The 57,547-nt window shown below is 70.2% G+C and carries 43 protein-coding genes, 2 rRNA genes, 1 pseudogene and 1 riboswitch (2 of these 47 only partly in view); of the genes and pseudogenes, 18 read left to right on the forward strand and 28 right to left on the reverse strand.

Features of this window, described 5'->3' with window-relative positions; all coding sequences use genetic code 11:
• From KK483_RS03940 to KK483_RS03950, 3 genes are all read left to right on the forward strand, one after another.
• A protein-coding gene (locus KK483_RS03940; protein WP_262003736.1) for a hypothetical protein crosses the window boundary here: on the forward strand, positions 1-562 show its 3' portion. It extends 44 nt beyond the left edge of the window; 562 of the gene's 606 nt are visible here — the last part of the coding sequence; its start codon lies off the left edge, out of view; the stop codon is at positions 560-562.
• Positions 563-621: 59 nt separating this feature from the next.
• Positions 622-2,667: a flotillin family protein gene (locus tag KK483_RS03945; protein WP_262003739.1), complete on the forward strand. Its 2,046-nt coding sequence runs from the start codon at positions 622-624 to the stop codon at positions 2,665-2,667.
• Between the two features lie 94 nt (positions 2,668-2,761).
• A complete protein-coding gene (locus KK483_RS03950) occupies positions 2,762-7,669 on the forward strand; it encodes a DNA repair ATPase (protein ID WP_262003741.1) in 4,908 nt (1,635 codons plus the stop codon).
• 848 nt (positions 7,670-8,517) lie between these two features.
• Here KK483_RS03950 and KK483_RS03955 read toward each other — a convergent pair.
• The 5 genes from KK483_RS03955 to ngcE form a co-directional block, all read right to left on the reverse strand.
• The gene (locus tag KK483_RS03955) at positions 8,518-10,848 is read right to left on the reverse strand and encodes a glycoside hydrolase family 95 protein (protein WP_262003743.1); all 2,331 of its coding nucleotides are present in this window, start codon (positions 10,846-10,848) and stop codon (positions 8,518-8,520) included.
• A complete protein-coding gene (locus tag KK483_RS03960) occupies positions 10,845-11,828 on the reverse strand; it encodes a hydroxyacid dehydrogenase (RefSeq protein WP_262003744.1) in 984 nt (327 codons plus the stop codon). Before KK483_RS03960 ends, KK483_RS03955 begins: the two co-directional genes overlap by 4 nt.
• A gap of 74 nt (positions 11,829-11,902) precedes the next feature.
• Positions 11,903-12,829, reverse strand: a complete 927-nt coding sequence (locus KK483_RS03965; RefSeq protein ID WP_262003746.1) for a carbohydrate ABC transporter permease — start codon at positions 12,827-12,829, stop codon at positions 11,903-11,905.
• Between the two features lies 1 nt (position 12,830).
• Entirely contained in the window at positions 12,831-13,742 is a 912-nt protein-coding gene (locus tag KK483_RS03970; RefSeq protein ID WP_262003748.1) for a carbohydrate ABC transporter permease, read from the reverse strand.
• A gap of 33 nt (positions 13,743-13,775) precedes the next feature.
• Positions 13,776-15,209 carry an N-acetylglucosamine/diacetylchitobiose ABC transporter substrate-binding protein gene (ngcE, locus tag KK483_RS03975; RefSeq protein ID WP_262003750.1) on the reverse strand — a complete coding sequence of 478 codons (1,434 nt, stop codon included), beginning with the start codon at positions 15,207-15,209 and terminating at the stop codon, positions 13,776-13,778.
• Positions 15,210-15,567: 358 nt separating this feature from the next.
• On the opposite strand from ngcE, the gene KK483_RS03980 reads away from it, so the two are divergent.
• The 4 genes from KK483_RS03980 (at position 15,568) to KK483_RS03995 (ending at position 23,334) form a co-directional block, all read left to right on the forward strand.
• Complete coding sequence (locus KK483_RS03980) at positions 15,568-16,647, forward strand: substrate-binding domain-containing protein (RefSeq protein ID WP_262003752.1); 1,080 nt, start codon at positions 15,568-15,570, stop codon at positions 16,645-16,647.
• A 206-nt stretch (positions 16,648-16,853) separates the two neighbouring features.
• Positions 16,854-19,820, forward strand: a complete 2,967-nt coding sequence (locus KK483_RS03985) for a polysaccharide lyase family 8 super-sandwich domain-containing protein (protein WP_262003754.1) — start codon at positions 16,854-16,856, stop codon at positions 19,818-19,820.
• Between the two features lie 377 nt (positions 19,821-20,197).
• Entirely contained in the window at positions 20,198-21,709 is a 1,512-nt protein-coding gene (locus KK483_RS03990; protein WP_262003756.1) for a glycerophosphodiester phosphodiesterase family protein, read from the forward strand.
• Positions 21,710-21,888: 179 nt separating this feature from the next.
• Positions 21,889-23,334 (forward strand): sulfatase-like hydrolase/transferase, encoded by a 1,446-nt coding sequence (locus tag KK483_RS03995; RefSeq protein ID WP_262003757.1) that lies wholly within the window; start codon positions 21,889-21,891, stop codon positions 23,332-23,334.
• Positions 23,335-23,506: 172 nt separating this feature from the next.
• On the opposite strand, the gene KK483_RS04000 is transcribed toward KK483_RS03995, so the two are convergent.
• Positions 23,507-24,712 (reverse strand): cysteine desulfurase-like protein, encoded by a 1,206-nt coding sequence (locus KK483_RS04000; RefSeq protein ID WP_262003759.1) that lies wholly within the window; start codon positions 24,710-24,712, stop codon positions 23,507-23,509.
• A gap of 302 nt (positions 24,713-25,014) precedes the next feature.
• On the opposite strand from KK483_RS04000, the gene KK483_RS04005 reads away from it, so the two are divergent.
• The 3 genes from KK483_RS04005 (at position 25,015) to KK483_RS04015 (ending at position 27,038) form a co-directional block, all read left to right on the forward strand.
• The gene (locus KK483_RS04005) at positions 25,015-25,470 is read left to right on the forward strand and encodes a hypothetical protein (protein ID WP_262003761.1); all 456 of its coding nucleotides are present in this window, start codon (positions 25,015-25,017) and stop codon (positions 25,468-25,470) included.
• Positions 25,471-25,574: 104 nt separating this feature from the next.
• Positions 25,575-26,255 carry a DUF305 domain-containing protein gene (locus KK483_RS04010; protein WP_262003763.1) on the forward strand — a complete coding sequence of 227 codons (681 nt, stop codon included), beginning with the start codon at positions 25,575-25,577 and terminating at the stop codon, positions 26,253-26,255.
• A 288-nt stretch (positions 26,256-26,543) separates the two neighbouring features.
• Positions 26,544-27,038 (forward strand): Rieske (2Fe-2S) protein, encoded by a 495-nt coding sequence (locus tag KK483_RS04015; protein WP_262003765.1) that lies wholly within the window; start codon positions 26,544-26,546, stop codon positions 27,036-27,038.
• Here KK483_RS04015 and KK483_RS04020 read toward each other — a convergent pair.
• Positions 27,025-27,693 (reverse strand): cysteine hydrolase, encoded by a 669-nt coding sequence (locus KK483_RS04020; RefSeq protein WP_262003767.1) that lies wholly within the window; start codon positions 27,691-27,693, stop codon positions 27,025-27,027. The two genes, KK483_RS04015 and KK483_RS04020, sit on opposite strands and share 14 nt — an antisense overlap.
• A gap of 197 nt (positions 27,694-27,890) precedes the next feature.
• Here KK483_RS04020 and KK483_RS04025 point away from each other — a divergent pair, with 197 nt between their 5' ends.
• Positions 27,891-28,358 carry a pyridoxamine 5'-phosphate oxidase family protein gene (locus tag KK483_RS04025; protein ID WP_262003769.1) on the forward strand — a complete coding sequence of 156 codons (468 nt, stop codon included), beginning with the start codon at positions 27,891-27,893 and terminating at the stop codon, positions 28,356-28,358.
• A gap of 96 nt (positions 28,359-28,454) precedes the next feature.
• On the opposite strand, the gene KK483_RS04030 is transcribed toward KK483_RS04025, so the two are convergent.
• Positions 28,455-29,354, reverse strand: coding sequence for a LysR substrate-binding domain-containing protein (locus KK483_RS04030; RefSeq protein WP_262003771.1), 900 nt, complete (start codon positions 29,352-29,354; stop codon positions 28,455-28,457).
• 74 nt (positions 29,355-29,428) lie between these two features.
• Here KK483_RS04030 and KK483_RS04035 point away from each other — a divergent pair, with 74 nt between their 5' ends.
• Positions 29,429-30,418 carry a DMT family transporter gene (locus KK483_RS04035; RefSeq protein WP_399013256.1) on the forward strand — a complete coding sequence of 330 codons (990 nt, stop codon included), beginning with the start codon at positions 29,429-29,431 and terminating at the stop codon, positions 30,416-30,418.
• Positions 30,419-30,447: 29 nt separating this feature from the next.
• Here KK483_RS04035 and KK483_RS04040 read toward each other — a convergent pair whose 3' ends face one another.
• Positions 30,448-31,779, reverse strand: a complete 1,332-nt coding sequence (locus KK483_RS04040) for an aminotransferase class I/II-fold pyridoxal phosphate-dependent enzyme (RefSeq protein WP_262003774.1) — start codon at positions 31,777-31,779, stop codon at positions 30,448-30,450.
• A gap of 36 nt (positions 31,780-31,815) precedes the next feature.
• On the opposite strand from KK483_RS04040, the gene KK483_RS04045 reads away from it, so the two are divergent.
• Positions 31,816-32,505 carry a pyridoxamine 5'-phosphate oxidase family protein gene (locus tag KK483_RS04045; RefSeq protein WP_262003776.1) on the forward strand — a complete coding sequence of 230 codons (690 nt, stop codon included), beginning with the start codon at positions 31,816-31,818 and terminating at the stop codon, positions 32,503-32,505.
• A 291-nt stretch (positions 32,506-32,796) separates the two neighbouring features.
• Here KK483_RS04045 and KK483_RS04050 read toward each other — a convergent pair whose 3' ends face one another.
• The 3 genes from KK483_RS04050 to KK483_RS04060 form a co-directional block, all read right to left on the reverse strand.
• Positions 32,797-33,762 carry a DMT family transporter gene (locus tag KK483_RS04050; RefSeq protein ID WP_262009337.1) on the reverse strand — a complete coding sequence of 322 codons (966 nt, stop codon included), beginning with the start codon at positions 33,760-33,762 and terminating at the stop codon, positions 32,797-32,799.
• Positions 33,763-34,060: 298 nt separating this feature from the next.
• Positions 34,061-35,110: a DMT family transporter gene (locus KK483_RS04055; RefSeq protein ID WP_262003778.1), complete on the reverse strand. Its 1,050-nt coding sequence runs from the start codon at positions 35,108-35,110 to the stop codon at positions 34,061-34,063.
• Positions 35,111-35,150: 40 nt separating this feature from the next.
• Positions 35,151-35,801 carry a Clp protease N-terminal domain-containing protein gene (locus tag KK483_RS04060; protein ID WP_399013260.1) on the reverse strand — a complete coding sequence of 217 codons (651 nt, stop codon included), beginning with the start codon at positions 35,799-35,801 and terminating at the stop codon, positions 35,151-35,153.
• A 203-nt stretch (positions 35,802-36,004) separates the two neighbouring features.
• Between KK483_RS04060 and KK483_RS04065 the strand changes: the two genes are divergently transcribed.
• Positions 36,005-36,433 (forward strand): SRPBCC family protein, encoded by a 429-nt coding sequence (locus KK483_RS04065; RefSeq protein WP_262003780.1) that lies wholly within the window; start codon positions 36,005-36,007, stop codon positions 36,431-36,433.
• A 146-nt stretch (positions 36,434-36,579) separates the two neighbouring features.
• Here the strand turns inward: KK483_RS04065 and KK483_RS04070 are convergent, their stop codons facing one another.
• Positions 36,580-37,170, reverse strand: coding sequence for a PadR family transcriptional regulator (locus KK483_RS04070; protein WP_262003782.1), 591 nt, complete (start codon positions 37,168-37,170; stop codon positions 36,580-36,582).
• 138 nt (positions 37,171-37,308) lie between these two features.
• Between KK483_RS04070 and KK483_RS04075 the strand changes: the two genes are divergently transcribed.
• On the forward strand, positions 37,309-38,133 hold the full coding sequence (locus KK483_RS04075; protein ID WP_262003784.1) for a PhzF family phenazine biosynthesis protein: 825 nt from the start codon (positions 37,309-37,311) through the stop codon (positions 38,131-38,133).
• A gap of 45 nt (positions 38,134-38,178) precedes the next feature.
• Here KK483_RS04075 and KK483_RS04080 read toward each other — a convergent pair whose 3' ends face one another.
• Positions 38,179-38,961 (reverse strand): CPBP family intramembrane glutamic endopeptidase, encoded by a 783-nt coding sequence (locus tag KK483_RS04080; protein WP_262003787.1) that lies wholly within the window; start codon positions 38,959-38,961, stop codon positions 38,179-38,181.
• A gap of 109 nt (positions 38,962-39,070) precedes the next feature.
• Positions 39,071-40,573 carry a glutamate-cysteine ligase family protein gene (locus KK483_RS04085; RefSeq protein WP_262003788.1) on the reverse strand — a complete coding sequence of 501 codons (1,503 nt, stop codon included), beginning with the start codon at positions 40,571-40,573 and terminating at the stop codon, positions 39,071-39,073.
• A 481-nt stretch (positions 40,574-41,054) separates the two neighbouring features.
• Between KK483_RS04085 and KK483_RS04090 the strand changes: the two genes are divergently transcribed.
• Both KK483_RS04090 and KK483_RS04095 read left to right on the forward strand, forming a co-directional pair.
• Positions 41,055-41,648, forward strand: a complete 594-nt coding sequence (locus tag KK483_RS04090; RefSeq protein WP_262003790.1) for a hypothetical protein — start codon at positions 41,055-41,057, stop codon at positions 41,646-41,648.
• Between the two features lie 292 nt (positions 41,649-41,940).
• Positions 41,941-42,138 (forward strand): DUF5999 family protein, encoded by a 198-nt coding sequence (locus KK483_RS04095; RefSeq protein ID WP_313878130.1) that lies wholly within the window; start codon positions 41,941-41,943, stop codon positions 42,136-42,138.
• A gap of 107 nt (positions 42,139-42,245) precedes the next feature.
• Here KK483_RS04095 and gcvP read toward each other — a convergent pair whose 3' ends face one another.
• Positions 42,246-45,131 carry an aminomethyl-transferring glycine dehydrogenase gene (gene gcvP / locus KK483_RS04100; RefSeq protein WP_262003794.1) on the reverse strand — a complete coding sequence of 962 codons (2,886 nt, stop codon included), beginning with the start codon at positions 45,129-45,131 and terminating at the stop codon, positions 42,246-42,248.
• A 179-nt stretch (positions 45,132-45,310) separates the two neighbouring features.
• Positions 45,311-45,408: riboswitch (glycine riboswitch) on the reverse strand.
• A 112-nt stretch (positions 45,409-45,520) separates the two neighbouring features.
• On the opposite strand from gcvP, the pseudogene KK483_RS04105 reads away from it, so the two are divergent.
• A pseudogene (locus KK483_RS04105) lies at positions 45,521-45,850 on the forward strand (PRC-barrel domain-containing protein); the annotation flags it as partial.
• On the opposite strand, the gene KK483_RS04110 reads toward KK483_RS04105, so the two are convergent.
• From KK483_RS04110 to KK483_RS04165, 12 genes are all read right to left on the reverse strand, one after another.
• Positions 45,814-47,430: a DNA polymerase IV gene (locus KK483_RS04110; protein ID WP_262003796.1), complete on the reverse strand. Its 1,617-nt coding sequence runs from the start codon at positions 47,428-47,430 to the stop codon at positions 45,814-45,816. The pseudogene KK483_RS04105 and the gene KK483_RS04110 sit on opposite strands and share 37 nt — an antisense overlap.
• 110 nt (positions 47,431-47,540) lie before the next feature.
• Complete coding sequence (locus tag KK483_RS04115) at positions 47,541-48,149, reverse strand: MerR family transcriptional regulator (protein WP_399013268.1); 609 nt, start codon at positions 48,147-48,149, stop codon at positions 47,541-47,543.
• A 193-nt stretch (positions 48,150-48,342) separates the two neighbouring features.
• A complete protein-coding gene (locus tag KK483_RS04120; protein WP_026281837.1) occupies positions 48,343-48,816 on the reverse strand; it encodes a bifunctional nuclease family protein in 474 nt (157 codons plus the stop codon).
• Positions 48,817-48,880: 64 nt separating this feature from the next.
• Positions 48,881-49,621: a MerR family transcriptional regulator gene (locus tag KK483_RS04125; protein ID WP_262003800.1), complete on the reverse strand. Its 741-nt coding sequence runs from the start codon at positions 49,619-49,621 to the stop codon at positions 48,881-48,883.
• A 16-nt stretch (positions 49,622-49,637) separates the two neighbouring features.
• Positions 49,638-50,576 (reverse strand): FHA domain-containing protein, encoded by a 939-nt coding sequence (locus tag KK483_RS04130; protein WP_262009340.1) that lies wholly within the window; start codon positions 50,574-50,576, stop codon positions 49,638-49,640.
• Between the two features lie 94 nt (positions 50,577-50,670).
• Positions 50,671-51,609 carry a DUF881 domain-containing protein gene (locus tag KK483_RS04135; protein WP_399015958.1) on the reverse strand — a complete coding sequence of 313 codons (939 nt, stop codon included), beginning with the start codon at positions 51,607-51,609 and terminating at the stop codon, positions 50,671-50,673.
• Between the two features lie 23 nt (positions 51,610-51,632).
• Positions 51,633-51,965: a small basic family protein gene (locus KK483_RS04140; RefSeq protein WP_242332811.1), complete on the reverse strand. Its 333-nt coding sequence runs from the start codon at positions 51,963-51,965 to the stop codon at positions 51,633-51,635.
• Complete coding sequence (locus KK483_RS04145) at positions 51,962-52,891, reverse strand: DUF881 domain-containing protein (protein WP_262003806.1); 930 nt, start codon at positions 52,889-52,891, stop codon at positions 51,962-51,964. The genes KK483_RS04140 and KK483_RS04145 overlap by 4 nt, the downstream gene beginning before the upstream one ends.
• A gap of 121 nt (positions 52,892-53,012) precedes the next feature.
• A complete protein-coding gene (locus KK483_RS04150; protein WP_262003808.1) occupies positions 53,013-55,508 on the reverse strand; it encodes a mannose-1-phosphate guanyltransferase in 2,496 nt (831 codons plus the stop codon).
• Positions 55,509-55,621: 113 nt separating this feature from the next.
• Complete coding sequence (locus KK483_RS04155) at positions 55,622-56,230, reverse strand: CDP-alcohol phosphatidyltransferase family protein (protein WP_262003810.1); 609 nt, start codon at positions 56,228-56,230, stop codon at positions 55,622-55,624.
• A 149-nt stretch (positions 56,231-56,379) separates the two neighbouring features.
• Positions 56,380-56,496 (reverse strand): 5S ribosomal RNA (gene rrf, locus KK483_RS04160).
• 80 nt (positions 56,497-56,576) lie between these two features.
• Positions 56,577-57,547, reverse strand: a 23S ribosomal RNA gene (locus KK483_RS04165); it runs 2,148 nt beyond the window's last position.

Consider the following 57,547-nt stretch of genomic DNA (forward strand, 5'->3'; position numbering starts at 1 on the left):
GTTCACGTCGGCGCTCGTGGTCGTGATCGGCTTCTGGCTGCTCGTGCTGCTCGGCGGCGCCGAATCCGACACCTTCGACACGGACGTGGACACCGACGCGCTGTATCTCGGCGGTGTGCCCGTCGCGGTGTCGGCCTCGCTGGTGATCGCCCTGTCGTGGTTCGCGGCCTTCACCGGATCCGTGCTTCTCGCCCGTACGTCCCTGTCCGGAGCCTTGCTTCACCTGGCCGGCACGGCGCTGCTCATCTGCTCGGTTCTCTTCGCCTGGCGGTTGAGCAGCGTGATCGCGGGGCCGCTGGCGAAGCTGTTCCCCGATGAACGCGGGCCGTCCCGGCAGGACTTCGTCGGGTCGACGTGCACCATCCGCACGGGGCGGGTGGACGGGGGCTTCGGCCAGGCGGAGGTCGTCGCACGGGACGGCTCAACGGCGGTCGTCCAGGTCCGCCAGAGCGGCAGCGATGCGCTCGCTCTCGGCTCCACCGGTCTCCTGTACGCCTACCACGACGCCGGCGAGTTCTTCTGGGTCGCGCCCTTCGACACGGCGCTGGACCCCCGCGCCTGAACCCCACGGCCTGCGCCGCCCCTTCGCTTCCGTCACCACCTCTCACTCGGGGATTCCTCATGGATGCCATCACCCTGGGCATCGGCCTGCTCGTCGCCGTTGTCCTGCTCATCGCCGTCGCCATGCTGCTCGTGATCAGCCGGCTGTTCCGCAAGGTGGAGCAGGGCAAGGCGCTGATCGTCTCGAAGATGCGAAAGGTCGACGTCACCTTCACCGGGCAGGTGGTCCTGCCCGTGCTCCACAAGGCCGAGGTCATGGACATCTCGGTGAAGACCATCGACATCACCCGGACCGGACGTGACGGGCTGATCTGCAAGGACAACATCCGCGCGGACATCCGGATCTCGTTCTTCGTCCGGGTGAACAAGACCGTGGAGGACGTGATCAAGGTCGCCCAGGCGATCGGCACCGCAAGGGCGAGCGACAAGGAGACGCTGCAGGACCTGTTCAACGCCAAGTTCTCCGAAGCGCTCAAGACGGTCGGCAAGCAGCTCGACTTCACCGACCTCTACACCAAGCGCGACGAGTTCCGCGACCGCATCATCCAGGTCATCGGCACCGACCTGAACGGCTACAGCCTGGAGGATGCCGCGATCGACTACCTGGAGCAGACGCCACTGGCGCAGCTGGACGCCTCCAACATCCTCGATGCCCAGGGCATCCGCAAGATCACCGAACTGACGGCGGTCGAGCACGTCCGCACCAACGAGTACCAGCGGCACGAGGAGAAGGAGATCACCCGGCAGAACGTCGACGCCCGGGAGGCCATCCTGGAGCTGGAGCGCCGTCAGGCGGACGCCGAGATCAAGCAGCGGCGCGAGATCGAGACCGTACGGGCCCGGGAGGAGGCCGAGACCGCACAGGTGGCCGAGGAGGAGCGGCTGCGGGCGCAGAGCGCTTTCCTCAAGACCGAGGAGCAACTCGGCGTCCAGCGCGAGAACCAGGCCCGCGAGGTCGCCGTCGCCCAGAAGAACCGCGAGCGTGTCATCGCCGTCGAGAGCGAGCGCATCGAGAAGGACCGGCTGCTTGAGGTCATCGCCCGGGAGCGGGAGACCGAACTGACCCGGATCTCCGCCGAGAAGGAGGTCGAGGCAGAGCGCCGCGAGATCGCCGAGGTCATCCGGGAGCGGGTCGCGGTGGACCGCACGGTCGCCGAGCAGGAGGAGTCCATCAAGAAGCTGCGGACGGTCGAGGAGGCCGAGCGCAACCGGCAGGCCGTGGTCATCGCCGCCGAGGCCGAGGCGCAGGAGAAGCTGGTCAAGGACATCAAGGCGGCGGAAGCCGCCGAGCAGGCCGCGGTCCACCGGGCCGCCGAGGAGCTGACACTCGCCGAGGCGCGCAACAAGGCCGCCGACATGGACGCCCGCGCCAAGGTCCGTCTTGCCGAGGGCATCCAGGCAGAGGCTGCCGCCGAGGGCCTGGCCGCGGTCCAGGTGCGGGAGAAGGAGGCCGACGCCATAGCGAAGGCGGGCCGCGCGGAGGCCGAGGCCACCGCGGCCCGGCTGAAGGCGGAGGCCGAGGGTGCCCGCGAGAAGGCACTCGCCGAGGCCACCGCCATCGGCGAGAAGCTCAAGGCGGAGGCGGCGGGTCTGACCGAGAAGGCGGCCGCGATGGCCGCGCTGGACGAGGCGTCCCGTACGCACGAGGAGTACCGGCTGCGTCTGGAGGCGGAAAAGGACATCCGGCTCGCCGGCCTGGACGTGCAGCGGCAGGTCGCCGAGGCCCAGGCCACGGTGCTCGCCACCGGTCTGGAGAACGCCGACATCAACATCGTCGGAGGCGAGTCCGTCTTCTTCGACCGGCTGATGTCGTCGATCGCTCTCGGCAAGGGCGTGGACGGCTTCGTCCAGCACTCCGAGACGGCCCAGGCCCTGGCCCGCCCGTGGCTGGACGGCTCATCGTCCTTCACCGACGACGTCACGAAGGCTCTGGGTGCGGTGTCGACGTCGGACGTACAGAACCTCACCGTCTCCGCACTGCTGATGAAGCTCATGAAGACGGGCGGGGCCCCTACGGCTCAGCTGAGCCAGCTGCTCGACAGGGCGGGCGAGCTCGGCCTCGCCGACACCCCGCTCGCGGCGCTGAACGGCACCGCGAAGAGCTGACCGCCGAGGGGGGAACGTCGGAGGTCCCGGAGCCGCCGAACGGGGGTCAGCGGCTCCGGGACCTCAACCACACGCACGAGGGAGTGAGATCGGCATGGACAACCGCGGGGGCGGCATGGACGCCGGAACCTACGAGGTGCTGCGCGACCGGCTCGACGCACAGACGAGAGAGCTCGCCCGGCGCGCCGAGGCACTCAACTCCGCCCGCATCGCGGAGTTCGGTGCCGGCGAGCTCGCCCTCACCGGCACCGAGCGCATCAGTACAGAGTCATCCTGTGTGGCCCGTGACATCGTCGCCCTCGGCGACAGACTCCTTCTCGGCCACAGCACCACCGCGGCGCTGACACCCCGGACCACGGTCGGCGACGTCTTCTCGCTGTACGACCGTGACCTGACCCCGCTTGCGGACGACGGTATTCCAGGCCTTCTCGACGACGCGGACTTCGTACGGGAATTCGCTGCCCTGTGCCGCTACTACCAGGGGGCACGGCTCCACCGGATCCGTGTCGTCGACGGCAGGCTGCTTGCCGTCTTCCGCACCGGTGAGGACGCCGGGGACATCCGGGTCCTGCGCTGGGAGGTCACCCCTGCCGGAGGGGCACGGTTCCTGGACGCCCGCGGCGAGCGTGATCACGTCGTGCCACCGGCCCATGACGTGACCTGGGTGGAGACCACTCGCGACGACCATGTACTCGGCCGTCACCCGCACATCTCCATCTGCGGCGAGGTCTTCGTCACGACGATGGGCGGCGCCCTCACCGTCAAGACCGACGACGACACCGAGTCCGGCGAGGGCATCCACAGCGAACCCGTCGACGAGCCCATGCAGTCGCTCGCCGACGTGGACGTCGCGTACGCCCGCGTGGGTGCGCTGATCCTGCTGCGCGTCCGCCCGTACAAGGAGGCGAGCAGCCGCCACCTGGTGTTCAACACGCTCACCAGGTCGGTGGTCAGGCTCGACGGCATCGGGCAGTCCTGCCGTCGGCTGCCCGCCGACCAGGGCGTCGTCTTCCCCGGCGGATACTGCCTGTCCACAGGCACCGTGAAGACCTTCGACACGGGCACGGCGGGCGACCTGACCTTTGAACGCGCCATGCGCTCACCCAACGGCGAGGACGTGCTGTACACGTTCCACTCCCGTGCCGAAGGCCAGAACCTGCTCCTCCCCTACAACCTGATCCGCAAAGAGGTCCCCAGTCCACTCCCCTGCCGGGGATACGCCCTCTTCGACGACGGCACACTCGTCATCCTGCGCACACCCGACACGGACGAGCCCTCACGTGCGCACCTCGTACAGGTCTGGCGGAGCCCGTACGTCTCCGACGCCCACGCCGCCGCGACCCCGCCTGGATCCGGACCGCTCGCCAGGATCGGCAACGCCGACCTGGTCCGCGGCCTGTCCGACTCGCTGGCCATCGCACGTCAGGCCACCGAAGCCGCGGCGACGGTCGAGATGTACCAGGCCCTTGTCGCCGACTGCACCCGTACCGCCGACGCCCACCACTGGCTGGGTGACGCCGAGACCGGGGATCTGCGGACCCCGTTGGAGGAGGTGCGGGTCACCGCCGAGCAGGTGCTGGACGAGTTCCGGACCGTGCAGGACCTGACGAGGCAGGCCGCCGACGCGCTGGCCGAAGCCGCTGCACAGATCGCCCGTCTGGTCCGGCGTCTTCGTGGCGAGGCACCGGCCGATGCCGAGGAGTGGGTCGCGCGCATCACCGAACTGCGGCAGGCACAGGGCCGCCTGATGACGCTGAAGGAGATGCGATACGCCGACGACGAGCCCATCGAAGCGCTCGCCCAGGAGGTCGATGCCGCCATCGACCAGGCCGCGAAGCGGGCCGTCGACTTCCTCCGGCAGGAGGACTCCTTCACCGGCTACCGCGCGGAGACGGAGAAGCTCACCTCCGACGCGGAGGCCATCACCACCGCTGCCGAGGCGGGGCCGGTCACCGAGCGGCTGGACGAGCGGGCTTTCGGACTTCAGTCGCTCGCGGAAGTCGTGGCGGGTCTGGAGACGGGTGACGCCACCGTGCGCACCTCCATTCTGGAGCGGATCGCCGAGGTCCTCGGCGGCGTCAACCGCGCCCGCGCCGCTCTGGCCGGTCGTCGGAAGGAACTGCTCGACCGCGAAGGCCGGGCCGAGTTCGCCGCCGAGTTCTCCCTCCTCGGACAGTCCGTCACCGGTGCGCTGGCCGCCGCCGACTCCCCGGAGAACTGCGACGCCCAGCTCGCCCGGCTGCTGCTCCGGATGGAGAACCTGGAGTCGCGCTTCGCCGACCACGACGACCTCCTCAACGACATCGCGAACAAGCGGACCGAGGTCTACGAGGCTTTCTCCGCCCGCAAGCAGACGATCCAGGACGCCCGCGCCCGGCGGGCGGAACGGCTCGCCGAGTCGGCGGAGCGTGTCCTGGAGACGATCTCGCGCAGGACGGCGTCCCTGGGCGGCCTGGACGCGATCAACGCGTACTTCGCCTCCGACCCCATGGCCGCCAAGGTGCGCCGCACCGTCGAGGAACTGCGCGCACTCGGTGACCGGGTACGCGCGGAGGAACTGGAAGGCCGGCTGAAGGCCGCCCGCCAGGAGGCGGGCAGAGCGCTGCGTGACCGCACCGAGCTGTTCGCGGACGACGGAACCACCATCAGGCTCGGCCGTCACCGCTTCACCGTCGGTACGCAGAGCCCCGAACTCACCCTCGTCCCGCACGGGGACGGGATGGCCTTCGCCCTGACCGGAACCGCCTACCGCGCCCCAGTCACGGACCCGCGGTTCGCCGCGGGCCGTCCGTACTGGGGCCAGCTCCTCCCCTCCGAGAACGACGAGGTCTACCGGGCGGAACACCTCGCCGCCAGGCTGCTGGCCGAGCACGGCGTCCCGACGCTCGCGGACGCCGATCTGCCCGCTCTTGCCCGGCAGGCCGCGGAAGCGGCGTACGACGAAGGGTACGAACGCGGGATCCACGACCACGACGCGGCCGCGATCCTGGCCGTCGTGCTGCGCCTTTACGAGGGCGCCGGGCTGCTGCGCCACCGAGCCGCCGACCGAGCCGCGGCCCAGCTCTTCTGGACCTACGGGGCCGCACCGCGGCAACGCGAGGCGTGGGCCCGCCACGCCGTATCACTGGTGCGGGCACGCGAGACCTTCGGGGCGGCCCCGGCACTGGACGCACTGCGGAGCGAACTGGCCGACGCACTGTCCGACTTCACCGCCGCGGTTCCGGGCCCGCGACCGCACCGGTGCGCGGCCGCAGCCGCGTACCTGGTCGAGGAACTCGCCACCGGGGCCTCCTTCACCACGAGCTCGGTGGCGCGCACCCTCCTCGACAAGTTCCGTCGCGCGCTCGGCTCATCGCCGTACGACGAGGACGTACGCACCCATCTCGCAGCCGGGGACGTCGCCGCCGCGCACCGGCTCGTCGAGGGCTGGCTCGTCTCGTACGCCGGTACCTGCGGTGAGGACACCGACCCGGGTGACCTCGCCGAAGCCGTCGCGATCGAGCTCTGCCCGGACCTCGATCGCCACGACGCCGACGCTCCGCTGACCGGTCACGTCAGCGGTCTGCTCGGCACACACCCGCGGATCGACCGACGCCGCCTCACGGTCCGCCTGGACGAATTCCTCACCCGGACCGGCGACTTCGCCGAACGCGTGGTGCCCGGTTTCCGTGAGTACCAGAAACTGCGTACCCTCCTCGTGACCGCGGAGCGTACCCGGCTGCGCCTGGACGAACACCGCCCCCGGGTCATGTCCTCCTTCGTCCGCAACCGCCTGGTCGACGAGGTCTACCTCCCCCTCGTCGGGGACAGCCTCGCCAAGCAGCTCGGCGCAGCCGGAGACGACAGGCGGACGGACAACAGCGGACTCCTGCTGCTCGTCTCCCCGCCCGGCTACGGCAAGACGACGCTCATGGAGTACGTCGCCGACCGCCTCGGCCTGCTCCTGGTCAAGGTCGACGGCCCGGCTCTCGGCCACGCGACGGCCTCACTCGATCCTGCCGACGCACCCGACGCCGCAGCCCGCCGGGAGCTCGAGAAGATCGGCTTCGCGCTGGCGGCCGGAAACAACGTCCTGCTGCACCTCGACGACATCCAGCACATCTCGCCCGAGCTGCTCCAGAAGTTCATTCCGCTCTGCGACACCACCCGCACGCTGAACGGCCATGACCTGCGCGGCAAGCGATTCGCCGTCTGCATGGCCGGAAACCCCTACACCGAGTCCGGACAGCGCTTCCGGATCCCCGACATGCTCGCCAACCGCGCCGACGTCTGGAACCTCGGCGAGGTCCTGACCGGCAAGGAGGAAGCCTTCGCGCTCAGCTTCGTCGAGAACGCCCTGACCTCCAACCCCGTCCTCGCCCCGCTCGCCGCCCGTGACCGCGCGGACCTGGAGCTGCTCGTCCGCCTCGCCGATGAGGACCCCACGGCCCGACACGACCAGCTGATTCACCCCTGCACACCGGCCGAGCTCGACCTCCTCGCCGTACTGAGACACCTGCTGACCGCTCGGGCAACCGTCCTCGCCGTCAACAGGGCATATATCGCCTCAGCGGCCCGGACCGACGCCACCCGTACCGAGCCGCCCTTCCAACTCCAGGGCTCGTACCGCAACATGAACAAGATCGCCCAGCGCATCGTCCCCGTCATGAACAGCGCCGAACTCTCCGCCGTCATCGACGACCACTACACCGGCGAGGCCCAGACCCTGACCACCAGCGCCGAGGCCAACCTCCTCAAGCTCGCCGAACTGCGCGGCACCCTCACCCCTGCCCAGGCAGCCCGCTGGGCGGAGCTCACGTCCGGATACCTACGGCGCCAGGCGCTGGGGGGACCGGAGGATGATCCACTCACCCGCGCCGTCGCAGCCCTCGGCCTGCTCGCCGACCGCGTTGCTGCGGTGGAGTCGGCGATCGTACGGGCAGCCGACCCACACCCCGACCGTGAGACGTCACGTGCGCGGCCCGCGTCGAGGAACATCGCGGGCGAGGAAGGGCGTATCTGAGCGGCCCGAGCGGCTCCGGGCCCATGAGGGGCCTGAACTGCCCGAACAGGGCGCCTGACACCTCATCAGAACGAGTATCAAGGGTGTTGTCCTCCGTGAGCTGGAGGCATCCTCTTCGAGCAGGGATCGAGCCTCGGTATGCCGGAGCCGCATGCTTCAGGACGCGACAGAACCCCCGGCTGGGCCCAGCCAGCGGGGGTTCTGCGTCGCCTGTTCTGTCACACGCGTGTCACGAACACCATCGACACACCTGGACCACAAGGATCCCGCCTACGTGAACGGCATCGTTTCGGACCAGGTGGAGGTCAGAAGACGGTTGACTCCCTGTGCCATGTGGTACTGCGAGGCCCACTCGCCAGCACCACGGATTGCTCGCCAAGATCCGGACCAGGTGCGGACCAACTCAGCCTCGCACCAGACGTTTCCACTCTTTGTCGCAGGTCAGAAGCGAGGTCAGGCGTGTACCACCAGCAGACACAGAACCTGCTGGTGTCATGACGGGCCCCCTTCGCGATGTAACCCACCGTGCCTTTGCCCGTTCTCGGGTACACCGGCCATCAGGTCTCCCTGATCTCCCGGGGCAGGCCGTTCCTGGGGAGAATCTGGGGAGTACGGGCGGCGCTGGGGAGCACGTGGGGAGAATCGACCGCGTAACGCGGCACGATTCCGAAAGACCCTGAAAGACCCGTCTGGGCAGGCCAGAGGCATGGAAGGTCGCATTACCGCAGGTCAACGCCACCCGATAGACAACTTCATGACGTACGTACCGAGATCGTCGGCCTCGACGATGCCCGGGAGCGAACCGCCCTCACACAAGGGTGTGACGTAGCGGTCCGCTGTGACCTCTGTCAGCATTTCCCCAGGCTATACGCGTCCGCTCCCTGGCAATCCACGGAGTGGGTCGTGTAGCGGCGCCCGGCTTCCGCGTGGAAACCGAGGAGCTCGCCCGAGCCAGTGACGGTGACGGTGACGGGCAGTCCGGTCTCCGCGTCGACGAGGTGGTTGTCGGGGAACAGAGTGCTGCGGACGGTGAGTGGCGCTGTGCGCGTGGCTGTCAGTGCGAGCTCTGTGGCTCGGCCGCTCTTCCACTGGATGTCGACGACCGCACCGCCGCGGGCCCGCAGGCCGGTCACCGCTCCTTCGGGCCAGGCGGCGGGGAGGGCCGGGAGGATGTCGATCACGGCGAGGTGGCTGTGGAGCAGCATTTCGGCGATGCCCGCGGTGGCGCCGAAGTTGCCGTCGATCTGGAACGGCGGATGGGTGTCGAAGAGGTTCGGCAGGGTGCTGTGGGTGAGTTGTTGGGTGAGGAGGCGATGGGCCCGGTCGCCGTCCCTCAGTCGCGCCCAGAAGTTGATCTTCCAGGCTTTGGACCAGCCGGTGCCGCCGTCTCCGCGGGCGTCAAGGCTCACTCGGGCCGCTTCGGCGTACGCGGTTCCCGGGGTGATCTGGCTGCCGGGGTGGAGGGCGAACAGATGGGAGGCGTGGCGGTGGTGGGAGTGCGGGTCGTCGATGTCGGCCTTCCACTCCTGTAGTTGTCCCCAGGAGCCGATGCGCAGTCCGGGGTCGAGGCGGTTGAGAGTCTCGTGGAGCCGGTTGCCGAAGGTGGTGTCATCGCCGGTGAGGGCGGCGGCTTCGGCGGTGCTGGTGAGCAGGTCCCAGAGGATCTGCTGGGACATCGAGGGGCCGGCGGTGTACGAGCCATGTTCCGGGGAGTAGCCGGGTGAGGCGACGAGGGTGCCATCGGTGGGGTCCGTGTGGAGGGTGTCGAGCCAGAATTCGGCTGCTTCGCGCATGGCGGGGTAGGCGCGGCCGCGGAGGAAGGCGAGGTCGCCTGTGAAGCGGTAGTGCTCGTAGAGGTCTCGCACCAGCCAGGCTGCCGCCTCGGGGAACCAGAACGCGGTGGGCCAATCGTGCACGCCTGTGTATGCGTAGGGGGTGGTCTCGTTGTGCACGACCCAACCTGCGGCGCCGAACGCGGCGCGGGCGGTGGAACGGCCCGGCGGGCGCAGCAGGTCGATGAAGTCGAAGAGCGGTTCCGCGGTTTCGGCCAGGCCGCAGACCTCGGCAGGCCAGTAGTTCATCTGCAGGTTGATGTTGGTGTGGTAGTCGGCACCCCAGGGCGGGGCGATCGAGTCGTTCCACACGCCCTGCAGGTTGGCGGGGAGTGAGCCCGGCCGAGAGGAGGCGATCAACAGGTAGCGGCCGTGGTCGAAGAGCAGTTTCTCCAGGGCGGTGTTGTGCTCGCCGCGCACATGGGCGGCGAGGAGTTCGTCGGTGGGGACATCGGCCGGGAGCGTCGTGCCGAGGTCGAGGTCCACTCGGTCGAACAGGGCGCGGTGGTCGGCGACATGGGCGTGGCGCAGCTGTGCGAAGGGCAGGCCGGCCGCCGTGTCCACCGCCTTGGCGACGACGGTGTGGGGGTCTGCGCCGCGGTAGTGCGGGTGGGCGGGTGCGTAGTCGGTGCCGGCGGCCAGTACGAACCAGGCGGCGTCGGCGCCTTGGACGGTGATCGCACCGTCCTGTTCGGACACCGTGCCGCCCTCGGCGGTGAGCCGGAGTTGCGCTTCGAAACGCAGCCCGTTGTCGGCCAGTTCGCCCGCGAGCACGAGGGTGCCGTTCGGGGTGGGGAGACGGCGGGCCGGATGGGCAGTGTCCACACAGAGGGTGAAGGAGACATGTCCGGGACGGTCGGTGCTGATGCGGCCGGCGAGGACTCCCCCGGGGTGGCTGGCGAAGTACTCGCGGGTGTGTGTCACCGTGCCCGCGGTGAAGCGGACGCGTGCGATGGCCTCGCGCAGATCGAGTTCGCGGCGGTAGCCGCTGATCTCGCCGAGGTCTGCGAAGTCCACTCGTACATCGCCGAAGCTCTGGTACGAACCGTAGCCCTGACGGGGCCCGCCGAGCAGTTCCACGGCGCGCTCGTCGGCGAGTGTGCCGTCGGCGTCGATCGCGGCCCGTGCGGTGGCCAGGGCACCGGGCCGGGGGGTGGCCCAGTTGCCGTGGGCGTAGCCCTCGCGGGAGCCCGGACCGCCTGACCACAGGGTCTTCTCGTTGAACTGCAGTCGTTCCTGCTCGACCCCGCCGAAGACCATGGCTCCCATGGCACCGTTGCCGATGGGCAGCGCCTCGCGCTCCCAGTCGGTGGCGGGGGCCGTGTACCACAACAGGTGCGCTGTCATGCGGAACGCTCCAGGTCCGCGAGCCGGATCTGGCCGAGAAGCGGCTGTCCGGCCAGCAGACGCTCCACTTCGGCCGCGACGAATGAGCCGAGAAGGCGGCGCTCTCGACCACAGGCCCCGGCCACATGAGGGGTGATCAGGACGTTCGGCGAGGTGCGCAGCGGGTGGTCGGACGGCAGGGGTTCGGGGTCGGTGACGTCCAGCACGGCGGAGATACGGCCGGTGGCGCACTCGCCGGCCAGTGCTTCGTGGTCGATGAGGCTGCCGCGGGCGGTGTTGACGAGGACGGCGCCGTCGCGGAGCAGGCCGATGCGTCGTTCGTCGAACAGGTGCCGGGTCTCGGGGAGCGCGGGAGCGTGGAGGGTCACCTGATGCGATGCGGCGCACAGGGCGTCCAGTCCCGTGAGCTCCGCACCCAGCGAGCCGGCGGTCGCGAGGTCGGCGTATGGGTCGGCCAGCAGCACCCGGGCACCCAGCTCGGTGAGCTTGGGGATCATGAGCCGACCGATGCGGGAGGCACCGACGACACCGACGACGGAGCCGAGCAGCCCCAGCCCCTCGGGGGCGGCGGTCTCCTCCTGGCCGATCGAGGCCATCGCCGCCGGGGGCAGGATGCGTTTGGCGGCCAGTACGAGGACGGCGGCGGTGTACTCGGCGACGGGACGGGCGTTGGCCAGGGCGGCGGATGACACCGTGAGGCCGCGTTCGAAGACCACCGGGTCGACGAGGTGCTTGACCGAGCCGGCCGAGTGGATGACCGCCCGCAGCTTGGGTGCCCTGTCCAGTACCGCCGCGTCGATACGAGGGCCGTCCCAACCGGTGATCAGGATCTCTGTCTCGGAAAGGCTCACCTCGTCCAGGCGGGCCCACGGGCCGTCGAGCCGCAGGGCGCGGCGCAGCCGGGCGAGGACGGCAGGGGGGAAGAGTCCGTCGAAGAACGCGGGGTTGAGAGCCAGGACGGCGGGCACGCCAGTGGCCACGGAGGTGCTCCTTGCGCTGTGCGGTGTCGGCTGCGGCATGTCGCAGCAGCGGCGGTCGGGGAGGGCGGCGGACGCTATTTGAGCGAGCCGGCGGTCAGCCCGGACTGGATCTGGCGCTGGAAGACGGCGTAGACGGCGATCATGGGGATGATGGAGATACTCAGCGCGGCGAAGAGCGCGCCCCAGTCCGCCTCGTAGCCTGCCGCCGTGGAGATGTTGGCGACGCCCTGGGTGAGCACCCATTTGTCCTGGACGTCGCCGGGCAGCAGGATCAGCGGGATCACGTACTGGTTGGCCTGGCCTATGACGTTGAAGATGGTGATGCTCACCAGGGCGGGCTTGGCCATCGGCATCATGATGGTGAAGAAGATCCGCCAGTGCCCGGCGCCGTCGATGGTAGCCGCTTCCGCCACTTCGCTCGGCAGCGACTTGAAGAAGGCCGCGAGGAAGAACACGGTGAACGGGAGGGCGTAGGCGGCGTACACGAGGACCAGGCCGGTGTGGGTACCCAGCAGGCCGAGGTTGTCGACGACGAAGAACAGCGGCACGAGCGCCAGGAACATGGGGAAGGTCATGCCCGAGACGAACAGGTAGTAGAGGAACCTGTTCCCGGGGAAGGTGTAGCGGGCCAGGATGTACGCCGCGAGGGAGCCGAGCAGCATGGTGAGGGCCACGCCGCCGGATACGACGACGACGGTGTTGAGGACGTAGCGACCGATGTGGGCCTGGCTCCAGGCGCGGGCCCAGTTGTCGATGCGCCATTCGTGGGGAAGTGCCCAGGGAGATCCGAAGATCTCGGTGTTGGACTTGAAGGCCGCGACGAACGTGAAGAGCAGGGGCACGATCACCACTGCAGCCCACAAGGCCAGTCCGATGTGGGCCAGTCGGTTCAGGATCCCGAGTTCACGGCGGACCGGTCGGGGTGCGGCCGTCCGGGAGGACGCGGGCGCGGGAGGGGCGGGAGAGGTGACCTTGTCGGTCTCGCTCCGGGTGAGGGCCATGTCAGTACTCGATCCTCTCCCGCCGGGTGACCCGCAGGGTCAGGGCGGCGAATGTCATGACGATGAAGAACAGGACCACTCCGAGCGCCGACGCGTAGCCGAACTGGTAGTTCTTGAAGGCGTTGGACCACACCTGCAGGCCCAGCACCGTGGTGGCACCGTCCGGCCCGCCGTCGCCGACGGAGAGGACTTTGATCAGGGCGAAGTAGTCGAGAGCGGCGATGCCCAGATAGACCCAGGCGACCTGGAGGGTGTCGCTCAGCAGCGGCAGGGTGACGCTGAAGAAGGTCCTGGCCCTGCCGGCGCCGTCCAGTGCGGCTGCCTCGTACACCTCGGCGGGGATGGCGGCCATACCGGCCGAGAACAGCACGACATAGAAGCCGATGCCGGACCAGATCATCGCCCCCATGATCGACCACAGTGCGAGGCCGGGGTCGGTGAGGAAGCCGACGGGTTCGACGCCGAACCAGGCCAGGACGCTGTTGGCCACGCCGGTGTCGTCAGGGCGGTAGACGGACTGGAACATCACGCCGACCACCACGACGGACAGGACCTGGGGGAAGAAGAACACGGTGCGGTAGAAGCCGGAGCCGCGCACGCCCTTGGCCCGTCCTCGGTCGCTGCCGCCGGCGACATTGAGCAGGAAGGCGAAGAGCAGGGCGACCGCGATGGTGACCAGCGGCACGACGAGCAGGAGCAGGCCGTGGTTCTTCAGGGCCTTCCAGAACATGTCGCTCCGGAACACCTTGACGAAGTTGTCGAACCCCACCCAGGGAGCCTCCGACGAGACTCCGCGCCAGCTGGTCATCGCGATGTGGAAGGCCTGGAGGTACGGACCGATGACGAAGACCAGATAGAGGGCCACAGGGGCGAGCATTCCGCCCACCACGAAGCCGTACTTGCCGTGCCGCATGATCTGTCTACTCCGCTCCGCTGTCCGACCGGGTCAGCGCTGGAACTTCTTGATGGACGAGTCGGACCGGACCGCGTCCGCCTTCTTCTGCATCCGCTCGACGGCGTCGGCGGGCTCGACCGAACCGAAGAGCAGCCCGCTGGTGACGGCCTTGATCTCGTCGGCCATCGGCGGGTACCAGGCCATGAACCTGTAGTTCAGGAGATGGGTGCCGGCCGCGGCGAATGCGGCGCTGGAGCTTTGCCGGCCCGGGGGAAGCCGGACGCCCTCGGCGGCGCTGGTGACCGAGGTCAGGCCCCCGGTGAGCTCGGTGAATCCGGCCGTGCCTGCCTTGGAGAGCATCTGGCGCAGGTATTCCATGCCGGCGGCGGTGTTCGCTCCCTTGGCCGGCACCACGAACGCCTCGCCGGGCTGGGCCCGGACGGTCTGGACCGGCATCGCGTCGGCGGCTGTGAGGGAGGGGACGGGTATGAAGGCGTAGGTGAAGCCGGCCGGGGTGTCCTTCTTCATCTCGTTCTCGATGAAGTCCCCGGCGGGGTAGAAGGCGAGCTGGTCCTGGACCTGCCGCAGCTGGGCCTCGGTGTGCATCAGGCCGGCGTAGCGCTTGTGCACGTACTTCCCGGCGAAGTCGGCCCAGGCAGTGAACGCCTTGAGAACTGCCGGGTGGTTCCAGGCGCCTTCGTGAAGGTTGTCGATGTCTCGCAGCACGTCCTCGCCGCCCAGCTTGGCGGCGGAGACCATGATGACCGCGGTGCCGTAGTCCGGGGCGTTCTTGCCGCCGACACCGAAGACGTCCGTCCCGGACGCTTTGATCTTGGCCGCGAGGGCGGTGAACTCGGCCCAGGTCTTCGGCGGGGTCCAGCCCTTCTTCTCGAAGAGCTGCTTGTTGTACCAGATTCCGCTGATGCCCTGCGTGTAGTAGAGCTGGTAGATCCTGCCGTCGGTGGTGCCGGCCGCGACGGTGCCCTGGGCCAGGGTGTCACGCACCTTCTTCGACGCGTCGTCGACCGAGGGAGCGTCGAACAGCGCGGTGAGGTCCGCGAGCTGGCCCGCCTGGATCAGGGCGCCCAGGTCGAGGTCACCGAGGCTGGTGACGTCCGGCGGGTTGCCGCCGACGAAGCGGGGCTGGAGCACCTCGGCGACCTTCGGGACACCGGAGTGCTTGACCCGCAGCTCGGGGAACTTCTCGGCGAGCAGCTTCTCGTGGACGTCGGTGGCGTAGGCGTCGCCGAAGCCGCCCTTGAACACCACGATGTCGACGGTGCCCCCGTTCACCACGCCGAAGGGGTTCTGCGGCGTCTTCTCGGCGCCGCCCTTCGCGGTCGTCCTGGCACCGTCGTCGGACGTGCCGCCCACCGCGCAGCCGCTCAGCAGTCCGGCGGCAGGTACCGCCACGGCTGCCGCGCCGGCGAAGCGGAAGACCTGTCTCCGGGAGATGGCGCCGGACGGTTCGTTGGTGCGGGGCATGACGGCTCCTGGGGTTCCTGGTCATCCGGTGCCCGGATGCGGCTTGTAGAGGGAGGTGCGCCGCGCGTCCGCGGCGCGCACCCGCCGATTCGTCGGACGGGTCACGGCTCGGGAGGATCGTGCGACCGGGCCAACCACATGGTCAAGACTGTTCGATCAATCGATCAGGTACGAACATTCCCAGGACCGGACAGCGGGCATGCGGACGCGACAGCCTGACGGCCTTCCTGCCAGGACCGGAGGAAGAGCATCACCTTGATCTTGACTGCGCATGCGGTTCGAGCGGAGAGTCTGAGCCGCACCCGATCGAATCTGATCGGTATCCCGCAGACTGATCAAGCGAACTCGGAGGAGTGTCATGGACGCCGCGCAACGCCACAAGGCCATCCTGCGTACTCTGCGCAGATACGGTTCGGTGCGCGTCACCGAGCTGGCCGAGACTCTCGGAGTCACGCCGATCACGGTCCGGCGGGACATCAACCAACTCGCCGACGGGGGCTTACTCACACGCGTGCACGGCGGAGCCGTGCTCAACGACACGGCACAGAACGCCTCCCATGCCCCCGTCGGCCCCCCGCCGGGAAGACGCGGTCACTCGCGGACCATCGGCATGGTGGTGCCCGCCATCAGCTACTACTACCGCGAGGTCATCGAAGGCGCCCGAGCGGCCGCCGACGCCTACGGCATGCGCCTGGTCATCGGCGTGTCCCGGTACGAGGCGGCCGAGGACCGGGCGCAGATCCGTCAGTTGCTCGACCAGGGCATCGAAGGACTGCTCCTCACCCCCATCACGTCCACGGACGATGCCGAGGGGACCTGGCGCTGGATCGCCGAACTGCCCGTCCCTGTCGTCGTCGTGGAGCGCCGGCACACCATGGCGGCAGATGTGGGCCCCATCGAGTATGTGATCAGTGATCACGAGCACGGGGCCACACAGGCAGTGCGCCACCTCGCCGGACTCGGCCACCGGCGGATCGGTCTGGTGAGCAGGACCAGCCCGACCAGTGGCTGGTTGCGGCAGGGATTCCGCGCCGCCGCCACGACGCTCGGGATCCACGAGGACGTCCTGCTGCCCCCCGAAGTGCCGCTGCCCGGACAACCGGGCGACGACCTGGACAGCCTGGTCAGCTCCCTTCTCGAGTCGGGCGCCACGGCACTGCTCGTGCACCCCGACGAGCAGGCGGTGATCATGTTGCACACCCTGCGCGCGCGGGGTGTCGCCGTGCCTGACGACATGGCACTGGTCTCCTACGACGACGAGTTCGCGGGGCTCGCCGACGTTCCGCTCACGGCCGTCGCCCCGCCACGCCGCGAACTCGGCCACACCGGCGTGGAGTTGCTGACTCGCCGACTGCACGGGTCGAAGGGGTGCACCCTGCGCCACATCCACCTGCTGCCCCGGCTGCACATCCGCGCCTCGACCGTCGGCACCGGCTGAGTGCGCCCAGGATCCGCCGGCACCCACCTCTTGCCGCCGCTGTACTCGCCGCCCTACCCTCGCAGCCACGCCCCCGGCCTCGTGCACGGGGCGGGGAGGTACGGCTTCGACCTTCAGGCCCGTAACAGCGCCGGCGGGACGCCCCGGCGACAGACGGGCGGTCCGTGCCGTCCGGTAGCGGACGCCACCAGACGACGGAGTCTGACGTGCCCCCTTCGCACTCCCCCGCGCCCACACCCCGGGATGCCTCGCTGACCTCGTCCGCACTCTCCCGGCGCCGGTTCCTCGCCGTCACCGGAGGGTCCGTCGCACTGGCGGCCGTCCTCCCGCACCTGCCTGCCGCCGCGGCCGGCGACGCCTACGACACGCTGCGCACCCGCTGGGCGGACATCGTCACCGGAGGCGACGTCGACCCGGCCGACCCGGTCTTCGCCCCCGGCCTGCAGGCACTGAACGACAGTGCCGCCGCCCACTACAACTCACTCGACCGATCCACCGGACGCACCGCCCTGTGGTCCGACCTGCCGATCGGCAGCAGCCATCCCTCGGCGAACATCACCTCGACCGCCAAGCGCCTGAAGACCATCGCAGTGGCCTACGCCACTCCCGGCGGTGTCTACATCGGGAATGCGGGGGTGGCTGCCGACGTGGCGGCAGGTCTGCAGTGGCTGACGGACTCGATCTACAACACCGGCCAGTCCAACAAGGGCTTCGGCAACTCCTACGACTGGGTCATCGGTGCCCCGCAAGCCTGGGGTGACGCCGCCTGCCTCGTTCACTCCTCGATGACCAGCGCGCAGTTCGCCGCGTTCGGCAGCGCCATCGACCATTTCATCCCGGACGTGTCCGCCAAGAACATGCCGAGTGGCTTCGGCAACATCGGCGCCAACCGCACCGACATCTGCCAAGCGGTCATCGTCTGCGGAATCCTCAACAAGACCAGTGCCCGCATCAGTACGGCCGTCTCGGCCCTGTCCGCGGTGTTCCCCACCGTCCGGTCCTCCGACGGCTTCTACGCCGACGGCTCGTACATCCAGCACGGCTGGGTGCCCTACACCGGTTCCTACGGGGCGGTCCTGTTGGGCGGTCTCTCCCGTCTCTTCTCCCTGCTCGCCGGGTCCGGCTGGGCCGTCACGGATCCGGCACGGCAGAACATCCTCGACGCCGTACAGCGCTCCTACGCACCGTTCGTCTACAACGGCCTGTTGATGTACGGCGTGTGCGGCCGGGGCAACTCCCGCGGACTGATGGCGGGCGACACGTCCGGCGTGCAGTACGACGAGCACACGAGCGGCCATGTACTGACCGCACACATCCTCCGCCTCGCCGAAGGTGCGTCGGCCACCGAGGCCACCGCATGGCGGCGCATGGCCAAGGGCTGGACCGACCGTGCCTACTGGTCCCCCTACCAGCAGGACAAGGCGCTCCCACTGAGCTACATGGCGCTGGTGCACAAGCTCCTCACCGACCAGACGGTCACCGGCACACCCGAACCGGTCGAGCACCGCGTGTTCGGCTCGATGGACCGGGCCGTACACCGCCGCCCCGACTGGGCCTTCACCGTCAGCATGTGCTCGGCGCGCACCACCTTCTACGAGAGCGGCAACGGCGAGAACCTGCGGGGCTGGCACACCAGCAACGGCATGACCTACTGGTGGCGCTCCACGTCCGGAAACGGCCAGTACGACGACGCCTTCTGGCCCACCGTCGACCCCTACCGGCTTCCCGGCGCCACGAACTCCAGGAAGGCACTCGCGGACGCGGCCGGCGGCCCCTGGGGACAGACCCGCCCCACCGCGGTGTGGGCCGGCGGCGTCACCGACGGCACCTACGCCGCTCTCGGTCAGCACGTCCAGGGCCTGGAGTCCACGCTGCAGGGACGCAAGTCGTGGTTCTGCCTGGACGATTCGGTGGTCTGCCTGGGCGCCGACATCCGCGCGAGCGACGGCACGGGCGTGGACACCACCGTCGACAACCGCAACCTGGGCGCCACCGGCCCGCACAAGTTCACCGTGGACGGCACAGTGAAGCCCACGACCACGGGATACGAGGAGACCCTCACCGGCATCAGATGGGCCCACATCGACGGTATGGGCGGCTATGTCTTCCCCGGTGGGGCCACCGTGCGCGCCAAGCGCGAAGCACGCACCGGCGCTTGGCGCGACATCCACGTCGGAAGCTCCACCACCGCACTCACCCGGGTCTATCTGACCATGTGGTACGACCACGGCACCGACCCGACCGCCGGAACGTACGCCTACCAGCTGCTCCCCGGTGCCGACACCACCACGACCGCGCAGCGCGCACAGAACCCGACCTTCACCGTCCTGGCCAACACGGCGAACGTCCAGGCCATCACCGACACCGCCACCGGCGTCACCGCCGCCAACTTCCTCGCCGCCGGCACCGCGGGCCCCATCACCGTCTCCGCCCCCTGCTCCGTCCTGATGCGCGAGAGCGGCGGCACTCTCAGCGTCAGCGTCGCCGACCCCACGCGGGCAGCCACCACCATCACCGTCACGCTGAACCGCACCGGCTACACCACCGCCTCGGGCGACGAGGAAGTCAGCATCCTGGGCCTTTCCCCGGTGAAACTGCTGGTGGAAACGGGCGGTTCGGAAGGCGGACCACGCAGGATCACCCTCGGCACCGGCCCCTCCGTCACCGCCGGACAGACCGTCACCCTCTCTCCCACCTCGGACGCCCACACCCGCGACGGCTCGTACGCGACGACCAACTACGGCGCCGGCACCCTGCTGGACATCAAGACGGATGCCACCGGCTACAACCGCCGCGCCTACCTCAAGTTCGACCTCGCGTCGCTCCCCGCAGCCCCCCGCCGCGCCGTCCTGTGGCTCCACGGCGAAACGGCGGACTCCACCGGCACCCAGGGCACCCTCGGCGCCTACGCCACCACCGGCGCGGACTCCTGGACCGAACCCGGCCTCACCTGGAACAACCAGCCGGCCCTCGGCGCACTCCAGTCCACAGCGCCACTCTGCGAGAACAAGGACTGGATCCCGCTCGACGTCACCGCCCTGGTCACCGCGGCACATCACGGCGACGGCATCGCCACCGTCGCCCTCGCCCAGGCCACGAAGGGACTCGCCGTACAGGTCCACAGCAGGCAGAACGCCGAGCACCGACCGTTCCTGCAGGTCATCACCGACTGACGCCGAATGCCCATGACGCGGTGACGGGCGCGCTCCGGTCCGCTTCCAAGCGTGCCGGAGCAACCCGGCGGCGGCCGTGGCCACCGACTCCACCGGGCACGGAATTCGGTTGGTACCGGCCCTCGCCACCCTTTCGCAGAAGCCGACGGGGCTCACGACGGTCCTTGCCCGCAGTGCCGTCGGAAGATCCCGACGGCGCCGACGGGGCACGCTCCCGGAGTGGTTCGGGGAAGACGACTGCAGCGCGGAACCTCGCACGGTGTGGGCGTGCCGAGGCGCGGAAACGCTGTGGTGCTCCCGTGATTGTTCAGGCGTTGGATGATCCCCGGTCACTCACACGTCCTGGTGCTCTATGTCGTCCTCCTACATTTCGCGCCATGACTGAATCAACTGAATCGATTCTTCGTCGGAGCGTCCTCGCAGCGACCGCTCTGACTCTTGCTCTGACGGGCGCGGTGGTCGGAGCCGGCCTGTCCGACGGCAACCCCTCGACCGGGATCGGGCTCGTCGCCGACGAGGGCGGCCACCCCGCCCCGGGCGGGACCGATGGGTCGTACGTCTTCGGCGGACGCGGCCAGGGAGGGCGCACGCCGGCCGAGCGCGCCTACCACGACCTGCTCGATCACGGTCCTCACGCCAAGATCCTCACCGCCGCCCACCGCGGTCAGTGGCGGGACGCGCCCGAGAACTCGCTGCCCGCGATTCTGGCCGCCTTCCGGCAGGGTGCCGAGATCGCCGAGATCGACATCCAGCTCACCAAGGACGGCGTACCCGTCCTGATGCACGACACCACGGTGGACCGCACCACCAACGGCACTGGCCGCGTTGCCGACCTGACGCTCGCGCAGATCGAGGAACTGCGGCTCAAGGAGGGCCTGGGCGGCGCTCAGGCCGCGATCACCGATGAGCGGATACCGACGCTCGCGGAGGCCATGAGAGTCGTCAAGGATCGTGGGCTGGTCAACCTCGACAAGGGCTGGCCGTTCCGCGAGGAGATCTGGGACGTGCTGGCCGAGACCGGCACCGTCCGCAACGGCATCTACAAGAGCGCCGCGCCGGTCGCCGAGGTCAACGCCTTCCTCGCGGCCCATGAGGGTGCCGTCTACATGCACATGATCGGCGACGACAATCTGGCGCACGTGGCCGGCTTCGGCGACGACCAGCCGATCGCGTACGAGGTCAACTTCGGCAGCATCGCGGACGCCGTGGCCCGCAAGCCGTTCCTCGACTCCCTCGCCCGGCACAGCCGGGTGTGGAGCAACACCATGTGGAACGGCCTGGCGGACCGGATGACCGACGAGGCGTCGCTGATCGACCCGCTGCGCGGCTGGGAAGGTCTGGCACGCGGCTTCAACACCACCATCTTCCAGACCGACGACGTGGAGAAGCTGGAGTCCTGGCTGCGCACGGGAGCGGGCGACCCGGTCCCGCACGGCAGCCTGCGGGTGCAGGCCGAGGACTTCCTGCCGGGCGAGGGCGTCGGCTACCACGACAACGACACCGCCAACCTCGGCGGGCTGCGTGCGCGTCCCGGTGAGGGCGTCGACATCAGCGACGCCGACGGCAACGTCCGGGTCTCCTGGATGCGCGGGGGCGAATGGCTCACCTATGAGGTGACGGTTCCGCGCGGTGGGAACTACGCGGTCTCCGCCCGGGTTTCCTCCCCGTACTCCCCCGCCGGCACCTACACGATTTCCTTCGACGGTGGTCGCGACAGCGACCGCATCGCCGTGCTCAACACCACCAGCCACAACAAGCAGGTGCTCCAGCCGAGCGGCGTGAACCGGTACCTCACCGCGGGGCGGCACACCCTCCGGGTGAGTCTCCCGGCGGACGCCCAGCAGAACTGGAACCTCGACTATCTCCAGTTCGACCCGGTCCGCCGCTGACGGCTCGTACCGGTATCCCGGTGCGCCACCAGCCCGGCCGCCCCATCGGAGGCGGAACGATCCGATCGGCCCATGCGTTCCGTACCGGGCACACGTGCCGGCCCGCACTCGAGAGTCGAGGAGCAGCCCGCCTTCATGACGAACAAGACCGACGAGCGAGAGTCGAGGTGACGTCCGCCATGTCCGTCAGTCCGCACAATGTCATCGTCATCCTCACCGACCAGCAGCGCTGGGACACCACCGGAGTGCACGGCAACCCCGCCGATGTCACACCGGAGTTCGACCGCATCGCCCGCACCGGTACCCACGTGGAGCAGGCGCTCACTCCGCAGCCGGTCTGTGCACCCGCGCGGGCGGCGCTGCAGACGGGCCGGTATCCGACGGCGACCGGAGTGTTCCGCAACGACATACCGCTGCCCGGCGACATTCCCACCATCGCCGGGGTGTTCGGCGACGCCGGTTACGTCACCGGCTACATCGGCAAGTGGCACCTGGGCGGCGCGGAGGCGTCGCAAGCCGGGCCGGTGGCCGCGGAGCGGCGGGGCGGATACCAGCGCTGGCTGGCGAGCGATCTGCTGGAGTTCACTTCGGACGCGTACCGAACGGTGCTGTACGACGAGCAGGGCGAGGCGGTGCGGCTCGTCGGCTTCCGCTCCGACGCCCTGATCGATGCGGCGATCCGATTCGTCGCCGACCACCACGACCGGCCTTTCTTCCTGTTCCTGTCGCTCCTTGAGCCGCACCACCAGAACGCGACCGACGACTACCCCGCCCCGGAGGGCTACCGCGAGCGCTACGAGGGCCGCTGGCTGCCCGCCGATCTCGCCGCCTTGTCCGCGAACGCTCCCCAGGGCGGCGCCCATCGCCACCTGGGCGGCTATCTGGGGCAGATCAAACGGGTCGACGAAGGGGTGGGCCGACTGCGCGACAGCCTGCGCAGTCTGGGTCTTGAGGATTCCACCGTCGTCGCCTGGACCGCGGACCACGGATCCCACTTCCGCACTCGCAACGAGGAGTACAAGCGCTCCGCCCACGACGCCTCGATCAGGGTTCCGCTGGCACTCACCGGACCCGGATTCTCCGGCGGCGGGCTCATTCGCCGCCCGGTGAGCACCGTCGACCTCGTCCCCACGCTCGTCGAAGCGGCCGGGCTGCCCGTGCCCGAGGGCGTACAGGGGCGTTCGTTCCTCCCCCTCATCGGTGGCGGCGAGGACCCGGACCGCCCCGAAGCGGTGTTCGTCCAGATCAGCGAGTCCCATATCGGCCGGGCGCTGCGCACCGTCCGGTGGAAGTACGCGGTGGCCGCGCCGGAGGGCGACCCCTGGGCGGATCCCGGCGCGAGCCGTTACGTCGAGACCGAGCTCTACGACCTCGCCGCCGACCCGCACGAACTGGACAACCTCGCCGGACTGACCTCTCATCGCGAGGTGGCCGATGTGCTCCGCGAGGAACTGACCCGCTGGATGGTCCGGGTCGGCGAGCCGAAACCGTTGATCGAGCCGGCGGAGGTCCGCCCCGCGGGAGGCCGCAAGGCCGAACCGGAAGTGACGGAACTCCCCTGGGACGGCGTGCCCTTCGCCCACCGGGCGACCGGCTCCTCACCTCTGGGTCACCGGCGCGGGTAGGGCACGTCGAAGCGCTCCTCGGCGTCCCCCGCTCCGGTGGTGTCCACCGGAGCGGGCGGGCGGCGGCGCGGGCGGGCGGCGGCGCTGCCCCGATGTGACCGCCCGGACCGGCGGAGGCCGACCCGGCTCCGTACGCATCACGCCACGGACGCTGCGCGCCGTCCTCACGACCTCACGACCGCAGGAAGTCCGCCAGACCCTGGAGGAGCCTGTCGACGTCCGCGGTGTCGTTGTAGGGCGCGAGACCGACGCGGAGGCCGCCGGAGTCGCCCAGGCCGAGGTGGCGGGAGGCTTCGACGGCGTAGAAGGAACCAGCGGGCGCTTGGACGCCGCGGGCCGCCAGGAAGCGGTAGGCGTCCGTCGCGTCGCGGCCCTCGAAGGTCAGGAGCAGGGTCGGGGTGCGGTCGGCGGCGCGGGAGTGGACCGTGATCCGTTCGAGCTCCGACAGGCCCTTGTCGATCTGCGCCTTCAGCCCCTCCTCGTGCTCCGCGAGCGCCGCGAAGCCGGCGGTCAGACGTTCCCGGCGCGTCCCGGCGGCGTCGGCGTCGAGGCCGGCCAGGAAGTCGACCGCGGCGCACGTGCCGGCGAGGAACTCGTAGGGCAGTGTGCCGAGTTCGAAGCGGTCGGGGACCACCTCGGTGGAGGGCAGCAGCTTGTCCGGATGGAGGGTTTCGAGCAGCGCGGGCCGGGCGGCGAGGACGCCGTGGTGGGGGCCGAGGAACTTGTACGGGGAGCAGGCGTAGAAGTCCGCGCCGAGCCGCTCCAGGTCGACCGGCGAGTGGGCCGTGTAGTGGACGCCGTCGACGTAGAGGAGGGCGCCTGCCTCGTGGACGAGGCGGGAGATCTCGGTGACCGGGGGCCGGGTGCCGATCAGGTTGGAGGCGGCGGTGACCGCGACCAGCCGGGTGCGCTCCGAGAGCACTGCGCCGATGTCGTCGGCGGTGAGTTCGCCTGTCGCGGGGTCGAACTCCGCCCACCGGACGGTGGCTCCGGCCTGCTCGGCGGCCTGGATCCAGGGACGGATGTTGGAGTCGTGGTCGAGGCGCGTGACGACCACCTCGTCCCCGGGCGACCAGGTTCTGGCGAGGGTGCGGGCGAAGTCGTAGGCGAGCTGGGTGGCGCTGCGGCCGAAGACGATCCCGGAGGGCTCCGCGGCCAGCAGGTCGGCCAGGGCCCGGCGGCTCTCGGTGACGATGGTCTCGGCGTTGCGCTCACCCGCGGTCTCGTGGCCCCGGTTGGACAGCGGACGGGCGAGGGCGTCGGCGATGGCCTGGATGACGGGCTGCGGGGTCTGCGTGCCGCCGGGTCCGTCGAAGTGGGCGATGCCGGCGGTCAGGGCGGGGAACTGCGCACGGACGCCGGTGACGTCGTAGCTCACGAGGTGCTCCTGTCGGGGGCGGTGGTGTCTGCGCGGAGGATCGACTCGGCCAGCATGTTGCGCTGCGGCGACGGGGGCAAGGGGGGCTGGTCGGCACCGGAGCGGCGAGCCGCTCCTCGCGGGGGGCGTGAGGAGCGGCTTCGACGGCAACCCATCACACGGTTCGCGATACCCCTACCCGGTATAGTCGGGTGTGGTCGGGCGCCGGGTCCGGCCGGCCTCGGGGGTCCTGGGGCGTCTCTCGGTTGTCGTCGCGGGCGGAGGCAGGCGTGACAGTGCGGCAGTACACGCGAGCAGCGGGCGTGGCAGCGCGCCTTCTGCTCGTCGTGGTGCTGGCGCTCGGCGTGTTCGTCATGCACACCGTCGGACATCCCGGTGAGGGTTCCGGGACGGCGTCCCCCTCTCATACGGTCGCGCACGCGGCCGCCGTCACCGGCGGGCCGGGCGCGCACGGACACCATGGGGACGGCGCCACGGAGGCGGCCCGCGTCCACACCGCGGTCGCCGCCGACCTGTCCGCAGGGCCTGCGCCGACCAGGGCCACGGCCCCGCCGGACCAGCCCGGCATGGCCATGGACATGGCGTCGCTGTGCCTCGCCGTCCTCGGCACATGGGCGCTGGGCGCGCTGCTGCACGCCGCGTTCGCGGGCCGGCGTGACTGGTTCGCGAGGTCGGCGACCGGAGTTCTCACCGCCGTACCGCCCGGTTCCCCGCCCCGAGCGCCCGACCTGGCGCAGTTGTCGATTCTGCGGATATAGGCCGGTTCTCCCGCGCGGGCGCGCCGCCCTGCCGGGCCGGCCGTCCGTCGCCACCGCCTGTCTCTTCGCACTTTCCGAATCGACCACACACGAGGTACACAGCCATGACCTTCTTCCAGCGTGCCCTCACCCGGCCCGTTCGCCGCGGCGCGGCGGTGGCGGGAGCCGTCGCCGCCGGGACCCTGCTGATCGCCGCCTGCGGCGACAACGGCGCGGGGTCGCCCGCCGCCTCTCCGGAGGCCGGTGCGTCGGCCGCGCCTGCGGCGGGGTTCAATGACGCGGACGTCGCGTTCGCCCAGGGGATGATCCCGCACCACCGGCAGGCACTCGAGATGGCGGAACTCGCCGACAGCCGCGCCTCCGACCGGGAGATCAAGGCCCTGGCCGGCCGGATCGAGAAGGCCCAGGACCCCGAGATCACCACCCTGCGCTCCTGGCTCACGTCCTGGGGCAAGCCCGAGTCGCCCGCCTCGGACCACGGGACGGGCCACGGCTCGGGCCACGACGACGGCGCGACGCCCGGCCCGGCGTCCGGAAACGCATCCGGCACGGCGTCCGGGATGATGTCCGGCCATGACATGGACGCGCTCATGTCCGCGAAAGGCGCCGACTTCGACCGCAAGTTCGCCCGGATGATGATCGACCACCACAACGGCGCCATCGCCATGGCCGAGGACGAGCAGAAGCACGGCCGCAACGCCGCCGCCAAGGAGCTCGCCGGCGACGTCGTCGAGAACCAGTCCGCCGAGGTCGACCAGATGCGGGACATCCTCTCCCGGCTCTGATCGCCGTCACCCGCACCGCCACCGGCGCCGGCATCGCCACCAGCACCGCCACCGGCGCCGGCACCGGCACCGGCACCGGCACCGCCGCACGCACCGCTGTTCCGGGCGCCTCTGTTCGAAGGCCCGGAACGGCGGCGCCTGCCCGGCCCGTCCGTGAGCATTTCGCCGGAATGCTGCGTGGGAACTGCGTGACTTCCGGCGTGGCCGGTTGAACGGGGTGCCCCCTGGTCCCGTACAACATCAAGAGCGGCCCGAACAGGGGGCCGACCGTGGAAGGGGAGTCGGCACATGACCGGAACGCAGGGACCGGCGCGCAGTGTGGCACGACGCACCGTCGTGACGGCTGCCGGCGGAGCAGGGCTCGTCGCGGCGCTGACGGCGTGCGGCGGCGGCTCGGAAGGCTCGACGGAGGTGGCCGACACGCCGCCGGCCGACGGCGGCACCACCGGCGGTACGACCGGTGGTACGTCCAGCACGGGCAGCTCGACCGGCGGTGGTGGCGGCGAGGTGCTGGCGAAGACCGCGGACATCCCGGAGAGCGGCGGCAAGGTCTTCGGCGATGTCGTGGTGACCCAGCCGCAGGCGGGTGAGTTCAAGGCGTTCTCGTCCAAGTGCACCCACCAGGGCTGCGCCGTGAAGGACGTCTCCGAGGGCCTGATCAACTGCCCTTGCCACAACAGCATGTTCGACGCGAGCGACGGCAGCCCGAAAGGCGGCCCGGCGACGTCCCCGCTGCCTTCCGTGTCGATCGTCGTCGAAGGGGACTCGATCAGGCTCGCGTGACGGGTGCCTGCCGCGGCGACCGGCGCGGGCCCTTCCAGCATGCGAGCACCTCGTCCGTACTGACGACCGTGGCGACGAGGGCGAGCGTGTGACGGACCATCGCGGGGGTGTACTCGGGGGGTACCCCCGCGATGGCATCCGCCGGGACGACCGCGGTGTAGCCGAGGTTGACGGCGTCGAAGACGGCGTTCGGGACGGCCACGTTGGCCGACACGCCGGTGACGACAAGAGTTCGGCAGCCGAGGTTGCGCAGCAGCGCGTCGACGCCCGTGCCGGCGATCGGCGACAGGCCGTGCAGTCTGCGGACGACGATGTCCTCGTCGGCGACCTCGATCGGCTCGGCGATACGGACGGCCCTGCTCCCCGTGTGCTGCTGGACCGGCAGACGCCGGGCGGCGCGGAAGAGCCGGGCGTTGTCGTTCGAGCCGCGCCCGTCGGGCCTCCGCTCGGCCACGGCGTGCAGGACCTGCACCCCGGCCTCGTGCGCGGCGGCGACCAGCCGTGCGATCTGGGGCAGGGCACCGGACGAGCGGGCCTGCGCGGCCAGTTCCGGGAGAGCGCTGTCCATGCCGACGACACCGTTCTGGCATTCGACGGTCAGCAGGACCGTGGCCGCGGGGTCGAGCTGCTCCGCCAGCTGTTCGAACGAGGGCATCGCTCCGTCCTCCTCCTCGACGCGTCCGTCGGGTGATCCGACGGGTCATCCGGCAGATCCGACGGATCGTCCTCGGGTGGGCCGTCCGGCGGGTCGTGCGGCGGGTGACCGGGGGCGTGACGGTAACCGGCATTGCGCCGGCAGGGAAGAGCCTCCATGATTTCTGACACCATGTCAGCTATCGGGAGGGGGCCGGGATGGCCGTCACTCAGCGCCGCGGTCGCCGGATCATGATGGCGCCGGCCGAACGGGACGCCTTCCTCGCGGAGCAGCGCACCTGTCGGGTGGCGACGGTGTCACCCGACGGGCGGCCGCATGTCAGTGCGCTCTGGTTCGTCTGGGACGGCACGTCCCTGTGGCTCTACTCGATCACCCGCAGCCGCCGCTGGGCGGAGCTGCGGCGCGACCCGCGGATCGCGGTGGTGGTGGACGCGGGTGAGGAGTACGGCGAACTGCGGGGCGTCGAGCTGTCCGGTACGGCGGTCTTCGTCGGTGAGTCGCCGAGGACCGGGGAGCCGTGCCCGGAGCTCGACGCACCCGAACGGCTCTTCGCGCGGAAGAACTTCGGGCTCGACACCATGCCGCACGACGGCCGCCACGCCTGGGTCAGGCTGACGCCGGACGCGATCGCGTCGTGGGACTTCCGCAAGCTGGGCGCGCTCTGAGGCTCTGATGCTCCAAGGCTCTGCGGCTCTGCGGCTCCGAGCCGGACGGGCCGAACGGGCCGAACGGGCCGGAATGCGCGGCCCGGCCCTGCGGCGTCAGGTCGGCGTCGCGGCGGAGCGGAGCGCGGAGACCGCCGCGCGGATCGAGGGGCGGCGGTCCGCGTCGACGCGCCAGATCGCGTAGATGTGCCGCAGCATCTTCTGCCGTACGGGGACGAGCCGCACCCCTTCCGGCACCGGACCCCGCCCCAGCCGCGGCGTCACACAGACCCCGAGGCCGGCGCCGATCAGGGCCAGCTGGGTGTGGTGCTCCCCCGCCATGTGCGCGATCCGCGGTTCGATGCCCTTGGAGCGGAGGGTGAAGACGAGCCACTCGTAGCAGAACTCGCCCTCGGGCCAGGACACCCATTCGTCGTCGGCGAAGTCCTCCAGGTCCACCTCCGCGCGCTGCGCGAGGGGGTGGTCGGCCGGGACGGCGACATCCGCCGCGTCGTCCAGCAGTTGGGCCCGCGCGAGCCCTCCGGGCACGGGGAGCCGCTTGTTGTTCCAGTCGAGGACGACGGCCAGGTCGAGGTCGCCCCTGACGACCTGCCGTACCGCCTCCTCGGGCTCCAGCTCGTGGGCGCGCACCCGCAGTTCGGGATGGGCGCCGCGCAGTGCGGAGATCATCGCGGGGAGGAGCCCGCGCGCCGCCGTCGGGAAGGCACCGATCCGCACCTCGCCCACCGCCTGACCGCGCTGCGCCTCGATGTCGGCCTGGGCGAGCTCCACCTGGGACAGGATCCGTGCGGCGTGGTCGGCGAGCAGCCGGCCCGCGTCGGTGAGCCGCACCCCCCGACCGTTCCTGGCGAGGAGCTGCTGCCCGACCTCGCGCTCCAGCTTCGCCATCTGCTGCGACACGGCCGACGTCGTGACATGCAGCCCGTCGGCCGCACCGCTGACCGAGCCGTGCCGGGCCAGTGCGTCCAGAGTCCGCAGGCGCTCCAGATTCAACATGTAAGCAATACTAAGGCAATGCACCAAACAAATCTCACTTGTTCTACGAGATCATCGCGGCGACAGTGGACCTCATGAGCACCGTCGCGCCGTCATCACGCACCCAGACCCCACCCACCGCTTCCCCGACCACCGCCTCCGCGGCGACCGCCCCGGCGACCGCCGCCACCCGCCGCCGCGGCCTCGACTGGCGCATCCGCTTCGCGGTGCTCTCCCTGATCTGGGGCTTCAGCTTCCTTCTGATCAAGGTGGGGACCGGGGCCTACGCCCCGTTCCAGGTCACCTTCGGACGGCTGCTCTTCGGTACGGCCGTGCTCGCCGCGGCCATGGCGGTGCGGCGTGAGCGGCTGCCCCGGGGCCTGCGCACCTGGGGCCATCTCCTGGTGGCGGGGTTCTTCCTCAACGCCCTGCCGTTCTCGCTGTTCGCCTACGCGGAGCTGACGATCCCGTCCACCCTGGCCGGGATCTGCAACGCCACCTCCCCCCTGTGGGGCATGGCGCTCTCCCTCGTGGCGCTCTCCGAGGACCGGCCGACGCGCCGGCGGGTGGCCGGTCTCGGCATCGGCTTCATCGGCGTGCTGACGGTGCTCGGCGCCTGGCAGGGCTTCTCGGGACTGGATGTGACCGGCACGGCGCTGGCCCTGCTCGCCTCGCTGAGCTACCCGGTCGGCTGGATCTACGTCCGCCGCACGCTCGCGGGTTCCAGCTTCTCGAACCTCTCCCTCACCGGCGCCCAGCTCCTGCTCGCCACGCTCCAACTGGCGCTGGTGACCCCGCTGTTCACCACGCTGCCGACCTCCTTCCCCGTCGTGCCGCTGCTCGCCGTGGTGGCCCTGGGCACGCTCGGCACCGGCTTCGCGATGCTGATCCAGTACGGGCTGGTCGCCGAGGTCGGGCCGACGACCGCGACGATGGTCACGTACTTCGTCCCGGTCATCGCCACCGCCGCCGGTGTGACCCTCCTGGACGAGCGGCTCGCCTGGAACACCCCGGTCGGCGCGCTCATCGTGCTGGCCGGCGCCGCACTCACGCAGAGCAGGCGCCGCAGGCAGCAGGAGGCGTAGCCGGCGTCAGCCATAGCTGCGCGCCGGCATCAACCGTAGCTACGGGCCGGCATCAGCCCCGCGGCCGACGCCACCGCCGTCGCGAGCGCCTCGATCTCCTCCGGGGCCAGCCCCGACACGGTGAGGCGGACCGCGGGCGGCGTGGAGATCCGGAACCGAGCCCCCGGCGCGACCGCCCAGCCCGACTGCAACAGCCGTGCGACCGCCCCGGTCTCGTCGGCCACGGGCACCCACACGTTCATCCCGCTGCGCCCCCGCGCCTCGATGCCCCGCCCGGCCAGCGCCCGGATCAGGGTGTCGCGCCGCTCTCCGTACGCCCGCGCCACCGCGACCGGGTCCACCGCGCCCGACGTCCACAGCTCCACGACCGCCCGCTGGAGCAGCCTGCTGACCCAGCCGGGTCCGAGCTGCTGCCGCCCGAGCACCCGGTCGACGGTGAGGGCGTCGCCGGTCATCACGGCGAGCCGCAGATCCGGGCCGTACGCCTTGGCGGTGGAGCGTACGAGCACCCAGCGGTCGACCACCCCGGCGAGCGGGTGCAGCGGCTGGTCGACGATGGCGTGCCCGTGGTCGTCCTCGACGAGCAGGACCTGCGGATGGCGGGCGAGCACCCTGCGCAGTTCCTTCGCGCGCGGTTCGGTGATCACGGCTCCGGTGGGGTTCTGGGCCCGGCAGGTGACGATCAGCGCCCGCGCTCCCGCGGCCAGCGCACGTTCCACCTCGTCCGGGCGGGGGCCGTCCTCGTCGAGGGCGATCGGGACGGTCCGCAGCCCGAGGGCCGGGACGAGGTCCAGCAGCCCGGCCCAGCCGGGGTCCTCGACGGCGACGGCGTCGCCCGGCCTGAGATGGACGCCGAGCACGCGCTCGATGGCGTCGAGCGAGCCGGACGTGACGGCGAGGGGCCCGTCCGGTACGCCGTCGGCGTCGAGCCCGGCCCGGGCGATCCGGGCCAGCTCGGGGTCGACGGGGGCCTCCCCGTAGAGCACGGGCTGCTCGTCCTGGCGCCGCGCGGCGGCCGCGAACGCCTCGTACAGCGACGGCAGAAGCGCGGGGTCGGGGTTGCCCTGGGAGATCTGCCGCACGCCGGGCGTCGCATCGACACCCAGCGAGCTGCGCGCCGTGCTGGCCGGGCGCGAGCGCACCCTGCTGCCCCGGCGGCCGGCCGTCTCGATGACGCCGCGCTCGCGCAGCGTCCGGTACGCGGCCGCGACCGTGTTCGCGTTGACGCCCAGCGCGGCCGCCAGCTCTCGCATGGGCGGCAGCAGTTCCCCCGGGGCGAGATCCCCCGCGGCGACCCCCAGCTCCACGCTCGCGGCGATCTCCGATGCACGACGACCCGCGATCCGATATTCTCCTAGCACAAACGAGATTATGCACTAGTGCAATGGAGTTTCGCAATGACCTCGCCGCCGACGGACGCCGCCTACCGGACGACCGAGCGCACGTACCCCACCCGTGGGCGGGAACGTGCCTCCTACGACCGCGAACTGGTGCACGCGATACTCGACGGGGCCTACGTCTGCCACCTCGGCTTCGTCCGCGACGGAGCGCCCGTCGTCCTGCCGACGCTCTACGGGCGGGTCGGCGAGACGCTCTACGTCCACGGCTCCACCGGCTCCCGCCCGCTGCGCATGGCCGGCCGGACCGACCCCGGCCTCCAGGTGTGTCTGACCGTCACCCACGTCGACGGTCTCGTCCTCGCGCGCTCCGCCTTCCACCACTCCATCAACTACCGCTCCGTCGTGGTCCACGGCACCGCCCGCCAGGTCACCGACCCGCAGGAGAAGCGCGAAGCGCTCGACGCTCTGGTCGACCACGTCGTACCCGGCCGCTCTCACGACTCGCGCCCGGCCGACGACAAGGAGCTCGCCGCCACCGCCGTGCTCCGGCTCGACCTCGACGAGGTCTCGGCGAAGGTGCGCACGGGCGGGCCGAACGACGATCCCGAGGACGGCTCCCTGCCGTACTGGGCGGGGGTCGTCCCGCTGGTCCACGGCCACGGCACACCGGAACCGGCGGACGACCTGGATCCCTCGGTCGCGCTGCCCGGCTACCTGGCCGCGTTCCAGGGAGTGTCTTCACCGTAGCGTCGTCCGCTCGAAGGCGGGCCCTGCGGCGTCTGGAGCGTGCGATCGCACGGCGGAGGAGGGGAGTCCATGCGGTGGGGGCACCTTCCGTGCCCGAAGGGCCACGGGGGAGTGCGTGCGCGGCCCCGGTCCCGTCGTCGAAACTGCGTCGTCCGCCCGCGGGGCAAGCGGGACTTCGACGGCAGGACCGTAGGTCGTGTCGGCCGGGCCGAGTCCGGCCCAACCGGCCGACGGCCGGGACCCGGCCGGCAAGGGCGGGCCCCACACCGCGCGGGCCCGCCCCCTCGTGCATCAGCCGGCGAGCGCGGCCGCGGCCTCCCGCCGCAGCGCCGCCTGCCGCGCCTCCTGCCAGGCCAGCCCCACGACCGCCACCAGCAGCACCAGCGTCCCGGCCACCGTCGCCGCGGTCAGCCGCTCGTCGAGCGCGGTCACCGCGAGAACCGCCGCGCTGACCGGTTCGAGCAGCATGATCACGGAGACCGTGGCGGACCTGACGACCGCCGCGCCGGCGAAGTAGAGCGCGTACGCGAGCGCCGTCGGCACCGCGGCCACGTACACCAGCAGCCAGAACACCCGTGCGGGCTCCGCGGTGTGCGGCAGCGCTCCCTCGACGAGCGCGAACGGCAGCAGCCCGACCGCGCCGACCGCGAACGTCCAGGCGGTCGTGGCGAGCGCGTCACCACCGCGGCCGTCCCGGCCGAGCCGGCGCGTCAGCAGGGTGATCGCGGCGTATCCCGCGGCCGACAGCAGCGCCAGGGCGACGCCGAGCGGGCGGACCGTGCCGCCGTCCCCACCCAGCACCAGCACCACGAGGCCGGTGAGCGCCCCCGCGACGGCCGCGACGCCGCCGCGCCCGAGCCGCTCCCCCATCGTCAGCCTCGCCCCGACGGCGATGAGGACGGGTCCGGCGCCGAGCGTGACGACCGTGCCCACGGCGAGTCCGGTCTGTTCGACGGCGGCGAAGTACGCGCTCTGGAAGACGGTCAGGCCGGTGCCCGTACCGAGGATGCGCAGCAGCCGGCGTCGCCGTGACTCGGCCGCCATCACCGCACCCCTGCGCGGCCGCAGTGCGAGTGCGCCGGCCAGCAGGACGAGTCCACCGACGCAGCGCCAGAACGAGAGGGCGAGCGGGCCGAGATCACTGACGCCGAAGACCAGCGAGGCGGCCGCCCCGGCGGTCCCCCAGGCCACCCCGGCCACGACGAGGTAGAAGAGGCTGCGTCCGACGGACGGGCCGACCGACTGGCCGCCGGACACACCGCCGGACAGGCCGCCGGAGACTCCCTCGGGAAGATCGCCGGACAGGCCGGATGCAGTGGTTGAAGAAGGGTTCGACACGTGCGTTCTCCGTGTGCTGAGTGTCCGGGGACAAGGCCCCGGCGGCCCGCGGCGCGGCGGGCCGGTGAAGACAGGACGGTTGGCCGCTCGGCTCCGCACGCGGGCAGCGACGAACCGTCCGGGGGACACGACACCCCGGACCCGGTCTTCGTCAGCGGATGGCCGCCCGCGCTATGCGGCGGGAGGCGGAAGCACGGTCGAATGCATGATCGTCACCCTATGTCGTGGCCCGGTCGGCCGACAACTGCTCCTCGGGGTCCGTGCGCTGCGGGCCGATGCCCGTCCCCGCGGTCGCCACCGTCCCGGAGTCGGCCCCCGGCCCACCGGATCCCTGCCCACCGGCCACCGGACCCGAGGGCGCCTTCGGCGTGGCCGACTGGGCGATGAACGCCCCGATGAGGACCACCGCTCCGCCGGCGATCTGCGGCGCCGACAGATGCTCCCGCAGCAGCACCCACGCCAGCACGGTCGCGATGACCGCCTCCAGGCAGGCGACGACTCCGGCGACCTGCGGGGACAGCCTGCGCACCGAGACGACGCCGGTGACGTACGCGACAACCGTGGCGACCAGCACGATCCAGCCGAGCAGCAGCGCCGCCGGGACGGCCGCGCCGCCCATGGCCGCGCTGCCGCCGAGCACCGACCAGTCCATGCCCCAGGGGCGCGCGACGACGGTCAGCACCAGCGCGCCGACAAGAAGTCCGTACGCGATGACGCCCAGCGGGTCGGCGGCGTCGTCGCCGTCGCCGCCCTGGTCGGAGAGGACGAAGTAGCCGACCTGGCAGCAGGCGGCACCGAGGGCCAGCAGGAGCCCGACGGCGTCGAAGCTCAGCCCGGACCAGACCTCGACGACACAGGCGAGGCCGCCGACCGCGAGGACCACCCCGACCGCCGCGGCGCGGGTGACCGGCCGGCGCTGGACGAAGCGCACCCAGGCGAGGACGAGGGCGGGGGCGAGGTACTCGATGAGCAGCGCGACGCCGACGGGGATCTGGGAGAGGGCCGCGAAGTAGAACGCCTGGACGCCCGCGACGGCGAGCAGTCCGAAGCCCGCGAGCAGCGCGGGCCTGCGGGTCAGCAGATCACGGTGGCGCCAGGCGACGGGAAGCATGACGAGGGCGGCGCCGGCCACCCGTAGCCACACCACGTGGAGCGGGTCGAGCCCCGCCTCGATGAGCGGCTTGGCCGCCACCCCTGAACCGCCGAATGCGAACGCCGAGACCAGGGCGAGTCCCAGGCCGGTGTTCCTTCCCCGAGTCGCGTGCATCGGCACATCATGACAGGCCGCGTCAGGAGCGTCACACCCGTCACACCTGTTGAGACAGCTCCCCGATACGGCCCGCCAGGAGGGCGGTGTCGACGCCCGCGTGCTCCAGCACCTCGACGGCGCGGCAGCCGGGGTCGGCGGCGATCGCGCCGAGCAGGTCGATGCCGGTGGCGCGCGGGTCCTCGCGCCGTGGCGCGGCCCGCTCCAGAGCCCGGTCCAGGGCGGCGGAGGCCGACGGGGACCAGCCGGCGACGGCCCATTCGATGTCACGGGCGACAGCGTGGTCACCGTCAGAGGCGTGGTCGCCGGCACCGTCACGGGCGTGGCCACCGGCACCGTCACCGGCACCGGCACCGGCACCGGCACCGGCACGCAGGAGCGGCAGGGCCCCGGAGTCCTCGACCGAGCCCTGCCAGCGCAGCCCGTAGCCGATGCTGCGCTGGACGAGATAGCCGAGTACGCGCGCGACCTGCCCGGACCCGTCGAAGGCGGCCCGCACCGCGGGGTCCGCCTCCATCAGCGAGTGCAGGAGGTGGGCGGTGTCGATCTGCCGGTCGCCGTCCCGCAGCGCCCGTCTGCGCGCACCCGCGACGACCGAGGCCAGCTCGGCGGTGAGCCTGGCGTCGGTCTCGGCACGGAGGGTCGGGGCGGCGTCGGGATGCCGGGGCACGCGCGGGACGGGGATTTGCACGCTTTCACCTCATCAGCCTCCCGAGGCGGGAACATCCCCGCACGGGAGCATTCGGGCATCCCACCGAAGGTGGGCGGACGAGGCCGGTCCCTCCTCCTTGCGGATGAGATCCCATCAGATCTGACAGTTCATCAGTATTGAATGTTCGAGGCCAGGCGGCTACGTTCCGCGACACCGGGAACCCGACGAGAAGGGGTGGTCGTATGGCCGAAGTCAGCGCGGAGGCACGCATCGATGCACCGGCCGGGAAGGTCTGGGCGCAGCTGACGGACTTCACTTCGTACGGCCAGTGGAACGCCACGCACACCAGCTTCCCGCAGGGCGGCCCGGAGACTCTGGAAGCGGGCGCCACCTTCGCCGAGAACATGAAGCTGATGGGCTTCCCCGCCGAAGTGACCTGGACGGTCGAGGAACTGGAGCCCGAGCGGGTCTTCGCGATCAAGGGCAAGGGGCCGATGAGCGTCAACGTGGCCACACGCTACACGCTCTCCCCCGACGGCGAGGCGACGCAGGTCCGCATCGACGGGGAGTTCACGGGCGCGGCCGTCTCGCTCATGGCGGGCAAGCTGAAGGACTCGGCGACCGCGGCGCTCAACGAGTCGCTGCGGAAGCTCGGAGGGCTGGTGGCCTGAACGGTACGGGCCGGCCGCCCCGCACGGCGCGAGCGAGGGCCCCGCGACCCGGTGTCGCGGGGCCCGGTACCGCGAGTCCCGGTGTCGCGGGGCCCGGTACCGCGAGTCCCGGTGTCGCGGGGGCCCTGACCGCACCCCGTCGGGGGTCAGTGCTCGTCGGCGAGGATGAGATACAGCTTCTTGCGCGCTTCGTTGATGACCGCGATCGCCTTCTGCCGCTGCTCCGGCGAGCCCGTCTTCCAGACCTGGCCGAACGCCTCCATCAGGCCGACTCCGGCCTGCCTGATCTCGTTCATCGCGTCCCAGTCGATGCCGCGGCCCGCCTCCTCCCAGGGGGCGTCCGGGACCGAATCGGCCTCGGCGCGTCCCGCGTCGGTGAGCGTGAACAGCTTCTTGCCGCCCTCGCTCGCGCTGGCGATGAGCCCCTCGTCCTCCAGCAGCTGGAGCGTGGGGTAGACCGAGCCGGGGCTGGGCTTCCAGGCTCCGCCGCTGCGCTCGCCGATCTCCTGGATCATCTCGTAACCGTGCATCGGGCGGTCCTTCAGCAGCGCCAGGATCGAGGCGCGCACATCACCGCGGCGCGCCCTGCCGCGGCCACCTCCGCGGCCGTGCCCCCCACCCCATGGCGGGCCGCCGAAGCCGGGCCCGAAGGGACCGAACGCGGCACGCAGCTTCTCGGAGTCACCGCCCCGACCGTGATGGCCGGGCCCGCAATTCCCCATTCCGTGTGAACGCATCGCCACGCTCCTTCCATCGTTGATCTGTCGCGATACCTCAACGATATATCGGAACACATCGCCTGACAACGGCCGACCGGGCCACCAACCAGAAATTGGCCTTGGTCTGCTGGTTTGCGGACCCCTACCGTCAACGGCATGCGGATTCGAATCGTGGACGCCTTCACCGACCGGCCCTTCGCGGGCAACCCCGCCGGAGTGCTCCTCCTCGACGGCGACGGCTTCCCCTCCGACGACTGGCTCCAGAGCGTGGCGTCCGAGGTGAACCTCTCCGAGACGGCCTTCGCCCATCCCCTGAACGGCGATGACGGCGGCGCCGACTGGGCGCTGCGCTGGCTCACCCCGACCGCCGAGGTCGACATGTGCGGGCACGCCACGCTCGCCATGGCGCATGTCCTGCACACGACGGGGACGGCCACGGGCACGGTGAGCTTCGCGGCGCGCTGCGGGATCCTCACCACGACCGCGCACGAGGACGGCTCCATCACCATGGACTTCCCGGTCGCACCGCTCACCCCGGCCGAGCTCTCCGCGGCGGCCGTCGAGGCGCTGGGCGCCGTGCCGCGTTCGGTGCACTACACCGGGGAGCACGTCGGTGACCTGCTGGTGGAGCTGGCCGACGAGCCGACCGTGCGCGGGCTCGAACCGGATCTGCGCGCGCTGGCCGGCACGTCGAAGCGGGGCATCGTCGTCACGGCTCCCGCCGAGGATCCGGCCCGTGGCTACGACTTCGCCTCGCGCGGCTTCTTCCCCAACTTCGGTGTCGACGAGGATCCGGTGACCGGCAGCGCGCACACCGCACTCGCCCCGTTCTGGTCCGCCCGGCTGGGACGCGAGGAGCTGACCGGGTTGCAGGGCGCCACCCGCACCGGTCTCGTCCGTACGGCCCTGCGCGGCGACCGGGTGCTGCTCACGGGGCGGGCGGTGACCGTCATCGACGGAGAGCTGCACGCGAGGCCCTGACGGCGCGGATGCGCCAGGAGGTGGCGGCGTCAGAGCGCGGGGGCGTCAGAGGGTCGGCAGCCAGCTGACCTTGCCTGCGAGCAGCGCGTACCCGACGAAGGCGCCGATGTCGAGCAGTGTGTGGGCGACGACGAGCGGCCCGACGCGGCCCCATCGCCGGTACAGGAGGACGAACACGACGCCCATCACCATGTTGCCGATGAAGCCGCCGATGCCTTGGTACAGGTGGTAGGAGCCGCGCAGCACGGAACTGGCCGCGAGCGCCGCCATCGGGCTCCAGCCGAGCTGTCCGAGCCGGCGGAGCAGGTATCCGACGACGATCACTTCTTCGACGACGGAGTTCTCCAGTGCGGAGAGGATGAGGACCGGGAACTTCCACCACACCTCGGGCAGCGCTTCGGGCACGACGGTCAGGTTGAATCCGCCGGCTCGGGCGACGAGGTAGAAGGCGAGCCCGGCGCTGCCGATACCGGCCGCGACGAGCGCGCCGCGCCCGAGGTCGGGCCAGGGCTTCGTGCGGTCGAAGCCGATCGCCTTGAGTCCTCCGGCGCCTTCCCGCAGCAGCAGGTGGGCGACGAGCGCGACGGGGACGAGGGCGGTGGCGATGCCGAAGAGCTGCCAGGCGAGGTCGAGCCAGGGGCGGCCTGGGGCGTAGGAGCTGTTGAGGGTGGCGGCCTGGTCCTTGAGGCCGCCGGGTTTGGTCAGCGAGCCGGTGAAGCTGATGAGCGAGGAGACCGCGCTGGCGCCGAGGGAGAGTGCGAGGACCAGCAGGGTCTCGGACCGCAGGGTGGTGCGGGAGAGCCCTCCCGCCGGGAGCGGTCCGGACATCTCACCTGTGTGCGCCTGCACTGCTGCCTCCTGTTTGCCTCGTCCGCCGTCACAGCTTGCATGACGTGGACGGGGCGCACGACGGCAGGGCCGATTCCCACCGGCCGTTTCAGACGGCCGGTCCGGCCGGCCAGGTGTGGACGGGCTCACCCAGGTGCATCAGCTCGCCGTAGCGGCGGGTGACGGCCGCGAGTGCGCTGTCGCGGTCCAGTCCGGCCTCGGTGGTCCGGTGGAAGGTGTCGGCCTGCCAGGAGGCGCCGTTGGTCCGGCGGCGGCAGCGGCCCTCGATGATGCCGAGGTAGTGGTCGCGGTCGGCCGGTTCGACGTTCCAGGCGTCGAGGCCCGCGGCGGCGAGGGGCAGGAGTTCGTCACGTACGAGCTTGACGGCGGGTACACGGGTCATTGCGCCGCCGCGGCCGGGGCGCGGCCAGTGGAGTTCGGCGTCGATGCCGTGCCGGCAGGCGCTGTCGAAGTTGTCGGCTGCGGCTTCGAAGGGCATGCGGGTCCAGATGGGGCGTGGCTCCTCGGCGAGTGCGCGGACGAGGCCGTAGTAGAAGGCGGCGTTGGCGACGACGTCGGTGACGGTGGGCCCGGCGGGCAGGACCCGGTTCTCCACGCGCAGATGGGGTGTGCCGTCGGCGATGCCGTAGACCGGGCGGTTCCACCGGTAGACCGTGCCGTTGTGCAGGACGAGTTCCTGGAGGCGGGGGACGCCGCCGTGGTCGAGCACGCGCAGGGGGTCCTCCTCGTCGCAGATGGGCAGCAGTGCGGGGAAGTAGCGGAGGTTCTCCTCGAAGAGCTCGTAGGCGGAGGAGATCCAGCGTTCGCCGAACCAGGTCCTCGGTCGCACGCCCTGTGCCTGGAGTTCGGGTGGACGGGTGTCGGTGGCCTGGGTGAACAGGGGTGGCCGTGATTCGCGCCAGAGCTCCCTGCCGAAGAGGAACGGGGAGTTGGCGCCGACGGCGATCTGGACGGCGGCGACGGCCTGTGCGGCGTTCCAGACGTCGGCGAACCGGGCGGGGGTGACCTGGAGGTGCAACTGGACGGAGGTGCAGGCGGCTTCGGGGGCGATGGAGGTGGCGGTGCAGTGGAGGCGTTCGACTCCGTCGATGTCGAGGGTGAAGTCCTCCCCCCGGGCGGCGACGATCTGGTCGTTCAGAAGGGCGTAGCGATCGACGTCGGAGAGGTTGGCGGGGACGAGGTCGGTGCGGGTGAGCGTGGGGAGAATGCCGATCATGACGATGCCCGCGTCGAGTTCCGTGGCTTTGCGGTGGGCATATGCGAGCCCGGTGCGCAGCTCTTCGGCGAGCTGGTCGAGGACGTGTCCGGCGAGCCGGTGCGGGGCGATGTTGACTTCCAGGTTGAACATTCCGAGTTCCGTCTGGAAATCACGACTGGCGATCCGGTCGAGCACGGCGCCATTCATCATGCGCGGCTGCCCGTCGGTGCCCGCGAGATTGAGTTCTATCTCCAGCCCCATGAGGTTCTTGGGGCGGTCGAACCTCTTCTCTTTCAGGAGTCTCGCCAGTCCCTCCAGACACTGCTGGAGCTTTTGCCGGTACCTTTGCCGATCGGACAGGTCGAATCCGCCCGCCACGACCTTCTCCCCCATCGAAGCACCCCTCGTCGAGTGGCGGCCTGCGGCTCGGGCCGCTCGCGTCAGGGACGATAATGCCCAGACCTCGTGATCCATAACGCCGTTCGTTCGACGGTCGGACGGTAGTCCGGTTCCCGCTTTCGCCGGGCACATTCCGGCGGCATGGCGCAGTGCGCAGGTACCACTTCTGCGGGTGTGGTGAAAAACGCCGACGAGATTCGGCCGTCCGCTGTCGGGGTAACACCCCAGGTGACGCTCGCGCGTTCATGGGAAATCGACAGGACCGACCCTTGGAAAAGTCTGGTTTCCGCCTTGCCGGCAATACCGGGGACAGCTAGCAGAAACACTGTGTGAACACGCGTCGTATAAACTTCGCGAACGAGGCAGAGAGTTGGCGCCCGGCCATGGCCTTTCCAGCCCCCTCTGGCCCACGCTGACAGTGCCGTCCGCTTCTGCCCTCGCATCACCGTGTCTCTTGAGTGAGAGGCGACCCACCATGCCGCTGCATGTTCCCCCGGCTCCCGCGCCTGCCCTGCGCAGCGTCCTCGCGGCGCTCGGTTCCCCCGCCGCTGTCCATGAGGCCCGTACGCCGGGTCTCCGTTCCGTCCAGGGAGCGCTGAGTGCCGAACTCCCCCTTCCCGTCCATGTGCTGGACCAGGTGGTTCCGCACGCCGGCCGTTCGCCGCGCACCCGGCTGGCCGGCTGGCGGTTCCTGATCCGCAGCGGTGAGCGGTCCGTCGCCGCCGCGGACACGATGCTGACCGCTGACGGCTGGGCCTTCTCGCACTTCTTCGAGGGTCCCTACGTCACATCGACGGAGCGGGCACTGGTGCAGGCCGAGTCGCTCACGGAGGACTATCAGCCACGGCTGCTGTCCGTCCCGGAGCTGTACATGATCACGTTGTGGCTGCACGGCGACACGGCGGCGGACGCGTCGGGCGGCACGCCGGCTCCGGCTGATCTGCTGGTGCCGCTGGCGCCGGCGCCGCCGGGGATCGCCGCGCACCGTCCGCACCGGGTGGCGGATCTGCTGCCGGTGCTGACGCTGCGGGTGACGCCGGCGACGCCGCTGCTGGGGTCGCCTGCCTGAGGGTATGCCGGTGGTGCTCACGCCCTGTGGCCCATGGTCACGGGGCGCCATCGTGCTCCCGGTCGGACTAGTCAGCTGCGGCCATGCCAAACCACCCGATCAGGCCCTGTAGTTGGGGTGAACCGTCCGCGCGGGTGATACGTCCTTGAGTGTGAGGACGAGCTGCCGTGAAATCCCTGCGGATTGACGCTCGTGGGGCAACACTGGGATCGGACCGAGAGATACGGGGGCGGCCATGAACAGCGCATCGAGCCGCAGGACAGTCACCACTTCGCAGCGAAAGAACCCATCCATGTGCCAGCACCAGCCACCTTGCCCGTCAGCCGAGTCCCCCGACCGGGAGGCGGCCCGTCGCGTGGCGCACCACCCGGAGCAGGGCTGGAGTCTGCTGTGCAACGGAGTACTGCTTTTCGAGGACACCGGCGAGCTGCTCCCGGACGGGCAGATCATCGCCCCGCACCGGCCGCAGCAGGTGGCGTCGGCGGCCTGAGGGCCCGTACGACCGAGGGCCGGCTCGGAGGTTCCGAACCGGCCCTGACGCGTGTCCGCCGTTCTCAGTCGGCGTCAGCGGGTGGTGTCAGTCGCTGACGGTCGCTGTCAGCCGTCGTACTCGTCGAGCGGCGGGCAGGAGCAGACGAGGTTCCGGTCGCCGAAGGCGCCGTCGATACGGCGCACCGGCGGCCAGTACTTGTCGGCGGCCTGGACACCGGCGGGGAAGACGGCCTCCTCGCGGCTGTACGCGTGCTCCCACTCGCCGCCGAGCGCGGCCGCGGTGTGCGGCGCGTTGCGCAGCGGGTTGTCGTCGGTGGGCCACTCGCCGGTGGCGACCTTCTCGATCTCCGCACGGATCGCGATCATCGTCTCGCAGAACCGGTCGATTTCGGCCAGGTCCTCGCTCTCGGTGGGCTCGATCATGAGGGTGCCGGCGACGGGGAACGACATGGTCGGGGCGTGGAAGCCGTAGTCGATCAGGCGCTTGGCGATGTCGTCGACGCTGACGCCGGTGGCCTTGGCCAGGGGGCGCAGATCGACGATGCACTCGTGCGCGACGAGGCCGGCGGGGCCGGTGTAGAGCACGGGGTAGTGCGGTTCGAGGCGCTTGGCGATGTAGTTCGCCGCGAGGACGGCGACCTGGGTGGCGCGCTTGAGGCCCTCACCGCCCATGAGCCGGACGTACGCCCAGGAGATGGGCAGGATGCCGGCCGAGCCCCAGGGGGCGGCCGAGATGGGGCCGACGCCGGTCTCGGGGCCCGCGGACGGCTGGAGCGGGTGGTTCGGCAGGAACGGGGCGAGGTGGGCGCGGACGCCGACCGGGCCGACGCCGGGGCCGCCGCCCCCGTGCGGGATGCAGAACGTCTTGTGCAGGTTGAGGTGCGAGACGTCGCCGCCGAACTTGCCCGGCTTGGCGAGGCCGACCAGCGCGTTGAGGTTCGCGCCGTCCACGTACACCTGGCCGCCGGCGTCGTGCACCTCGGCGCAGATGTCGGCGACGTGCTCCTCGAAGACGCCGTGCGTCGACGGGTACGTGATCATGAGGACCGAGAGCTCGTCGCGGTACTGCTCGATCTTGGCGCGCAGGTCGGCGACGTCGATCTCGCCGTCGTCGGCGGTCTTGACGACGACGACCTTCATGCCGGCCATGACGGCGCTGGCTGCGTTGGTGCCGTGGGCGGAGGAGGGGATGAGGCAGACGGTGCGCTGCTCGTCGCCGTTGGCGCGGTGGTAGGCGCGGACGGCGAGGAGGCCGGCGAGCTCGCCCTGGGATCCGGCGTTGGGCTGGATGGAGACGTTGTCGTAGCCGGTGACCTCGGCGAGGCGCTCTTCCAGCTCACGGATCAGGGTCAGGTAGCCCTGAGCCTGCTCGACCGGCGCGAAGGGGTGCATCTGGCCGAACTCGGGCCAGGTGACCGGCTCCATCTCGGTGGTCGCGTTCAGCTTCATCGTGCAGGAGCCGAGCGGGATCATGCCGCGGTCGAGCGCGTAGTCGCGGTCGGCGAGCCTGCGCAGGTAGCGCAGCATCGCGGTCTCGGAGCGGTGCTGGTGGAAGACCGGGTGGGTGAGGTAGTCGTCGGTGCGCAGCAGCCCGGCGGGGAGGGTGTCGTCGGTGGCGGCGTCGAGGGCCTCGATGTCGCCGTCCACGCCGAAGGCGGACCAGACGGCGATGAGCTGGGCGCGGCCGGTGGTCTCGTCGCAGGACACGGAGACGTGGTCGGCGTCGACGAGGTGGAGGTTGACACCGCTCTCGCGGGCGGCGACGACGACGTCGGCCGCCTTGCCGGGGACGCGGGCGGTGAGCGTGTCGAAGTACACGTCGTGGACGAGCTCCACGCCTCCGGAGCGCAGGCCGGCGGCGAGGATCGCGGCGTAGCGGTGGGTGCGGCGGGCGATGGTGCGCAGGCCGTCCGGGCCGTGGTAGACGGCGTACATTCCGGCCATCACGGCGAGCAGCACCTGCGCGGTGCAGATGTTGCTGGTGGCCTTCTCGCGGCGGATGTGCTGCTCGCGGGTCTGCAGGGCGAGGCGGTACGCCTTGTTGCCATCGGCGTCGACGGAGACGCCGACGAGGCGGCCCGGGAGGCTGCGGGCGTGCTTGTCCTGCACGGCCATGTAACCGGCGTGGGGGCCGCCGAAGCCCATGGGGACGCCGAAGCGCTGGGTGGTGCCGACGGCGATGTCGGCGCCGAGCTCGCCGGGCGAGGTGAGCAGGGTGAGGGCGAGCAGATCGGCCGCGACGGTGACGATCGCGCCCAGCCCGTGGGCCTGCTCGATGACGGGCTTGAGGTCGCGCACCGCGCCGGAGGCACCGGGGTACTGGAGCAGTACGCCGAAGACGCCGCGCTCGGCGATCTCGGCGGGGATGCCGTCGCTGAGGTCGGCGACGACGACCTCGACGCCGGTGGGCTCGGCGCGGGTCTCGATGACTGCGGTGGTCTGCGGCAGGGTGTCGGCGTCGACCAGGAAGACGCCGTTCTTGACCTTGCCGACACGGCGGGACAGGGCCATGGCCTCGGCGGCCGCGGTGCCCTCGTCGAGGAGGGAGGCCCCGGAGGTGGGCAGCCCCGTGAGCTCGGCGACCACGGTCTGGAAGTTGAGCAGCGCCTCGAGCCGGCCCTGGGAGATCTCGGGCTGGTAGGGGGTGTAGGCCGTGTACCAGGCCGGGTTCTCCATGACGTTGCGGAGGATGACCGGCGGGGTGAACGTGCCGTAGTAGCCGAGGCCGATCATCGGCGCGAGGACCTTGTTGCGGTCCGCGAGGGAGCGCAGTTCGGCGAGGACCTCGGCCTCGGTGCGGGCGCCGGGCAGCCCGAGGGCCTCGGCGCTCTTGATGACGTCCGGCACGGCGGCGGCGGTGAGCTCGTCGAGCGAGCCGTAGCCGACCTGGGCGAGCATCTTGGCCTGGGCCTCGGCGTCGGGGCCGATGTGGCGCTGCTCAAAGGGGGTGCCTCGCTCCAGCTGGGAGAGCGGAGTGCGGTTGGCGGTCATGCTGAGGCCTCCTGGTCGATGCGACCTGCGAGGGGCACCACGGCGTGGGTGCCCGGACGGCCTCCCCCTCTGTCATCTCAACCTGAGAGCTTCACCGGTCCGTCCGCTCGCTGACGTCCCGACTTTCACCGTCGGTGAGAGCGGATGCCGTCGACGCCCGCCCTGCTTTCCAGAGTGACCTCGTCCGTGCGGTACAGGGGCCTGAGAGATTCCGGGGAGGATTTGCTCCTTCGGCGTCTCCGGTGTGAGAACCGGAGCACTCTCCCGCACGGGGTCGACAGCCGATGCCAGCCTACCAGCGAGGTCTTGACCGGAACCTTCGAGTGGCCGACCCCACAAATGTGGACTTTCGTAGTACTTACCGAGGAGTGCGACCAGTTGGAGGGACCGTGCAGACCGATGTCGATCCGCGCAGCCTGATAGGCCGCAAGGCGTACGACCGCAACGGCGCCAAGATCGGGACCGTGGACGAGGTGTATCTCGACGACGCGACGGGGGTGCCCGAGTGGGCGGCCGTACGCACCGGACTGTTCAGCCGGGACGCGTTCGTGCCGCTGGAGCCGAGCGAACTCGCCAACGACGGACTGCACATTCCGTTCGAGCGGGCTCTGATCAAGGACGCCCCGGACTTCGGTGTCGGGCGGCATCTCTCGCCCGAGCAGGAGCTCCAGCTGTACCACCACTACGGTCTCGACCTCCCCTCTCCTCCCGGGAAGACGACTCCGTCGGCCCCTGCCTCCCCCTCCTCGCCCACGTCATCCGAGTCGACCGCTGCACCCGAGTCGTCCGCTTCCCCTGGGTCGCCGACCGCTTCCGGTGACGGCTCCGCCGGTGGCCCGGACCCGGCGTCCGGCCGGTCCGTGCCCGACCGTGACTTCGGCCGGCTGGCGGGCCGCGACGACTGATCGGCCTCCGGCCTGATGAGCGGCAGCGGCTCCGACGGTGTCAGTTCGGGGTCGTCGACCGGAAAGGTGCGAACCCGTCCCGGCACGGGCGACCACGGCTCCTCGAAGCGGACCGTGACCCGGCCGACTCCACTGCCCTGCACCCATCCCGCTCCGTACCGGACGTGCTGCACGTCGTGTCCAGCCGGCCAGCGCCGCTCGGCGGGCTGCTGCGGCGGCTCCTGCGGATCCGTCCGCACCTCGGCGGCGGTGTCGATGCCGGGCCGTGCGTCGGTCCCGTCCCCGCCCGCCTGGGGCCCCTCCGAGGCCGCGTGCTCCCCGGCGGCGGCCTGGGCGAAGAGATCCTCCTGCGTGTAGTCGGCGAGGCCGCTCACGCCCACGCCGAGGAGCCGCACACCGCCCGTGGTGTCCACGGACTCCAGAAGCCGCCCCGCGGCCTCTCGCACGACCGCCGGGTCGTCCGTAGGCCCCCGAAGCGTCTCCGACCGGGTCAGTGTGGAGAAGTCGAAGCGCCGCACCTTCAGCACGATCGTCCGGCCCGAGTGCCCGGAGGCGCGCAGCCGCCGCACGCACCGGTCGGCGAGCCGCTCCACCTCCAGCCTGATCCGCAGCCGGTCGTGCAGATCCACGTCGAAGGTGTCCTCGACCGACACGGACTTCGCGTCCCGCTCGGCCACCACGGGCCGGTCGTCGTACCCCATGGCCATACGGAACAGCGCGGTCCCATGCGCCTTCCCCAGCAGCCGTACGAGCTCGTCCTCGCCGGCCGCCGCAAGGTCGGCGACGGTGGTCATGCCGGCCCGCCGCAGATGCTCCCCCGTGGCCGGCCCCACCCCGGGCAGCGTCCGCACCGGCATCGGCCCGAGGAGCTCGCGCTCGGTGCCAGGTTCTATCAGCACCAGACCGTCCGGCTTGGCCTGCTCGGAGGCGATCTTGGCGAGCATCTTCGACCCTGCGAGACCGACCGACCCGGTCAGCCCTGTGACCGTGAGAATGTCCCTGCGCAGCCGCTCACCGGCCGCCCGCGCCGTGGGTGAGTCATCGGCCGCACCGCCCGCTTCCAGGTCCACGAATGCCTCGTCCAGGCTCAGCGGCTCCACGAGCGGCGACAGCTCGCCCAGCAGCGCCATCACCTGCTCGCTGACCGACCGGTAGAGCGAGAACCGCGGCACGAGACAGGCGCCGTTCGGACAGAGCCGCCTGGCCTGGGCCATCGGCATCGCCGAATGGACCCCGAAGCGTCTCGCCTCGTACGACGCGGTCGCCACCACTCCGCGTGGTCCGAGCCCGCCGACGATCACCGGCTTTCCGCGCAGGCTGGGCTTCGCCGCCTGCTCGGCGGCGGCGAAGAACGCATCCATGTCCAGATGCAGAATCGTCGGCGCGGGTCTCACGTCTCAGATGCTGCCCTACGCCACTGACAATGCGGCCGTACGGACGTACGGCCGCATGCCGTCCTGTCCGCCCGGAGGCGGGTAGGGGTGCCGGGGTGTGCGCGACGGGTTCAGACGGCCCGGTCGCGGCGCCGTCGGGCCAGCTCGTCGGCGGGATTGTGCCCGATGAGCGTCTCGCCCGTGTCGATGCGCTCGCCGTGCAGCTGGGACAGTGCCGCCTCGACGTCGCGCCAGACGACGCCGACGGCGATGCCGAAGATCCCCTGACCGCCCTGGAGGAGGTCCACGACCTCGTCGGGCGACGAGCACTCGTAGACGGTCGCGCCGTCGCTCATCAGCGTCATCCGCTCGAGGTCCGCGAATCCGCGGGCCCGCAGGTGCTGCACCGTGGTCCGGATGTTCTGCAGCCCGACGCCCGTGTCGAGGAAGCGCTTCACGATCTTCAGGACGACGACGTCGCGGAAGCTGTAGAGCCGCTGGGTGCCCGATCCGTACGCCGGACGCACGCTCGGCTCGACGAGCCCGGTGCGTGCCCAGTAGTCGAGCTGCCGGTAGGTGATGCCTGCCGCGGCACACGCGGTCGGGCCGCGGTAGCCGACCGTCTCGGTCGGTGAGTCGGCCGAGGGTTCGACCGAACCGATGTGAAGCGGATACGACGCGCCCCGCCCCGGACTCACTCCGAGGGGGCCCCCTGCCGTACCGTCGCCGCTGCTTCTCACGCCGACCTCCGTCCTTGACCTGCCATCACGACGGTAGGCAGTCACTCGGGGTGCGTCAACGATCGCCACACTCGGCACGCCGAGTGATAATCACCCTGAGAGTGGTTTGCGTACCCCGATCCGGGGAAGTGCTGTTCGATTGGGCACCTGCACCCGGTGTGGTGATGACCTCCGCGGTCCGCCGACCCGCAGGTCACTGGCTGCTGGAGCCGAAGTCCTCGGGCGAGATCTGGTCGAGGAACTCGCGGAACTTCTCCACCTCGTCCTCCTGCTCGTCCGGGATCGCGATGCCCGCGTCGTCCAGGACCCCGTCGCTGCCGTAGATCGGCGTGCCGGTGCGCAGTGCGAGGGCTATGGCGTCGGAAGGACGGGCGCTGACCTCGACTCCGCTGGCGAAGACCAGCTCCGCGTAGAACACGCCTTCCCGCAGGTCGGTGATCCGCACCTCCGTGAGCTCCTGCCCGACGGCCTCCAGGACGTCCTTGAAGAGATCGTGGGTCAGCGGCCTGGCGGGGGCCATTCCCTGCTGTGCGAAGGCGATCGCGGTCGCCTCCCCCGGGCCGATCCAGATGGGGAGGTACCGGTCGCCTCCCACTTCGCGCAGGAGCACGATCGGCTGGTTGGAGGGCATTTCCACCCGGACACCCACAACGTCGAGCTCGTTCACACAGCAACCCTAGGACGTGCCCGGCAGGTTTGGGTAGTCGGGCTCCGCCAAGATCAGCACCCGATCACGGCAAACGGACGCCGAGGGCGGTCTGGACCAGGGCGGCGTGGAGGCGGACGGAAAGGTCGGCCAGTTCCTTGGTGGTCGCCTCGGCATGGGCTCTGGTCTGCGGATTGCGGTGCCGGCGCAGCGGTGCGACCACTTGTTCGACCAATCCGGCTTCGCGGTCGGCGGCGGCCTTCATGGCGCGCAGATGCCGGGGTTCCAGACCGAATCGGCCCATGTCGGCGACCAGTTTGGCCACGGTCACGGACTCGGCGTCGTAACCGCCCTCGGCCGCGGGAGTGATGAGTCCGTAGGACTCCCACTCCACCAGCTCCTCCTCGGTCACCTCGGCGGCGGCGAGCAGCTCGGACCGGCCGACCCGGGCCGCGGTCGGGCGGTCGGGATCCGGCTCGCTCCCTGGGTCGTACGGGTCCCGGGGCGCGCCCTGCGCCGGTGCGGCGAGCTGCTCACCGCGGGCGAGGGCGTCGAGGTGCTCCCGGATGACCTTGAGCGGAAGGTAGTGATCACGCTGCATGCGTAGCACCTGGGCCAGCCGCTCGACGTCCTCCGGACTGAACTTGCGGTAGCCGGACGGGGTGCGCCTCGGCTCGACCAGTCCCTCGGCCTCCAGGAAACGGATCTTGGAGATGGTGACCTCGGGAAACTCGTCGCGCAGCTGGGTCAGCACCGAGCCGATGCTGACCAGCCGGTTGCCACCGGCGGTGCCGTGACCGGCACCGCCCGAGGGTGTTCGCAGCATGGACCTTCCTTGAGGGTCACACGCCCCGCTGGCTCGAGTAGAAGACCAGCCGGTACTTGCCGATCTGGACCTCGTCACCGTTCGACAGCACGGCCGAGTCGATCGGCTCACGGTTGACGTACGTGCCGTTGAGGCTGCCGACGTCCGTGACGGTGAAGCGGCCGTCGGGCGACCGGCGGAACTCCACGTGGCGGCGTGACACGGTGACGTCGTCGAGGAAGATGTCGCTCTGCGGGTGACGTCCGGCCGTGGTCAGCTCGCCGTCCAGCAGGAAGCGGCTGCCCGAGTTCGGGCCGCGGCGCACGACGAGCAGCGCGGAGCCGAGCGGCAGGGCGTCGACCGCGGCCTGGGCCTCGGGCGAGAGCGACGGCACGGGCGTCTGGCCCGTGGTCTCCGACTCGTATGCCTCGATCCCGGAGATGGAGATCGTCGAGGTCGTCTCCGCAGCACGCTCCGCCGGCACCCCGGGCCGCAGCGGTGCGCCGCAGTTGGAGCAGAAGCGGCTGGCTTCGGCGTTGCGGTGCCCGCATCGCGTACAAACCGGCATGGACGAATCCTCCTGCCGCGGCTGCCCCGCGGGGGCCTGGGACGCATACGGGTCGGAGGCAAACCCTCCACCCGTACTTGAGGTTGGCGGTTCCCCGAAACCTATGCGGCCGGGACCGGCAGGGTCAACAGCAGACGCGCCCTGACCGCCGGGAATGTCACCATCGGAACCGGCGACCTCATCCCTGAAGAGCGGGCGCTCGCCGCTCTGCTCCGCCTCCTGGCCATGGCGCGGTGCGCGATGGCGGGCGGTGCCGCTCTCCTCGCGTGCGCTCTTGCCGAACAACTTCCCAAACAACTTCACGGGCGATTCCCCTTGACCGAAACTGACCCGCCCGTGGGGCAGGAACCCTGACTGAACACACCTGCCGACCCGGACATCCTCACAACGTCCGTAACCTCCGGACAGTTTCCACCACGCAGCATGCTTACGATGCGTCGACCCCCCGCAACCTCTCGCGCTTGTCCGGTGCCCCTCTTGTTCCCTCCGCCGGTGCCCCGCCTCACTGGGAGGACGACCGAGCGTAGTCAGGCCGTTGCGCCGGTCGCAAGGCATCCACGACGATCTTCTCGGAGCGTGTCACGGTGGCCGTGGCCTGCTCCTTCTCCAGCGTCTGCACGACACCTCCGGGGATGTTCAGCGCAGTCTCCAGGTCCTGGGACTTGCCGATGACCTTGAAGCCGTACGGTGCGCTGATCCCCTTGCCGTCGACCTCGATGTCGCCGGCGTCTCCGGAGAGGTAGGTGTCGGCGACGACCCGGACGCCGTTGATCTGGATGGCCTCGGCGCCCGCGGCACGCAGCTCCTGGATCGCGTCGAGCAGCATGTCCGACTCGACCGCTCCGGCCGCGTCCTCGATGGTCAGTGTGATGCCCGGCCCCTCGGCCGCCACCGTACCGGCGAGGATCCCCAGCTGCCGCTCCTTTTCCTGCGTCTGCTTGCGCGCCTCCTCCGCCTGGTCCGAGCTGGTCTCCAGCTCGGTGCGCTGGTTCTCCAGGCGCTGCTTCTCATCTTCCAGACGCTTGGTGCGGTCATCGAGTTCATCGAGGATGCGCACCAGATCCTCCTGGCGCGCTCCGCGCAGTGCGCTGTTGTCGCTGGTGGACCGGACCTGGATGGCCAGGCCGAGGCCGAGGACGAACAGCAGGAGGGCGACGATGAGTTGGGCGCGGGTGACCCTGGGCGGCCAGAGCGCGGCGGTCAGGCGCTGCCGGCCGGTGAGCGTGTCCTGGACCTGCTCCACCTGATCCACCTGATCCACCGCGGTTTCCGCGGACGTGCGGGGATCCGCGGATGCCGGTGGTTCCGCCGATGCCCGGGGCTCCCCCGGTGCCTGGGGCTCGGCAGGTGTCCGGGGTTCGCCAAGCGTCCGGGGTTCGCCAGGTGTCCGCGGCGCGGCCAGGGTCTGCGGCGTCTCGGGGGTCTGCTCGTCGTCGCGCATGGTTTCGCTGTCGCTCATCGGCCTCACGCCCGGAACACGTGCCGGCGGATGGCGGCGGCGTTGGAGAAGATCCGGATGCCGAGCACCACCACGACACCCGTGGACAGCTGCGCGCCGACGCCGAGCTTGTCCCCGAGGAACACGATCAGCGCGGCGACCACGACGTTCGACAGGAAGGAGACGACGAAGACCTTGTCGACGAAGATCCCGTCGAGCATGGCCCGCAGCCCGCCGAAGACCGCGTCCAGGGCCGCGACAACGGCGATCGGCAGGTAGGGCTCGACCACCGCCGGCACTTCGGGGCGGAGCAACAGCCCCGCCACGACTCCCACGACGAGGCCCAGTACGGCGATCACGATGTGCCCTTCCCTGTCTCTTCCGTGGCCTGTCCGCTGCCCGTTGCGGCATCGGCGGCCCTCGGCTCTGCGGTACGTACGATCAGGCTCGGCGCGGCAGGCAGACGCACCTCGTCCTGCGCGGAAATGCTGGTGCGAATGCCGAAGTTCTCCTGCAGCGCGTGCAAGTACTGCCCGTCGGCGCTGTCCTGGAAGGCGGTGCTCAGCTTGTTCCCGTCCCCCACCGCCAGCACCGTGTACGGCGGCACCAGCGGCCTGTTGTCGACCAGTATGGCGTCGCCGGCCGCCCGGATGGCGGACAGGGCGGTCAGCCGCTGCCCGTTGATCGAGACGGCCTCCGCACCCGACTGCCACAGCCCGTTGACGACCCGCTGCATGTCCCGGTCGCGTACCCGGCCCGTGTCGGAGAAGCCGCTGCTCTCCCGAGGTCCGCCACCGCCCGAGCCGGCGTCGGACGCGTCGTCGACGACGAGCTTGATCCCGGGGCCGTGCACCTCCGTGCCGCCCGAGAGCAGCGCGACCAGCTCGCCCTGGTCGCCGCCGTGCTGCTGCAGCGCCTTGCGCTGCCGCTCCCCCACCTCGTCGCGCAACCCGTCGACCTCGGCCTCGAGCCGGTCGGCCGCCTCGGTCTCGGCGTCGATACGGTCGATGAGCTCCTCGCGCTCCTTCGCCACCACGGGTGCCGATATCCGCGCCTGCGCCGCCCCCAGCGTCACCACCAGGGCGGCCAGGACCAGCCCGGCCGCGAGCCCCAGTTTGGCCCGCACCGTCCTCGGCAGCCCGCCGCCCTCGGCATCCCTGCGCGCCGCCGCCTCCGCGTATCCGTCGTCGAGGCTGTGGTCCATGACGTTGGTCAGCAACGACATGGAAGCATCGGGGCGTGGCGGGGGTGTGGGGGTGCTCCGAACGGGGGGCGGCTGCGGCATGCCGCACATCGTCGCACGTCGCAGCCGTTACCGCCGAATGGCCCCACCGATGTGCCGGAGGGCGGGCCGAGCCGCCCTCCGGCGTCCTGTCGTCACCTCCGTGACGAACCCGGTCGGTGCCTCACTGACCTGCGCTGTCGACGACTCCTGACCATTCGTCGAGCAGGGCCTGGGCCGACGCGTCGTCCGGCCCCTCCGCCCACAGATGGGTGACGGCCTCGGCGGGATCAGGCAGCACCATCACCCAGCGGCCGTCGGCCTCGACGACACGCACCCCATCGGTCGTGTCGACGGAGCGGTCCCCGGCCTCCTCGACGACCCGGCGCATCACAAGGCCCTTGACGGCCCATGGTGTCGCCATGTCCCGGCGCAGCACATGCGCCCTCGGGATCCGCGCGTCGATCTGGCTGAGCGTGAGCTGGGTGCGGGCCACGAGCCCGATCAGCCGCACGAACGCCGCAGTGCCGTCGAAAACGCTGCTGAACTCCGGAATGATGAAGCCGCCACGGCCGTCCCCACCGAAGATGGTGGAGTCCTCCCGGCCGACCCGGGTCAGATCGTCGGGCGACGTCGTCGTCCACTCGACCTGCGTGCCGTGGTAGGCGGCGACCTGCTCGGCGATGCGTGTGGTCGTCACGGGCAGCGCGACGCGTCCGCTGCGCCGCTCGGCGGCGACGAGGTCGAGCAGGACGAGCAGCGCCCGGTCGTCCTCGATGATCCGGCCGCGCTCGTCGACGAGCGAAAGCCGTTCGCCTACGGGGTCGAACCGCACACCGAACGCGGCGCGGGCCGATGCCACGATCTCTCCGAGGCGCACCAGTCCGGACCTGCGGGTGTCGGCGGTCTCGGTGGGCCGGGCCTCGTCGAGGCCGGGGTTGATCGTCAGTGCGTCCACCCCGAGCCGGCCGAGCAGGCTCGGCAGAACGAGCCCGGCGCTGCCGTTCGAGGCGTCGACGACCACCTTGAGGCCCGCCTCGGCGACCCCCGTCGTATCGACGTGCCGCAGCAGCGATCCGGTGTACGAGTCGAAGACCGCGGGCGGGAAGGACAGGTCCCCGATCTCACCGGGAAACGCCCTGCGGTACTCCTGCCGTGAGTAGACCCGGTCGAGCTTGCGCTGCCTGGCCTGGGAGAGGTCCGCCCCTCGCTCGTCGAAGAACATGATGTCGACGGAGTCCGGCACGCCGGGAGAGGTGCGGATCATGATGCCGCCGGCGCTGCCGCGCGCGGTCTGCTGGCGTGCCACGGGGAGCGGGACGTTCTCGAGGTCGCGTACGTCGATGGCGCTGGCCTGCAACGCCGAGATCACCGCCCGCTTGAGCGCCCGGGCACCGCGGGAGTGGTCGCGTGCCGTGGTGACGGTGGCGCCCTTCTTGAGCGTCGTCGCATACGCCCCCGCGAGGCGCACGGCGAGCTCAGGCGTGATCTCCACGTTGAGGATCCCGGACACGCCCCGGGTTCCGAAGAGATGCGCCTGGCCGCGCGACTCCCAGATGACCGAGGTGTTGACGAAGGCGCCGGCCTCGATGGTCTTGAACGGGTAGACCCGCACATTGCCCTGGACGATCGATTCCTCGCCGATCAGGCATTCGTCGCCGATGACGGCGCCGTCCTCGATGCGCGCGGCCCGCATGATGTCGGTGTTCTTGCCGATCACACAGCCGCGGAGATTGCTGTGCTGTCCGATGTAGACGTTGTCGTGAATGACGGCCCGGTGCAGGAACGCGCCGCTCTTGACGACCACGTTGGAGCCGACGACGGTGTGTTCGCGGATTTCCACATCGGCCTCGACCTTGGCGTAGTCACCGATGTAGAGAGGCCCGCGGAGTACCGCGTCGGGATGCACCTCGGCCCCTTCGGCGACCCATACGCCGGGCGAGATCTCGAAGCCGTCGAGTTCGACGTCGACCTTGCCTTCGAGTACGTCGGCCTGCGCCTTCACATAGCTTTCGTGGGTGCCCACGTCCTCCCAGTAGCCCTCGGCAATGTAGCCGTAGATCGGCTTGCCTTCCTTCATGAGCTGCGGGAACACATCACCGGACCAGTCCACGGGCACGTCCGCCTCGACGTAGTCGAAGACCTCCGGCTCCATGACGTAGATACCGGTGTTCACCGTGTCCGAGAAGACCTGTCCCCAGGTCGGCTTCTCGAGGAACCGCTCGACCTTCCCTTGTTCGTCCACGATCGTGATGCCGAATTCCAGTGGATTCGGCACCCGGGTCAGGCACACCGTGACGAGGGCGCCCTTCTCCTTATGGAAGGCGATGAGGTCGGTGAGGTCGAAATCGGTGAGCGCATCGCCGGAGATGACGAGGAACGCATCGTCCTTGAGCGCCTCCTCGGCGTTCTTCACGCTCCCCGCGGTGCCGAGTGGCTTCTCCTCGTTGGCATATGTGAGCTCCATCCCCAGTTCTTCGCCGTCACCGAAGTAGTTTTTGACCAGGGACGCGAGAAACTGAACGGTTACGACGGTCTCATTGAGCCCATGCCGCTTCAGCAAGCGCAGCACATGCTCCATGATCGGCCTATTGGCCACCGGCAGGAGTGGCTTGGGCATGCTCGAGGTCATGGGGCGAAGTCGGGTACCTTCGCCACCAGCCATCACGACGGCCTTCATGTCGGAAGCGTCCTCCTTGAAGAGACGACGGTCTAGCCGACTTCACCCGTCCGGGTAGGCCCTGGTTTCGTCATCCGCGGGCCGGCGGTCTCACCACAGCTCCGGACATCGGCTCAATCGGCCGGGGCATCCGCCCTGACGAGCCGGCGGACCTGAACCACGTAGAGGATCCCTGCCCACCAATAGAGAGTTGTACCCCATCCGGCGAACGCCCATCCGAAAACTTCAGCGAGTGACGCAAGCCACCCGTTTCCGTCACTGAGCAGGAGCAGCGGGAAGGCGTACATCAAGTTGAAGGTTGCAGCTTTACCCAGGAAGTTCACCTGGGGTGGCGGATAGCCGTGCCGGCGAAGGATTCCCACCATCACCAGCAGCATCAACTCCCGGGCCAATAGCGCAGCGGTGAGCCAGAGCGGCAGGATCTCACGCCAGGTGAGCCCCACCAGGGTGGAAAGGATGTAAAGCCGGTCGGCCGCGGGGTCGAGGATCCGGCCCAGTTTGCTGATCTGGTTCCAGCGCCGGGCCAGCTTGCCGTCGAGGTAGTCGCTGACACCGCTCAGCGCCAGCACGAGTAGAGCCCAGCCGTCGGCCTTCGGACCGCCGAACTCAGGGAGAAGGATCAACCACAGGAACAAGGGCACACCGAGCAGGCGGGCCATGCTGAGGATGTTGGGGATGGTGAGCACCCGGTCCGTCTGAACGCGAGTCTCCTGGACCTCCACCCGGGGGCCTCCTGTGGAACGTGCCAATGATGCCCCCTGACTTTACCTGCCGCCATCCGGGGGTCGTACACAGGGGGTACGGGTTGGAAAATCCTGATCACGCAGAAAAGCCCCGGACCGTGACGGTCCGGGGCTCTCCCTGAATGATTGTTCGGCGGCGTCCTACTCTCCCACAGGGTCCCCCCTGCAGTACCATCGGCGCTGAAAGGCTTAGCTTCCGGGTTCGAAATGTAACCGGGCGTTTCCCTAACGCTATGACCACCGAAACACTATGAAGATATCGAACTACCAGCCAGCAAAAGGCGAGTTCGTTACTTCAGAACTAACACAGTGGACGCGAGCAACTGAGGACAAGCCCTCGGCCTATTAGTACCGGTCAACTCCACCAGTTACCTGGCTTCCATATCCGGCCTATCAACCCAGTCGTCTACTGGGAGCCTTACCCTCTCTAGGAGGTGGGAGTCCTCATCTCGAAGCAGGCTTCCCGCTTAGATGCTTTCAGCGGTTATCCCTCCCGAACGTAGCCAACCAGCCATGCCCTTGGCAGAACAACTGGCACACCAGAGGTTCGTCCGTCCCGGTCCTCTCGTACTAGGGACAGCCCTTCTCAAGACTCCTACGCGCACAGCGGATAGGGACCGAACTGTCTCACGACGTTCTAAACCCAGCTCGCGTACCGCTTTAATGGGCGAACAGCCCAACCCTTGGGACCGACTCCAGCCCCAGGATGCGACGAGCCGACATCGAGGTGCCAAACCATCCCGTCGATATGGACTCTTGGGGAAGATCAGCCTGTTATCCCCGGGGTACCTTTTATCCGTTGAGCGACGGCGCTTCCACAAGCCACCGCCGGATCACTAGTCCCGACTTTCGTCCCTGCTCGACCCGTCGGTCTCACAGTCAAGCTCCCTTGTGCACTTACACTCAACACCTGATTGCCAACCAGGCTGAGGGAACCTTTGGGCGCCTCCGTTACTCTTTAGGAGGCAACCGCCCCAGTTAAACTACCCATCAGACACTGTCCCTGATCCGGATCACGGACCCAGGTTAGACATCCAGCACGACCAGAGTGGTATTTCAACGACGACTCCACAACCACTGGCGTGGCCGCTTCACAGTCTCCCACCTATCCTACACAAGCCGAACCGAACACCAATATCAAACTGTAGTAAAGGTCCCGGGGTCTTTCCGTCCTGCTGCGCGAAACGAGCATCTTTACTCGTAGTGCAATTTCACCGGGCCTATGGTTGAGACAGTCGAGAAGTCGTTACGCCATTCGTGCAGGTCGGAACTTACCCGACAAGGAATTTCGCTACC

The sequence above is a fragment of the Streptomyces sp. FIT100 genome (genome assembly GCF_024584805.1).
Classification (GTDB): Bacteria; Actinomycetota; Actinomycetes; order Streptomycetales; family Streptomycetaceae; genus Streptomyces.

What these genes read in the sequence shown, in the direction of transcription:
- KK483_RS03945 (WP_262003739.1), top strand. Translation starts at nt 622, where the DNA reads ATGGATGCCATCACCCTGGGCATCGGCCTGCTCGTCGCCGTTGTCCTG.
- KK483_RS03950 (WP_262003741.1), top strand. Translation starts at nt 2,762, where the DNA reads ATGGACAACCGCGGGGGCGGCATGGACGCCGGAACCTACGAGGTGCTG.
- KK483_RS03955 (WP_262003743.1), bottom strand. Translation starts at nt 10,848, where the DNA reads ATGACAGCGCACCTGTTGTGGTACACGGCCCCCGCCACCGACTGGGAG.
- KK483_RS03965 (WP_262003746.1), bottom strand. Translation starts at nt 12,829, where the DNA reads ATGGCCCTCACCCGGAGCGAGACCGACAAGGTCACCTCTCCCGCCCCT.
- KK483_RS03970 (WP_262003748.1), bottom strand. Translation starts at nt 13,742, where the DNA reads ATGCGGCACGGCAAGTACGGCTTCGTGGTGGGCGGAATGCTCGCCCCT.
- ngcE (WP_262003750.1), bottom strand. Translation starts at nt 15,209, where the DNA reads ATGCCCCGCACCAACGAACCGTCCGGCGCCATCTCCCGGAGACAGGTC.
- KK483_RS03980 (WP_262003752.1), top strand. Translation starts at nt 15,568, where the DNA reads ATGGACGCCGCGCAACGCCACAAGGCCATCCTGCGTACTCTGCGCAGA.
- KK483_RS03990 (WP_262003756.1), top strand. Translation starts at nt 20,198, where the DNA reads ATGACTGAATCAACTGAATCGATTCTTCGTCGGAGCGTCCTCGCAGCG.
- KK483_RS03995 (WP_262003757.1), top strand. Translation starts at nt 21,889, where the DNA reads ATGTCCGTCAGTCCGCACAATGTCATCGTCATCCTCACCGACCAGCAG.
- KK483_RS04010 (WP_262003763.1), top strand. Translation starts at nt 25,575, where the DNA reads ATGACCTTCTTCCAGCGTGCCCTCACCCGGCCCGTTCGCCGCGGCGCG.
- KK483_RS04015 (WP_262003765.1), top strand. Translation starts at nt 26,544, where the DNA reads ATGACCGGAACGCAGGGACCGGCGCGCAGTGTGGCACGACGCACCGTC.
- KK483_RS04020 (WP_262003767.1), bottom strand. Translation starts at nt 27,693, where the DNA reads ATGCCCTCGTTCGAACAGCTGGCGGAGCAGCTCGACCCCGCGGCCACG.
- KK483_RS04025 (WP_262003769.1), top strand. Translation starts at nt 27,891, where the DNA reads ATGGCCGTCACTCAGCGCCGCGGTCGCCGGATCATGATGGCGCCGGCC.
- KK483_RS04030 (WP_262003771.1), bottom strand. Translation starts at nt 29,354, where the DNA reads ATGTTGAATCTGGAGCGCCTGCGGACTCTGGACGCACTGGCCCGGCAC.
- KK483_RS04035 (WP_399013256.1), top strand. Translation starts at nt 29,429, where the DNA reads ATGAGCACCGTCGCGCCGTCATCACGCACCCAGACCCCACCCACCGCT.
- KK483_RS04045 (WP_262003776.1), top strand. Translation starts at nt 31,816, where the DNA reads ATGACCTCGCCGCCGACGGACGCCGCCTACCGGACGACCGAGCGCACG.
- KK483_RS04055 (WP_262003778.1), bottom strand. Translation starts at nt 35,110, where the DNA reads ATGCACGCGACTCGGGGAAGGAACACCGGCCTGGGACTCGCCCTGGTC.
- KK483_RS04065 (WP_262003780.1), top strand. Translation starts at nt 36,005, where the DNA reads ATGGCCGAAGTCAGCGCGGAGGCACGCATCGATGCACCGGCCGGGAAG.
- KK483_RS04070 (WP_262003782.1), bottom strand. Translation starts at nt 37,170, where the DNA reads ATGCGTTCACACGGAATGGGGAATTGCGGGCCCGGCCATCACGGTCGG.
- KK483_RS04075 (WP_262003784.1), top strand. Translation starts at nt 37,309, where the DNA reads ATGCGGATTCGAATCGTGGACGCCTTCACCGACCGGCCCTTCGCGGGC.
- KK483_RS04080 (WP_262003787.1), bottom strand. Translation starts at nt 38,961, where the DNA reads ATGTCCGGACCGCTCCCGGCGGGAGGGCTCTCCCGCACCACCCTGCGG.
- KK483_RS04085 (WP_262003788.1), bottom strand. Translation starts at nt 40,573, where the DNA reads ATGGGGGAGAAGGTCGTGGCGGGCGGATTCGACCTGTCCGATCGGCAA.
- KK483_RS04090 (WP_262003790.1), top strand. Translation starts at nt 41,055, where the DNA reads ATGCCGCTGCATGTTCCCCCGGCTCCCGCGCCTGCCCTGCGCAGCGTC.
- KK483_RS04095 (WP_313878130.1), top strand. Translation starts at nt 41,941, where the DNA reads ATGTGCCAGCACCAGCCACCTTGCCCGTCAGCCGAGTCCCCCGACCGG.
- gcvP (WP_262003794.1), bottom strand. Translation starts at nt 45,131, where the DNA reads ATGACCGCCAACCGCACTCCGCTCTCCCAGCTGGAGCGAGGCACCCCC.
- KK483_RS04125 (WP_262003800.1), bottom strand. Translation starts at nt 49,621, where the DNA reads ATGCTGCGAACACCCTCGGGCGGTGCCGGTCACGGCACCGCCGGTGGC.
- KK483_RS04135 (WP_399015958.1), bottom strand. Translation starts at nt 51,609, where the DNA reads ATGCGCGACGACGAGCAGACCCCCGAGACGCCGCAGACCCTGGCCGCG.
- KK483_RS04145 (WP_262003806.1), bottom strand. Translation starts at nt 52,891, where the DNA reads ATGCCGCAGCCGCCCCCCGTTCGGAGCACCCCCACACCCCCGCCACGC.
- KK483_RS04150 (WP_262003808.1), bottom strand. Translation starts at nt 55,508, where the DNA reads ATGAAGGCCGTCGTGATGGCTGGTGGCGAAGGTACCCGACTTCGCCCC.